This is a genomic window from Nitrosopumilus sp. (assembly GCF_025699125.1).
In the GTDB taxonomy this organism is placed as follows: Archaea; Thermoproteota; Nitrososphaeria; order Nitrososphaerales; family Nitrosopumilaceae; genus Nitrosopumilus.
In genome coordinates this window covers 285,709-343,379 of sequence record NZ_JAILWC010000002.1, presented here as the reverse complement: position 1 = coordinate 343,379, position 57,671 = coordinate 285,709, and the positions used below count along the sequence as shown (strand labels likewise).

The 57,671-nt window shown below is 33.1% G+C and carries 57 protein-coding genes, 3 tRNA genes and 1 other RNA gene (2 of these 61 only partly in view); 31 read left to right on the top strand and 30 right to left on the bottom strand.

Annotated elements, in window-relative coordinates; genetic code table 11:
- The 3 genes in view from K5783_RS07400 to K5783_RS07390 are tightly spaced (at most 34 nt apart) and all read left to right on the top strand, a layout consistent with a single transcriptional unit that may run on beyond the window.
- Nucleotides 1-2,827 carry the 3' portion of a UPF0182 family protein gene (locus K5783_RS07400; protein WP_297473400.1) on the top strand. The gene continues 32 nt to the left of window position 1, outside the view, so 2,827 of the gene's 2,859 nt are visible here — the last part of the coding sequence; the start codon falls outside the window, past its left edge; the stop codon is at nucleotides 2,825-2,827.
- Nucleotides 2,828-3,370 (top strand): type 1 glutamine amidotransferase, encoded by a 543-nt coding sequence (locus K5783_RS07395; RefSeq protein WP_297473398.1) that lies wholly within the window; start codon nucleotides 2,828-2,830, stop codon nucleotides 3,368-3,370.
- Between the two features lie 34 nt (nucleotides 3,371-3,404).
- Nucleotides 3,405-4,364, top strand: coding sequence for a tetratricopeptide repeat protein (locus tag K5783_RS07390; RefSeq protein ID WP_297473396.1), 960 nt, complete (start codon nucleotides 3,405-3,407; stop codon nucleotides 4,362-4,364).
- Here the strand turns inward: K5783_RS07390 and K5783_RS07385 are convergent.
- Nucleotides 4,365-4,438: transfer RNA gene (locus K5783_RS07385), tRNA-Gly, on the bottom strand. It abuts the gene before it with no gap.
- Between the two features lie 52 nt (nucleotides 4,439-4,490).
- Here K5783_RS07385 and K5783_RS07380 point away from each other — a divergent pair.
- From K5783_RS07380 to K5783_RS07355, 6 genes are all read left to right on the top strand, one after another.
- The gene (locus K5783_RS07380) at nucleotides 4,491-4,664 is read left to right on the top strand and encodes a zinc-domain-containing protein (RefSeq protein ID WP_109877842.1); all 174 of its coding nucleotides are present in this window, start codon (nucleotides 4,491-4,493) and stop codon (nucleotides 4,662-4,664) included.
- Between the two features lie 197 nt (nucleotides 4,665-4,861).
- Nucleotides 4,862-5,260 carry a S6e family ribosomal protein gene (locus tag K5783_RS07375; RefSeq protein ID WP_297473394.1) on the top strand — a complete coding sequence of 133 codons (399 nt, stop codon included), beginning with the start codon at nucleotides 4,862-4,864 and terminating at the stop codon, nucleotides 5,258-5,260.
- Between the two features lie 31 nt (nucleotides 5,261-5,291).
- Nucleotides 5,292-6,554, top strand: coding sequence for a translation initiation factor IF-2 subunit gamma (locus K5783_RS07370; RefSeq protein ID WP_109877838.1), 1,263 nt, complete (start codon nucleotides 5,292-5,294; stop codon nucleotides 6,552-6,554).
- Complete coding sequence (locus K5783_RS07365) at nucleotides 6,547-6,915, top strand: twitching motility protein PilT (protein ID WP_297473392.1); 369 nt, start codon at nucleotides 6,547-6,549, stop codon at nucleotides 6,913-6,915. The genes K5783_RS07370 and K5783_RS07365 overlap by 8 nt, the downstream gene beginning before the upstream one ends.
- 37 nt (nucleotides 6,916-6,952) lie before the next feature.
- Complete coding sequence (locus K5783_RS07360; RefSeq protein WP_297473391.1) at nucleotides 6,953-7,399, top strand: YbhB/YbcL family Raf kinase inhibitor-like protein; 447 nt, start codon at nucleotides 6,953-6,955, stop codon at nucleotides 7,397-7,399.
- Between the two features lie 73 nt (nucleotides 7,400-7,472).
- The gene (locus K5783_RS07355) at nucleotides 7,473-9,608 is read left to right on the top strand and encodes an STT3 domain-containing protein (RefSeq protein WP_297473390.1); all 2,136 of its coding nucleotides are present in this window, start codon (nucleotides 7,473-7,475) and stop codon (nucleotides 9,606-9,608) included.
- Between the two features lie 4 nt (nucleotides 9,609-9,612).
- On the opposite strand, the gene K5783_RS07350 is transcribed toward K5783_RS07355, so the two are convergent.
- Genes K5783_RS07350 through cobO form a run of 3 tightly spaced genes read right to left on the bottom strand, consistent with a single transcriptional unit; the run spans nucleotide 9,613 to nucleotide 11,137 of the window.
- Nucleotides 9,613-9,768, bottom strand: a complete 156-nt coding sequence (locus tag K5783_RS07350; protein ID WP_109877831.1) for an RNA-protein complex protein Nop10 — start codon at nucleotides 9,766-9,768, stop codon at nucleotides 9,613-9,615.
- A gap of 1 nt (nucleotide 9,769) precedes the next feature.
- Nucleotides 9,770-10,567, bottom strand: coding sequence for a translation initiation factor IF-2 subunit alpha (locus K5783_RS07345; protein ID WP_297473388.1), 798 nt, complete (start codon nucleotides 10,565-10,567; stop codon nucleotides 9,770-9,772).
- A gap of 39 nt (nucleotides 10,568-10,606) precedes the next feature.
- Nucleotides 10,607-11,137, bottom strand: coding sequence for a cob(I)yrinic acid a,c-diamide adenosyltransferase (cobO, locus tag K5783_RS07340; protein ID WP_297473386.1), 531 nt, complete (start codon nucleotides 11,135-11,137; stop codon nucleotides 10,607-10,609).
- Nucleotides 11,138-11,223: 86 nt separating this feature from the next.
- Here cobO and K5783_RS07335 point away from each other — a divergent pair, with 86 nt between their 5' ends.
- Nucleotides 11,224-12,579 carry a cobyrinate a,c-diamide synthase gene (locus tag K5783_RS07335; protein ID WP_297473384.1) on the top strand — a complete coding sequence of 452 codons (1,356 nt, stop codon included), beginning with the start codon at nucleotides 11,224-11,226 and terminating at the stop codon, nucleotides 12,577-12,579.
- Here the strand turns inward: K5783_RS07335 and K5783_RS07330 are convergent.
- The 4 genes from K5783_RS07330 to K5783_RS07315 are packed head-to-tail and all read right to left on the bottom strand — an operon-like array spanning nucleotide 12,568 to nucleotide 16,117.
- Nucleotides 12,568-13,209, bottom strand: coding sequence for a precorrin-8X methylmutase (locus K5783_RS07330; protein WP_297473383.1), 642 nt, complete (start codon nucleotides 13,207-13,209; stop codon nucleotides 12,568-12,570). The genes K5783_RS07335 and K5783_RS07330 overlap by 12 nt on opposite strands.
- Nucleotides 13,199-13,951 carry a sirohydrochlorin chelatase gene (locus K5783_RS07325; RefSeq protein ID WP_297473382.1) on the bottom strand — a complete coding sequence of 251 codons (753 nt, stop codon included), beginning with the start codon at nucleotides 13,949-13,951 and terminating at the stop codon, nucleotides 13,199-13,201. Before K5783_RS07325 ends, K5783_RS07330 begins: the two co-directional genes overlap by 11 nt.
- The gene (locus tag K5783_RS07320) at nucleotides 13,948-15,000 is read right to left on the bottom strand and encodes a cobalamin biosynthesis protein (protein ID WP_297473381.1); all 1,053 of its coding nucleotides are present in this window, start codon (nucleotides 14,998-15,000) and stop codon (nucleotides 13,948-13,950) included. Before K5783_RS07320 ends, K5783_RS07325 begins: the two co-directional genes overlap by 4 nt.
- Nucleotides 15,001-15,031: 31 nt before the next feature.
- Nucleotides 15,032-16,117, bottom strand: a complete 1,086-nt coding sequence (locus tag K5783_RS07315) for a cobalt-precorrin-5B (C(1))-methyltransferase (protein WP_297473380.1) — start codon at nucleotides 16,115-16,117, stop codon at nucleotides 15,032-15,034.
- 94 nt (nucleotides 16,118-16,211) lie between these two features.
- On the opposite strand from K5783_RS07315, the gene K5783_RS07310 reads away from it, so the two are divergent.
- A complete protein-coding gene (locus K5783_RS07310; RefSeq protein WP_297473378.1) occupies nucleotides 16,212-17,081 on the top strand; it encodes an SDR family oxidoreductase in 870 nt (289 codons plus the stop codon).
- Here the strand turns inward: K5783_RS07310 and metK are convergent.
- Nucleotides 17,058-18,224, bottom strand: coding sequence for a methionine adenosyltransferase (gene metK, locus K5783_RS07305; protein ID WP_297473377.1), 1,167 nt, complete (start codon nucleotides 18,222-18,224; stop codon nucleotides 17,058-17,060). The two genes, K5783_RS07310 and metK, sit on opposite strands and share 24 nt — an antisense overlap.
- A 16-nt stretch (nucleotides 18,225-18,240) precedes the next feature.
- The gene (locus tag K5783_RS07300) at nucleotides 18,241-18,486 is read right to left on the bottom strand and encodes a U6 snRNA-associated Sm-like protein LSm6 (RefSeq protein WP_014964213.1); all 246 of its coding nucleotides are present in this window, start codon (nucleotides 18,484-18,486) and stop codon (nucleotides 18,241-18,243) included.
- A gap of 108 nt (nucleotides 18,487-18,594) precedes the next feature.
- Between K5783_RS07300 and K5783_RS07295 the strand changes: the two genes are divergently transcribed.
- Nucleotides 18,595-19,254: an ATPase domain-containing protein gene (locus tag K5783_RS07295; protein ID WP_297473376.1), complete on the top strand. Its 660-nt coding sequence runs from the start codon at nucleotides 18,595-18,597 to the stop codon at nucleotides 19,252-19,254.
- A 99-nt stretch (nucleotides 19,255-19,353) separates the two neighbouring features.
- The gene (locus K5783_RS07290; protein ID WP_297473375.1) at nucleotides 19,354-22,095 is read left to right on the top strand and encodes a DEAD/DEAH box helicase; all 2,742 of its coding nucleotides are present in this window, start codon (nucleotides 19,354-19,356) and stop codon (nucleotides 22,093-22,095) included.
- On the opposite strand, the gene K5783_RS07285 is transcribed toward K5783_RS07290, so the two are convergent.
- Nucleotides 22,092-23,489, bottom strand: a complete 1,398-nt coding sequence (locus K5783_RS07285; protein WP_297473374.1) for a single-stranded DNA-binding protein — start codon at nucleotides 23,487-23,489, stop codon at nucleotides 22,092-22,094. The two genes, K5783_RS07290 and K5783_RS07285, sit on opposite strands and share 4 nt — an antisense overlap.
- 212 nt (nucleotides 23,490-23,701) lie before the next feature.
- On the opposite strand from K5783_RS07285, the gene K5783_RS07280 reads away from it, so the two are divergent.
- Nucleotides 23,702-24,640: an ABC transporter ATP-binding protein gene (locus K5783_RS07280; protein WP_297473372.1), complete on the top strand. Its 939-nt coding sequence runs from the start codon at nucleotides 23,702-23,704 to the stop codon at nucleotides 24,638-24,640.
- Complete coding sequence (locus K5783_RS07275; RefSeq protein WP_297473370.1) at nucleotides 24,624-25,385, top strand: ABC transporter permease; 762 nt, start codon at nucleotides 24,624-24,626, stop codon at nucleotides 25,383-25,385. Before K5783_RS07280 ends, K5783_RS07275 begins: the two co-directional genes overlap by 17 nt.
- A gap of 9 nt (nucleotides 25,386-25,394) precedes the next feature.
- Here the strand turns inward: K5783_RS07275 and K5783_RS07270 are convergent, their stop codons facing one another.
- The 3 genes from K5783_RS07270 to K5783_RS07260 form a co-directional block, all read right to left on the bottom strand.
- Entirely contained in the window at nucleotides 25,395-26,132 is a 738-nt protein-coding gene (locus tag K5783_RS07270) for a GDP-mannose dehydrogenase (RefSeq protein WP_297473368.1), read from the bottom strand.
- A 66-nt stretch (nucleotides 26,133-26,198) separates the two neighbouring features.
- Nucleotides 26,199-26,271, bottom strand: a tRNA-Gln gene (locus K5783_RS07265).
- Between the two features lie 69 nt (nucleotides 26,272-26,340).
- Nucleotides 26,341-27,369, bottom strand: a complete 1,029-nt coding sequence (locus K5783_RS07260) for a DUF354 domain-containing protein (protein WP_297473366.1) — start codon at nucleotides 27,367-27,369, stop codon at nucleotides 26,341-26,343.
- 63 nt (nucleotides 27,370-27,432) lie between these two features.
- On the opposite strand from K5783_RS07260, the gene K5783_RS07255 reads away from it, so the two are divergent.
- The 6 genes from K5783_RS07255 (at nucleotide 27,433) to K5783_RS07230 (ending at nucleotide 33,034) form a co-directional block, all read left to right on the top strand.
- Nucleotides 27,433-28,572 (top strand): hypothetical protein, encoded by a 1,140-nt coding sequence (locus K5783_RS07255; RefSeq protein WP_297473365.1) that lies wholly within the window; start codon nucleotides 27,433-27,435, stop codon nucleotides 28,570-28,572.
- 35 nt (nucleotides 28,573-28,607) lie between these two features.
- Nucleotides 28,608-29,168, top strand: coding sequence for a nucleotide exchange factor GrpE (locus K5783_RS07250; RefSeq protein ID WP_297473363.1), 561 nt, complete (start codon nucleotides 28,608-28,610; stop codon nucleotides 29,166-29,168).
- Nucleotides 29,169-29,174: 6 nt separating this feature from the next.
- Nucleotides 29,175-31,034, top strand: a complete 1,860-nt coding sequence (gene dnaK / locus K5783_RS07245) for a molecular chaperone DnaK (protein WP_297473361.1) — start codon at nucleotides 29,175-29,177, stop codon at nucleotides 31,032-31,034.
- Nucleotides 31,035-31,082: 48 nt separating this feature from the next.
- Nucleotides 31,083-32,168, top strand: coding sequence for a molecular chaperone DnaJ (gene dnaJ / locus K5783_RS07240; protein ID WP_297473359.1), 1,086 nt, complete (start codon nucleotides 31,083-31,085; stop codon nucleotides 32,166-32,168).
- Nucleotides 32,169-32,172: 4 nt separating this feature from the next.
- Nucleotides 32,173-32,712 carry a hypothetical protein gene (locus tag K5783_RS07235; RefSeq protein WP_297473357.1) on the top strand — a complete coding sequence of 180 codons (540 nt, stop codon included), beginning with the start codon at nucleotides 32,173-32,175 and terminating at the stop codon, nucleotides 32,710-32,712.
- A 237-nt stretch (nucleotides 32,713-32,949) separates the two neighbouring features.
- A tRNA-Leu gene (locus K5783_RS07230) sits at nucleotides 32,950-33,034 on the top strand.
- Here K5783_RS07230 and gatE read toward each other — a convergent pair.
- Genes gatE through K5783_RS07215 form a run of 3 tightly spaced genes read right to left on the bottom strand, consistent with a single transcriptional unit; the run spans nucleotide 33,035 to nucleotide 38,470 of the window.
- A complete protein-coding gene (gene gatE, locus K5783_RS07225; RefSeq protein WP_297473355.1) occupies nucleotides 33,035-34,948 on the bottom strand; it encodes a Glu-tRNA(Gln) amidotransferase subunit GatE in 1,914 nt (637 codons plus the stop codon). It lies immediately after the preceding tRNA gene.
- 13 nt (nucleotides 34,949-34,961) lie between these two features.
- A complete protein-coding gene (gene gatD / locus K5783_RS07220) occupies nucleotides 34,962-36,251 on the bottom strand; it encodes a Glu-tRNA(Gln) amidotransferase subunit GatD (protein ID WP_297473353.1) in 1,290 nt (429 codons plus the stop codon).
- 32 nt (nucleotides 36,252-36,283) lie between these two features.
- Nucleotides 36,284-38,470 (bottom strand): CDC48 family AAA ATPase, encoded by a 2,187-nt coding sequence (locus K5783_RS07215; protein ID WP_297473351.1) that lies wholly within the window; start codon nucleotides 38,468-38,470, stop codon nucleotides 36,284-36,286.
- Nucleotides 38,471-38,573: 103 nt separating this feature from the next.
- Between K5783_RS07215 and K5783_RS07210 the strand changes: the two genes are divergently transcribed.
- Both K5783_RS07210 and K5783_RS07205 read left to right on the top strand, forming a co-directional pair.
- Entirely contained in the window at nucleotides 38,574-39,308 is a 735-nt protein-coding gene (locus tag K5783_RS07210; protein WP_297473348.1) for a 50S ribosomal protein L2, read from the top strand.
- 49 nt (nucleotides 39,309-39,357) lie between these two features.
- Nucleotides 39,358-39,636, top strand: coding sequence for an acylphosphatase (locus K5783_RS07205; RefSeq protein ID WP_297473346.1), 279 nt, complete (start codon nucleotides 39,358-39,360; stop codon nucleotides 39,634-39,636).
- On the opposite strand, the gene K5783_RS07200 is transcribed toward K5783_RS07205, so the two are convergent.
- From K5783_RS07200 to K5783_RS07185, 4 genes are all read right to left on the bottom strand, one after another.
- Nucleotides 39,633-39,965, bottom strand: coding sequence for a DUF5655 domain-containing protein (locus K5783_RS07200; protein WP_297473344.1), 333 nt, complete (start codon nucleotides 39,963-39,965; stop codon nucleotides 39,633-39,635). The two genes, K5783_RS07205 and K5783_RS07200, sit on opposite strands and share 4 nt — an antisense overlap.
- 31 nt (nucleotides 39,966-39,996) lie before the next feature.
- An RNA gene (ffs, locus tag K5783_RS07195) (signal recognition particle sRNA) lies at nucleotides 39,997-40,308 on the bottom strand.
- A 94-nt stretch (nucleotides 40,309-40,402) separates the two neighbouring features.
- Nucleotides 40,403-41,314, bottom strand: a complete 912-nt coding sequence (locus tag K5783_RS07190) for a TIGR00269 family protein (protein ID WP_297473343.1) — start codon at nucleotides 41,312-41,314, stop codon at nucleotides 40,403-40,405.
- A 43-nt stretch (nucleotides 41,315-41,357) separates the two neighbouring features.
- Nucleotides 41,358-42,509 carry a site-2 protease family protein gene (locus K5783_RS07185; protein WP_366939174.1) on the bottom strand — a complete coding sequence of 384 codons (1,152 nt, stop codon included), beginning with the start codon at nucleotides 42,507-42,509 and terminating at the stop codon, nucleotides 41,358-41,360.
- 88 nt (nucleotides 42,510-42,597) lie between these two features.
- Between K5783_RS07185 and cutA the strand changes: the two genes are divergently transcribed.
- The gene (cutA, locus tag K5783_RS07180) at nucleotides 42,598-42,909 is read left to right on the top strand and encodes a divalent cation tolerance protein CutA (RefSeq protein ID WP_297473339.1); all 312 of its coding nucleotides are present in this window, start codon (nucleotides 42,598-42,600) and stop codon (nucleotides 42,907-42,909) included.
- Here cutA and K5783_RS07175 read toward each other — a convergent pair.
- Both K5783_RS07175 and K5783_RS07170 read right to left on the bottom strand, forming a co-directional pair.
- Nucleotides 42,906-43,946 carry an mRNA surveillance protein pelota gene (locus K5783_RS07175; protein ID WP_297473336.1) on the bottom strand — a complete coding sequence of 347 codons (1,041 nt, stop codon included), beginning with the start codon at nucleotides 43,944-43,946 and terminating at the stop codon, nucleotides 42,906-42,908. The genes cutA and K5783_RS07175 overlap by 4 nt on opposite strands.
- A gap of 32 nt (nucleotides 43,947-43,978) precedes the next feature.
- Nucleotides 43,979-44,395 (bottom strand): hypothetical protein, encoded by a 417-nt coding sequence (locus K5783_RS07170; RefSeq protein ID WP_109877793.1) that lies wholly within the window; start codon nucleotides 44,393-44,395, stop codon nucleotides 43,979-43,981.
- A gap of 169 nt (nucleotides 44,396-44,564) precedes the next feature.
- On the opposite strand from K5783_RS07170, the gene K5783_RS07165 reads away from it, so the two are divergent.
- A complete protein-coding gene (locus K5783_RS07165) occupies nucleotides 44,565-44,984 on the top strand; it encodes a secondary thiamine-phosphate synthase enzyme YjbQ (RefSeq protein WP_297473334.1) in 420 nt (139 codons plus the stop codon).
- Here K5783_RS07165 and K5783_RS07160 read toward each other — a convergent pair whose 3' ends face one another.
- The 3 genes from K5783_RS07160 to K5783_RS07150 are packed head-to-tail and all read right to left on the bottom strand — an operon-like array spanning nucleotide 44,985 to nucleotide 46,423.
- Nucleotides 44,985-45,149, bottom strand: coding sequence for a hypothetical protein (locus K5783_RS07160; RefSeq protein WP_200829120.1), 165 nt, complete (start codon nucleotides 45,147-45,149; stop codon nucleotides 44,985-44,987). It lies immediately after the preceding gene.
- A 49-nt stretch (nucleotides 45,150-45,198) separates the two neighbouring features.
- Nucleotides 45,199-45,654 (bottom strand): metal-dependent transcriptional regulator, encoded by a 456-nt coding sequence (locus K5783_RS07155; RefSeq protein ID WP_297473331.1) that lies wholly within the window; start codon nucleotides 45,652-45,654, stop codon nucleotides 45,199-45,201.
- 1 nt (nucleotide 45,655) lies between these two features.
- Nucleotides 45,656-46,423, bottom strand: a complete 768-nt coding sequence (locus K5783_RS07150) for a TrmB family transcriptional regulator (protein ID WP_109877789.1) — start codon at nucleotides 46,421-46,423, stop codon at nucleotides 45,656-45,658.
- Between the two features lie 118 nt (nucleotides 46,424-46,541).
- On the opposite strand from K5783_RS07150, the gene tes reads away from it, so the two are divergent.
- Nucleotides 46,542-48,206, top strand: a complete 1,665-nt coding sequence (gene tes, locus K5783_RS07145) for a tetraether lipid synthase Tes (protein WP_200829119.1) — start codon at nucleotides 46,542-46,544, stop codon at nucleotides 48,204-48,206.
- 219 nt (nucleotides 48,207-48,425) lie between these two features.
- Here the strand turns inward: tes and K5783_RS07140 are convergent, their stop codons facing one another.
- Nucleotides 48,426-49,625, bottom strand: a complete 1,200-nt coding sequence (locus tag K5783_RS07140; protein ID WP_297473328.1) for a cation:proton antiporter — start codon at nucleotides 49,623-49,625, stop codon at nucleotides 48,426-48,428.
- A 273-nt stretch (nucleotides 49,626-49,898) separates the two neighbouring features.
- Between K5783_RS07140 and K5783_RS07135 the strand changes: the two genes are divergently transcribed.
- Together K5783_RS07135 and K5783_RS07130 are read left to right on the top strand one after the other, a co-directional pair.
- Entirely contained in the window at nucleotides 49,899-50,837 is a 939-nt protein-coding gene (locus tag K5783_RS07135) for a glycosyltransferase family 4 protein (protein ID WP_297473327.1), read from the top strand.
- A gap of 61 nt (nucleotides 50,838-50,898) precedes the next feature.
- Nucleotides 50,899-51,951 carry a methyltransferase domain-containing protein gene (locus K5783_RS07130; RefSeq protein WP_297473325.1) on the top strand — a complete coding sequence of 351 codons (1,053 nt, stop codon included), beginning with the start codon at nucleotides 50,899-50,901 and terminating at the stop codon, nucleotides 51,949-51,951.
- A 6-nt stretch (nucleotides 51,952-51,957) separates the two neighbouring features.
- On the opposite strand, the gene K5783_RS07125 is transcribed toward K5783_RS07130, so the two are convergent.
- Nucleotides 51,958-53,019: a glycosyltransferase family 4 protein gene (locus tag K5783_RS07125; RefSeq protein WP_297473324.1), complete on the bottom strand. Its 1,062-nt coding sequence runs from the start codon at nucleotides 53,017-53,019 to the stop codon at nucleotides 51,958-51,960.
- A 50-nt stretch (nucleotides 53,020-53,069) separates the two neighbouring features.
- Nucleotides 53,070-53,987, bottom strand: coding sequence for an NAD-dependent epimerase/dehydratase family protein (locus K5783_RS07120; RefSeq protein ID WP_297473322.1), 918 nt, complete (start codon nucleotides 53,985-53,987; stop codon nucleotides 53,070-53,072).
- A 131-nt stretch (nucleotides 53,988-54,118) separates the two neighbouring features.
- On the opposite strand from K5783_RS07120, the gene K5783_RS07115 reads away from it, so the two are divergent.
- From K5783_RS07115 to K5783_RS07105, 3 genes are all read left to right on the top strand, one after another.
- Nucleotides 54,119-54,826, top strand: coding sequence for a PIG-L deacetylase family protein (locus tag K5783_RS07115; RefSeq protein ID WP_297473321.1), 708 nt, complete (start codon nucleotides 54,119-54,121; stop codon nucleotides 54,824-54,826).
- 64 nt (nucleotides 54,827-54,890) lie between these two features.
- Entirely contained in the window at nucleotides 54,891-56,276 is a 1,386-nt protein-coding gene (locus tag K5783_RS07110) for a nucleotide sugar dehydrogenase (RefSeq protein ID WP_297473318.1), read from the top strand.
- On the top strand, nucleotides 56,257-57,486 hold the full coding sequence (locus tag K5783_RS07105; protein WP_297473317.1) for an asparagine synthase C-terminal domain-containing protein: 1,230 nt from the start codon (nucleotides 56,257-56,259) through the stop codon (nucleotides 57,484-57,486). The genes K5783_RS07110 and K5783_RS07105 overlap by 20 nt, the downstream gene beginning before the upstream one ends.
- Here the strand turns inward: K5783_RS07105 and K5783_RS07100 are convergent.
- Nucleotides 57,473-57,671, bottom strand: partial view of a glycosyltransferase family 4 protein gene (locus K5783_RS07100; protein ID WP_297473316.1) — the 3' portion only. It continues 782 nt past the right edge of the window; the window shows 199 of its 981 coding nt (coding positions 783-981); its start codon lies beyond the right edge, outside the window — the gene reads right to left on this strand; the stop codon is at nucleotides 57,473-57,475. The genes K5783_RS07105 and K5783_RS07100 overlap by 14 nt on opposite strands.

Below are 57,671 nucleotides of genomic sequence, written 5' to 3'. Positions count from 1 at the left end.
GCCTCCCGATGCTGGAAAATTCATCAGATTAGGCATTGTAGTCATTATTGGAATAGTAATTTTTGCCATGGTGGGAAACCAGGCAGTAATTTTATCAATGAATTTCACTGAATTTGGTGATCAGTTTACCAAACCTCTCTATTACACGCTAGTCTCTACAATAATTCTTGCTGCAATTGCACTAGTTCGAATAAATATCTTTGGAAGATCCTCGATTTTTTGGTATGTGATTAGAACTGGAATCGGATTTATTGGAAGCGGCGGACAGCAACCTCTCTCAAATAACATCTCAAGTTTCAAAGAATACAGACTATCATCTCTACAATTTGTAATTTGGCAAATTACCAAAATCTTGCTTTTTGGCGCATTCTTTGCAAACATCATGTTCGGATTTGCAGCAGTATCATTTATTGATGGAAATTACTTGGGTGTTGAAAATCTGCCAAAACTGTTCTCATTGCCTTTTGTTACTCCTGGAAACAATCCAAACTATGCAGCTGAAAATGTTGTTCCAATGATCCCTGCACTGGTAATTTTAATTCCTCCATTACTTGCAGCAATTGGATTACGTCTAGTTTTGTATGTGGGAATTCATAGAATAATCAATGTAATCACTTCCTTTTTGCAAGATTCAAACGATGGAAAGCCAAGATATCTAAACTACGTTTCAACAATAGAGGGAATAATTGGAATTGGGATAATCTGGGCAGGATTCAATCTCTTTTTTACAGATCAAATTGATTACAATACGCGATATATCATTGGTGGAACACTATTCATAGGATTTGCACTAGTTGCATTTTCTGTAGTTGATAGAATTAGAGCACGTGTTCTAACTCATATGTTCAAGAGAGATGTTTACATTAGAATTCTAAGTATAATTGTTATTGCAATCATTGTTGCAGGAGTAGTGTCTGTAAATAACAGTATAGCTGATGCTAAAAAAATTGAATTTTTGGGACCATACACAGCTCAGCAAATAGGAGTAAATAGATATCTTGGTGAACTAAATGATATTCAAGAAAATACTCATAATGTTAAACTAACCTCAGTCTCTGCTAACAACATCAAAAATTACATGAATCAACATAGTGATGTGCTTGATGTAATACGTGTTTGGGATTGGGAAGCAGCCTTTGCAAAATTAAAGCCTGAGATTGGTCTTATCCCATATGTAGACTTTGAAGACAATGACATTCTCCGCTTTAACAATACTCTTTACTGGACTGCATCTATGAAACCAATTTTACCAACATCTGTTAGCCTTGAAAATAGATGGTACAACGAACATTTGGTATATACCCATGTCCCAAACGGATTCCTAACACTTGAAGCTACAGATGGTCAAATTATTGATAGTGGCGAATTTTTCAAACAAAGAGAAATTTACTATGGTGAGGGCGGATTATTTGAGCAAACTTGGTCTGGCTATCCGAATTCACGAGATAGTCAAAATAGTGCCGAACTAGGAGGAGTATCTTATTCGGGCATTGGTGGATTAGATGTTTCACCACCGTTAAGTTGGATATTTGAGCCAAACTTTTTGCTTTCTTTTCCAGCTGAATCAGTGCATATCATGAGATACAAGGATGTACATGATAGAATGGAAACACTATACCCTTACTTCCTGTATGATCTATTTGGAAATGAATTAGATTCACTTCCTGTTACTGATGGAACAAACTCTTACTGGTTAGTCCCATTAATTATTGGATTTGACACTCGTGATGTACCTTGGTCTGTTGGAAATCCATACTTGCGTTTGGTAGGATATGCACTGGTAGACACTTACAATGGTGACATTCAATTACTAAAGACTGGAGATGATTTCTTCTCAGAAATGTTTGCAAGTCAATATTCTGAACAATTCCAACCAATGCCATCTTGGTTAGAAGAACAAATCAGATACCCTGTTGAATTATTTAATTGGAAAACAGAGATGTATAACGTCTACCATGTAGATGACGTTGAGACATTCATTCAAGCAAATGAATTCTATGAAATCCCACGCGGATTAGATACATACTATATTGAAGCCAAACCTCCTGGCTTTGCACAAACTGAATTCCTAGGATTACTTTCACTTGAATTAAGAGGATCTCAAGGAAGAAATCTTGCTGGATACATGGTAGTTGAAAATGATCTTACTAATCTGGGAAACTTGCAATTCTATGAAGTTCCATTAAATTCTACTACCAAATTGATTGGGCCTACAGCAGTTAGTGAAGCATTAGATAGAGATCCAGAATTTGCTCAACTCAAGACACTTTTACGAAACCCAAGAATTGGTGATAACATTTTGTATCGCGTAGGTGATCATGATGTTTACTTTATTCCTGTATATACAGCAGGAGCTGGTGGTGTAGTTGCACAACTAGGTACAATTGCAGCAGTAGGAGCTGCATTTAACGGAGAATACTTTGTTGGGTTAGGTGAAACGCAAGAAAAAGCATTCGAATCATATTTGAAGAAAGTTTCAGGTGTTGCACCAACCATAACAACTGCAGATGATAATTATGTTGAATTAGTTAGAAGTGACAGAATTGATATTATAAAACGTGTATTTGAAGAAAATGGCATTACAGTATCTGAACCTACGTCAATTCAGATCCCACTGTCATTTAATGAAGGTGAGTTGTTATTCTTTACTGAAAGTGATCGTGAGAACACTGAAGAATTCCTCAATGAATTCATTGATGACTTTGTACAACCACGAAGTGATAGAGTATTCATGTGGCAAGAAGAAAATAATCTCAACATTGGAACAATTTTTGTCAAAGATGGAATATCTGAGATACACTATGTTTCAATTGAGGTAGGCAACTAATTGCTCTTAGTAGTTGATAACGGCTCTGTTTATACAAAAAATTTAACTGATTTTTTATTAAACAAAAACATTCCGTTTGAAAAACAAACTCCACAATCTCTTGACTTAAACTCACTTGAGAACTATGACTGTTTTATTTTATCTGGAAGAAGAAAGAATGAAAAAAAGACAAATGAAATTAATTCAAAAATAGTTAATTACTCTATTAAAAATAATATCAAACTGCTTGGAATTTGCTATGGCGCTGAAATCTTGGCCCTTACATTGGGTGGAACAATTAGAAAATCCTCCTCGCTTCAAAAGGGAAACGAAAAGATCAAAATATTAAATGACAATCCTATTTGCAGTGATTCTCTAGATGTATTTGAGAGTCATGGATTTGAGATATCCAAATTACCTGATATTTTAGTCTCACTTGGGGAATCAAATTACTGTAAATATGAAATCATTCAATATAAAAAAAAGCCAATTTTTGGAACACAATTTCACCCAGAAATGACCAAAGACGGTAACAGTTTAATTGAAAAATTCTGTTCACTCTGATTGATTTTAATAACTCTAAAAACATCTTTGATTTGTGGAACAAGATCATGAATTACTATTGCCTCTTGTTGAAGAAGAAAATATTTGTCTTCCATTGCCAATTAATGTTGTATCAAAATATTGGAATATTGAATTACCAATGGCCGAAGCTATAGAAACTGCAAAAAAGTATTCTGGATTTAATGGAAGTATACTTGTTGAAGGAATAGAATCAGCAGAAAGACATGGCCTGACTTGTAAGATAGTTAACTCTTCTTTGTCAGAGTTAAAAAAAATTATTGATTCTGGCATTCCTCCAATTGTTATTCTTCCGGGAATTCCAGAAATTACTCAACATGCATCTGTAATTACTGGATATGATGATGAAGAAAAGACAATTCTGCACTACATCCAAAAAGGTAACCAAGAAGGTGAACAACAAGAAGGAGCAATACCTGAAGAGATTTTTGAGAAAGAATGGTCTGAAGAAGGAAGACTGTTGATATTGCTGGCCCCACCAGACATTTTGTCTGCTGTTAAACTTGAAAATGATTCTAGTGATAAATCAAACCGATTATGCCTTATGGCTGAGCGACAAAATATTCTCAAAAACTCGTCTGATGCCCTTGAATCATTAAACAAGGCATTACAAATTTATCCAAATAATTCTACAGCTTTGCATCAATTGGGTTCTATGATGAATGAACAAAATTCTTCCGAGTGTGTAAAATTTTATGAAAAATGTTTAGACATCAATAAAAGATCATATTTGACTTACAACGGTTTAGGAAATTTTTATCTCAAAACAAATCAATTTGAAAAGGCGGAAAACTATTACACAAAAGCAATTGAAATTAATCCAAAAAGATCTGCTAAAATTTACAAAAATCGGGCTTATCTTAGAGAGAAACAAAACAAAAACTCTGAGGCAAAAGATGATCTCAAGAGTTACTTGAAGTATTATCCAAAAGCTCCTGATAGGGGAGTAATAGAGCAAGCAATTAGAGAGATTTAATGCGGAGTGCGGGATTTGAACCCGCGGCCTTCAGCTTGGGAAGCTGACGTCATACCAGACTAAACTAACTCCGCCTAGAAGGAATTAACTAACTATGATTAAATATCTTAATTTGAAAACTAATACATGGATGCAAGATGTCCTGAATGTGAAAAAGTTGCAATATTAGATGATGATATTACTAATGTGAAATGTCCCCATTGCAACTTTGAAGCAGATTATGATTCATATCTTGAAATCATGAAAGATCAGGCAATCAATATGGCAACAGACTATATTCCAGATCGACCAGGAATGTAATCACCAGTAATTTCCTTTATCAGAGCAATCTAAATGGGCACCGCAATTGGGACAAAACATATGACATGCTTGCATGTCTATCATAATTTTATCACATCTTGGACACCTGATTTCTTCTCCCATACCTAACTTGGGAAATCTTGATTTAAAAATAATGTCCAAAGGTTAATTAGTCGTTCAACTTTTTTTTGGAATAATTGACAAACTTCAAACTTACTATATCTGACATTAAAGGAAAATCAGTTTCAAAGGAGCTTAAAGACAGTGATGCTAATCCACTGTTAGGATTACAACTTGGAAATGAAACTGATGCATCAATAGTTGGATTATCTGGAAAATTAAAACTCACTGGAGGAAGTGACAAATCTGGAGTTCCTATGAGAAATGATGTTCATGGTTCTGCAAGAAAAAAAGTTCTTCTTTCTAAAGGTGTAGGTCTGCAAGATGCAGAGATTGGACAAAGAAAAAGAAAACTAATGCGTGGAAATACCATATCTGAAGAAATCTATCAAGTAAATTGTAAATTTGATGGAGAATTACCAGTTGAAGCACCTGCTGAATCTACAGAAGAAAAAACTGAAGATAAAAAAGAATAACTTAACATATACCGGTTCTACATTTTGAGTCATGCATTGGAGAGAAACACTTCCTGATTGGTACATCAAAAAATATGGATATCAGCCATGTGTTAACATTGGAACTGCAGGACATGTAGATCATGGCAAAACTACTCTGATTCAAGCATTGACTGGTTCATGGACCAGTGTTCATAGCCAAGAATTAAAACGTGGAATTACAATTCGTGTAGGATATTCTGATGCAGCATTTTACAAGTGTAAGAGCTGTGAGGAACCTCTGGGATTTTCTACAACCCCAAAATGTAATAATTGTGGAAAAGAAAGTGAATTATCTCGGGTTGTAAGTTTTGTGGATAGTCCTGGACACGAAAGTTTGATGGCAAACATGCTTTCAGGATCTGCTTTGATGGATGGTGCTTTGTTATTGGTTGCTGCAAATGAAAAAGTTCCAAAACCACAAACCAAAGAACATCTTTTAGCTCTTCAGACACTTGGAATTCAACAAATTGTTGTAGTCCAGAACAAAGTTGATTTACTTCCCTACCAAGAGGTGATGGCAAACTATCAGGATATCACTAAATTTGTAAAGGGTACTTTTGCTGCAAAAGCACCAATAATTCCAATATCAGCTCAATCTGGATTAAACATAGATGCATTGATTGGTTCTATTGAATCAACAATCAAAACTCCCGAAAGAGATGAAAAGAAAGATACTGTAATGCATGTTTTACGTTCTTTTGATGTAAACAAACCCGGCATAAAATTAAAAGATATCAAAGGTGGCGTGATTGGTGGCAGTCTGACTCAAGGGGTTTTTAAAATTGGAGATGAAATTGAGATTAAACCCGGTATTATGAATGAGAAAAAAAAGACGTATGAACCACTACTCACAGAAATCACATCTTTAGGCACTGCGGCAGGAATAGTAGAATCCGTAAAACCTGGTGGCTTGGTTGCTATTGGCACAAAATTAGATCCTTCAATGACTAGAAGTGATTCATTTATTGGCTCCGTTATCGGAAAGCCAGGAACACTTCCAGAAAACTCTACTGAATTAAAACTCGAAGTAAATCTGTTTGATGTTGCTGTAGGGATTACTGAAGATACCAAAGTCCAGCCAATTCAAGCAGGAGAGCTATTGAGACTCAACATTGGAACTGCTCCTGTATTAGGCAAAGTCACAAAAATTAAATCCAAAAATATAGAAATTGAACTTAGAAGACCTGCATGTATATTTGAAGGCGGCAATGTGGCAATCAGTAGAAGAATTGATGAAAGATGGAGACTAATTGGTGCAGGAATAATTGGTTGAAGTAATCTGTGATACTAACTTTCTAATCCATTTAGCAACTAAACGAATCAAAAACATTGACAATCTTGATGTTGAGATAGGATCAATTTCATTTGTTGTTCCAGAAGTAGTACTGGCAGAGTTGAATAAATTGCAAAAAATCGCTGAAAAAAAACAAGACATTACTATGACTCTAAATTTCATAAAAAATTTAAAAACAATTCCTATTTGTGGAAGTTTTGCAGATAAGGAACTATTGGATTATGTAAAAATTAATCATTCAATTATTGGAACAATGGATAAGGCATTAAAAAAACAGATCAAACAAGCTGGAGGATCAGTAATTTCCTTATCAAGTGACAAAATTGTCTTAGAATCTTAGAAAAATTTAACTTAGACTTTCTTTAAAGATTGTTGATATGATTATTGCCAGTCCTGCTTTTAAAAATGGACAAAACATTCCAAGAAAATATGGATATAAAAACGAAAATTCTAGTCCTCCGTTATTCATTGATAAAGTTCCAGAAGGAACAAAATCGTTGGCTTTAATCATGGATGATCCTGATGCAATGAAAGCAGTTGGCAAAGTTTGGGTTCATTGGGTTTTATGGAACATTCCTTCAAACACACAAGAAATTAAAGAAAATTCAATACCTGAAGGTTCGGTTGAAGGTAAGACTGATTTTGGTGAAATTGGTTATGGTGGACCGGCTCCCCCAGATAAGGAACATCTCTATATCTTCAAACTTTATGCATTAGATACTAAATTAGATTTGGAACAAAATTCAACAAAAACTGATCTAGAAAAATCAATGAAAAATCATATACATGCTGAAGCAAAGCTTGAAGGGAGATATGCTCCATAGCCACACATATTTTTTGAAATAGACATTAATTTTTTTAAAAAGAGTAATAAACACACACAAACGATTCAAAATATTGAATTCACACGTCAAATTATTTTCGATTGGAACCTTTGATTTTAAATTAAATCATCTCTTAATCATTGGAATTTTGTCACTTTCTTTTTCGATTTCCTTTTTGATTAGATCACAGCCTGCAAGTTACGGATGGGAACTAAATGAATTTGATCCTTTCTTTAACTATAGAGCTACACAATATGTTGTAGAAAACGGAATTAATTCATACTTTGAGTGGAACGATGATCTGAGTTGGTATCCTCATGGAAGAGATGTATCCCAAACTTCCCAAGTCATGTTACATATGACAGCGGCAACAACTTATTGGATTTTTGGTGGGGGTGGAAGTCTGTATGATTTCACTATTTTGTTTCCGGTAATTTTTGGATCCTTAACTGCAGTTGTTGTGTTTGCTTTAGTTAGAGTTATTGGAGGAACTACAGCTGGACTGTTTGCCTCATTACTTTTTTCAATTTCATTACCTGTTATCATTCGTGGTCAAATTGGTTGGTTCAAATCAGAACCACTGGGATTATTTTTTAGCGTTTTAGCAATCTATCTTCTTTTGAGTGGAATAAAATCAAAAAATCCTAAAATCTCCATTCCAAAAATAATTACTTCGGGAATCTTTATGATATTTGGTCTATCTGCATGGGGAGGGGATCAATTTTTCATTATCCCAATAGGAATTTTCTTTTTAACATTACCGTTCTTACGAACTGATCATAAATTTCTATTATGGGCAATTCCACTTTTCACATCTTCTGCTGTTATCACATCTCTTGGATTTGAAAGACTGGGAACAAATTTTATTTTGGGATTGGGAGGACTATCATTAATTATTCCTACTGTTTTCTTAGTTTCTTGTATAGTAATTCAAAACAAAAGCAATGAAAGATCTAAAAATAGAAACGGACTGATTTTTCTAGCAGCAATACTGGTAATTGGACCAAGCTTTCTTATTGTAAACGCAGATTCACAATTTGTTCAACTTCCTAGCCATAGATATCTGAATGCGATTAATCCGTTTTTGATAGCTTCGGATCCACTTGTTGATTCTGTTTCTGAACACGCAACAACCACAATTGGACAATCATTCCTCTTTCATTCAATATTGATGATCTTTGCCGGATTAGGAATTTGGATAATTCTGAAAAATTCCAACAAATCGAAATTTATAGAAAATGATATGATTTCATTTGCATTAATCATGGGACTGATTGGAGTTTATGTTAGTTCTGCATTTGTAAGATTGGAGGTATTTGCGTCAATATCCATAATTATTTTATCTTCTATAGGACTCTCTGTATTAATAAAAGAATTATTTTCCCATACAACAGAAATCAAACTATCCAAAAATATTTTCATAAAATCGTCATTTCTAATTGGTGTGGTGTTGCTCCTTACCATCCCGGTAATTTTTCCTGCTAACGGAAATGTTTTTTCCACTTCAAACAATCCTCCTACAATCCTTAATGGGGGGAGTACCTACAGAATTAGTACAACTGATTGGACTGATACTTTGGAGTGGATTAAAAATAATACTGAAAAAGATGCAGTCATTGCAACTTGGTGGGATTACGGATATTGGATTCAAACCAAAGCAGAGAGAGCCTCTCTTGCAGACAATTCAACTCTAAATGATCATATAATTAAAAAAATAGCTTCTGCTTTTCTAAGTACTGTTGATAATGGGGTAAAAATGTTACTTGAAATGGAATCTGATTATGTTGTTATTTTTATAGTTGGTCAAAGACTGGGAATCGATAATGGCGATCAACCACTTTATACTCTTGGTGGGGGTGGAGATGAATCAAAAAAACAATGGTTCATGAGAATTGCTAGTGAGCCTTTGCCAAAATATCTTCATTCTGACGGTGTAAGTGGGACCGATTATTTTTGGAATGAGACGCTATTGGGTAAAATGACTCCGTTTACACCATTAGGATATGTTAACTTGGCAAACAATCAGCAATCACAAGCCTATCAACCAGGATTTACTGGAATTTATACAAAAGATATCAAATTCCCTGAAGATGGAGATGGACCATTAAGATTGGTGTATTCTTCACCAAGTTTTGACACTGAAAAAGGTGGGCAAGTAATTGGAGTATTTGTTTATGAAATAAACAAGGATTATGTCCCATTAAATTAAATTTCTAGTTATATCTCTCAGCTAACCTATATCTCATGTATTTATCATCAGGTGAAAATTTAGCTGGATGTGCAGAAATTGTTTTTTCACCACATCTTGGACATTTTTCTTTCAAAGTGTACTGATTACATTTAATGCATTTTCTTAATTGAAATTTCATTTTAATTCTCTCTTGTTTTCTTTGATTCTTCTCTAGTGAATTTGAATGAGCCTTTTTTCTTTTCTATGTTATCTTGAATCTCTTCTATAATTGGTTTTAACGATTTTTCTGCAGATTTAAAATTCTCTGCAGTAATTGACAGTCTGTATTTTGGTGCACCCAAATAAGTAATATCTATTGTAGGATCTTTTTTGATTGCATCAAGTAATATTTTTTTAATTATTTCAACTCCGTCTGATTTATCACTTGTAATTTCCATTATTCCTCTAATTTCAACTGATGGGAGTTTAATTTTGGAGCATATTTCTCCAATTACAGTTGCAGTCTTTTTTGCAAGTTTAAGATCTTTCACAGACTCGATCCCATTTCTTCCAATCTCTATAAATGCATCATACACAGAATCAAATCTGGAATAAATACTGTCTTCTAATTTTTCAATTTCTTCATCAGTTAGTTTTGCTTTTTCCTGAACATTCTGTAATAGAGTTTTACCTTTCTCAAACTTTTTGACTTCTTTCAGTTTTTGCTTTTTCTGATCTTTTGATACTTGTTTTAGTGATAGATCTATGTCTCCTCGTTTGGAATTTACTTTCTTTACTAGCAGTACTTTTTTCTCCCCATCTTTGACAAATCTACTAACTGATCTAATCCAACCTGGGGCAATCTCTGAAATATGCAAAAATCCTTGAATATCATCATATTCATCCAGTGTAACATATGCACCATGATCCATTACTTTTGTAACAGTAGCAAGAACAATTTCTCCCTGCTCAGGCATTTCTTGTATTTCAGTGGACATTTCTTCTAAAACTTTTCATGCGTAAATTAATGTTGCTGGCTAGAAATCGATACCTTTCTTAGCCTTAATGCCCTTCTGAAATGGATGCTTTATCTCTCTCATTTCAGTAACTAGATCAGCTAGATTGATTACTTCGTCTTTGGCATAATTTCCGGTTAATACCAAGTCTACTTCTTGCGGTTTTGACTTTATTAAATTTAAAACGTCATTTACTGGAATTAAACCAAGATTAACTGCATAATTGATCTCATCCAAAATTACAATATCATATTTTCCTGATTGTATTTTCTCATTGCTAATTTTTATGGCCTCATTGGCAATCTCTTTATGTTCTTCTTTTGAACTCTTATCATCTATAATTCCTACAAACCCTTTACCAACTGCAACCATTTCAAATTCGGGCTCTAGTCTTTTTGATGAGTCCATCTCGCCATAATGCCATGAACCCTTGATAAATTGGATCATACAAATCCTCTTTTCATATCCAACTGCTCTTAATGCAATTCCTAATGCTGCAGTGGTTTTTCCTTTACCTTTTCCTGTGTATACAATGGTTAATCCGTCTTTCATAATTCCTATCCAAACAGTCTTGCTAAAAACATTGAGTATTACCCAAAGGTATCAGTTTAAATAAAAAATGATTATAGTCATTCAAATTGAAAATTCCTAGAATTGTAATTGCAGGTGCAACAAGTGGAGTTGGAAAAACATCCATTACATGTTCGATAATTCATTCTCTACAAAAAGAAGGTTATTCTGTTCAACCCTTTAAAGTGGGTCCTGATTATATTGATCCTAGTTACCTTTCAAGTGTTTCAAAAAAAGAAACGTACAACTTGGATGTATGGTTAATGGGAAAAAACCATCTATTAGATAGTTTTGTTTTAAATTCAAACTCTAACATATCTGTGATTGAAGGCGTAATGGGATACTATGATGGATTTGGTGGAGATACAAATTATGCTAGTACACATCATGTGGCCTCTATTACGAAATCTCCTGTGATACTGGTTTTAGATGCAAGTAAAACATCGCGCTCAATTGCTGCAACAGCACTTGGTTTTATTAAATTTCACAGAAATTCAGGAATTGTAGGCATAATTCTAAATAAAATAGGAAGTAAAAAGCATGAGCTTTTGTGCAAAAGTGCATTAGAAAAAACTAAAATCCCAATCATAGGTATTATTCCAAAGAATCCGGAATTAAATTTAGAATCGCGTCATCTTGGATTGATTTCAACACTAGATGATAAATCACTAAAAACTAAAATTCAAAGAATTTCAAAAATCATTTCACAATATGTAGATGTTCAACAAATAATTAAAATTTCAAAAAGTGCAACTCCATTAGAAAAAAAACCAAAACCTATCGCTAAAAAAACAAAAACTACAATTGCAGTAGCACTTGACACTTCATTTAATTTCTATTATCAAGACAATCTAAAAGCATTGCAACGTGAAGGGGCTAATCTTAAATTTTTTAGTCCAGTGGAAGATAGAGAAATTCCAAAATGTGATGGATTATACATTGGAGGGGGGTTTCCTGAGATTTTAGGTAGTTCATTAGAAAAAAATCAAATTATGAAAAAAACTATTAAAAAATTATCTGAAGATAATTTACCAATTTATGCAGAATGTGGTGGTCTGATGTATCTGACAAAGTCTATTCTATCTAATACTAAAAAACACAAGATGGTGGGCATATTTGATGCTGAAACAAAAATGACAAAAAAAATGAGACTAAACTATACCAAAGGAAGAATTTGTCAGAAAAATCTAATTTCAGAAAAATTACACAATTTTCAGGGTCACGAATTTCATTATTCTCAATTAGATTCAGTTTCTAATGACTCTAAATTTGCCTATACTTTGGAAATTGGCGAGGGAATAAAAAAACATCAAGACGGGATGATTGAATACAACACACTTGCATCATACGGTCATCTCTACTTTGATAGCTCCAACTATGCCAAAATTTTTGTTAAAAATTGCTTGGAATATTCAAGACGATGATTCTGCTCTAATAAGCTTGAATATTGCATTAATTATTGCAGAAGCTGATGAACTTCCACCTTTTCTACCAATATTTGTAATAAATGGAATTTCTTCTAACTTTGATAGCTCCTCTTTTGATTCTGAGGCACAGATGAATCCTACTGGAATTCCAATAATCAATGCAGGCTTGACTATGCCTTCTTTTACCATCTGAATCACTTCCAGCAAGGCGGTGGGTGCATTTCCAATTGCCACAACTCCTCCCTCAATATCTGATATGGCAGCTCTCATTGATACCTGAGAACGTGTTTTTCCTTCTTTTTTTGCCAATTCCATAATTTCAGGACTCGAAATATTACAAACTATTTTATTTCCAAAATCTTTGGGATTTTGTTTATTCAGTCCGCCTATCACTCCATTCACATCAACTACTATGCTACAACCGTTTCTCAAAGCATTCATGCCACTTTGAATTGCATCTTTGTGAAAAATTATTTTATTTTTATCCGCAAAATCAAAATCTGCCGTTGAATGAATTATTCTTCTGACAATGGGCCATTCTTTCTCATTATACTGGTGTGCACCAATTTCATCTTCAATCATTTGCATGCTTGCATCTTCAATAGATTGACCTTTCTTAGTTTGCATTTTCTACTTCCTTTGCTCTTTCTAATATCAAGTCTATCATTTTTTGATCACTTCCCAAATGTTTGGTAATGAAAGTTTTTTTCATCTTGGAATTTTCTAATGCAGGAAACAAATCATTATTGATATCTGTTTTTACATGAGCTCCTTCGTGAAGAAAGTAAAAAACAATAATCAACACCTTGGGATTGTCTTTCTCACACTTTTTGATTCCTTCAACAATATCTGGCTGTTCTATTTCTAACCAACACCTGCTTACATTTCTATACAAATGTTTTAATTCATTTACAATGTAATTCAATGACATTTGTGCATTAGGATCTTTACTACCGTGTCCAATTATCATTACATCTACATCTTTTTTTGAAAGTTCTACATTATTTTCTTCTAATGTTGTAGATATTCTATTTTCTACTATGTCAACTAGAGTTTTATGCATACTCATTGGTTTTGTAACAACAAATTTCACATTCGTGTCTTTTTGGAACTTCATTACGTCTGTTACTGCATTTTTTACTTTTTTACCTGGATACAAAAAATAAGGAACTATAGTCAATGAATCAATATCCTCTTTGAGACATTTAGAAATACCATCTTCAATATATGGTGGCTCTACCTCAAGAAAGCAAAAATCAGTAAAAACATAATCTCCTTTCTTCTTAATTCCTTGACAAATGGCCTCTAATTCCTCAGATGCCTCCCTTTCCCTGCTTCCTCTGTCAATTAGTAATAATCCTCGCTTCAATTCACAATCCTCGCTATTGCTATAGTCAAATTAGGTGGGAATTTCTGCTTTTCTACAATCAACTCTCCTCCAGAAACTTTCATTGCGGCAGCCTCTGAAACACTTGCAGTTCCCTCAAATGCTTTGACAGTATCTGATGGATTTGGCGCAGATATCTCAGCTAAATCCTCCCTGTTTACGTACTCTACTGGAATTCTCATTTCTTTTCCAAGATCAATCAATCCTTGCACGTCTTGAGGTTTTTTGATTGAGACTAATTTTGCAATAGATTTTGGGCTGAGCTTGAACTTTTCTAAACAATTTTCGATTCCTTCTTTGATTGTTTCTTTTGTGGTATCCCAATGTAATCCAATTCCTATGACTAAGCTTGGAGGACGATAAATCACAGACTCTTTGTATAGTTCTTTGTCAACTACTCTGTCAGAAATAATTAGATACGCTTTTGAGTTTGATTTTTTTAAATCATCTAGATTTTTATAAATTGAAACGTTCTTTGGTAATTCCTTGAACCAATTTTTGTTACCTGCATCCTGAAATACCCCTATTGGCTCTTCATTTACCATGTGTGCACTAATCTTTGTGACAGTTGAATCATCATCTATTTTCCAATTAAATTCTCTTCCAACAAGATCCACTGCTATGGTTTTGTTAACATCTGCTGCAGTAGTGACAACTGGTAATGCTTGTAATTTATCTGCGATTTCTTGAGTTAACTCATTTGCTCCTCCAATATGTCCTGATAATACACTAATTACAAAATTTGTTTTATCGTCAATTACAATTACGGCCGGATCTGTTTTTTTATCTTTCAAATGAGGTGCAATCAGCCTAATTACGGCACCCAAAGAAAAGAGGCATATCAGGGCATTACTGTTCTTAAAAAGTTCAACTATTTTCTCTGATGTAGGTTCGTGATACCAAATAATGTCCTTTCTTTCATTTGAAAATTTTGAGGGTGCAAAGATATTCCAGTCAGGAAATATTTTTTTAAGATTCTCTCCAATTTTTACTCCATTTTTAGTAATTGCAAGAACTGAAGTTTTATCCATAATCAAAACCTTCCAACTTTAATAAAATACCTTACTCTTCTGATTTTCTAGCCAAAATATTTCCATCAAAATCAAACAAAATAACATCGATTGGAACTTTTTGTTCTGAATGATTTCTCATATGCTTGTATGTTTCAGTACAAATCAACTCAAAAAATCCATCCACATTGTTTTCCATAATAATTTCAGAAACATGCCTTGCAGTATTTGCTTTTTTAATGCTCTCTATTACATTCTCATTGGCATTTGCTTTTTCTGCTAGTTTTGCTAGAAACATCATGTCTACTTTAGAACCTTTAACATGAGTTTGTTTAACTCCTGCAGCCATTTTTGCCAGTTTCCCAATAAATCCTACAACATATGCTTTTTTGATATTCTTTTTAGCGCATTGCTGAATTGTATATCCTGAAAAATCTCCCATTTGCACAAAGCAATGATCAGGCAAGTTTACTATTTTTTTTGCAAAATCTTCACTTCTTCCACCAGTTGTAAGTACAACTGTATCATTTCCCATTGCAATTGCTACATCTAGATTTTGTCTTATTGATGCTGCATATGATGCTGTAGAGAATGGAATTACTATTCCACTAGTTCCTAAAATAGAAATTCCATTAATGATTCCTAATCTTGGATTATCTGTTTTAGGGCCTAACTCTCTTCCTTTGGGAACAGAAATAATTACTTTAATTCCTTTTTGCACAAGAATTTTTTCTCCAATTTCTCTTAAATTTTCATTAATCATTTTTTTTGGAACTGGATTAATTGCAGCTTTGTTAATCTCTAGTCCCAAGCCTGGCTTAGTAACAATACCTACACCTTCACCTCCGTCTATCTCAAGTTGGTTTATTTTATCTGTAAGTGACAACTCTACAATAATTTCAGCACCATGTGTTACATCAGGATCATCTCCACCATCTTTAATTACAGAGCATTTTGCTTTATCAGATCCAAATTCACATGAATGCACTGGAATCTGAATAAAAGACCGTTTGGGTAACAATATCTCTATATTTTCTATTTTTTTCTGATCAATAATTGATAATAATGCTGCCTTAGCTGCCGCAGTTGCACAGCTACCTGTGGTATAGCCCGTCTTTAGTTTTGTTCTATCTTCCACATTAATTGTATTTATTTTACTGTATTAACTCTTATTTGATAAATTTTCAAATTTATCTAAATAGATTTAAAATTAAAACTTGATTAAAGATACTATGAATAAACTTAGAAAGATAGTTGTTACTGGAGCAACTGGTTTTGTTTCAAGAAATCTTAGAAAGTATTTATCTGAACAAAATGTTGAATTAATTTCAATATCTAGAAAGAATTTTAATCAATTCAAAAATGAGACTAAAATTATTTCAAAAAATTACGATGAGAAAAAACTTTTAAAAAAAATCAAAGATTCTGATGCCTTGGTTCATCTCATCGGAATTGGAAAGCAATCAGTAAACATTGATTATGAAAGGACAAATGTTGAATTTACAAGTCATATAGTAAATTTGAGTAAAAAAGCAAAAATCAAAAAAATTGTTTATCTTAGTGGTCTAGGTGTATCTGCAACTACCTCTTTAGGATATTTTATTTCTAAATATCAGGCTGAAAAAATTATTATCGATTCAGGAATTAATTACACTATTTTCAGGCCTTCATTTATTGTAGGAAAAGATGACTTGCTTACAAAATCTCTTCACAAACAGATCAAAAAAGGATTAATTAAAATTCCTGGTTCTGGAAATTATGAAATTCAACCAATTCACATTAATGATGTCATAAAAATTATTTTCAAATCAATTACTGAAACAAAGTATAGAAACAGAATAATTGACCTTGTAGGTCCTGATAATATCAGCTTTGAAGAATATGTTAGATTATTCTCAAAAAGAACAAACACTAGGATTAAAAAAATAAATTTAGAAGATTCTTATCATGATGCTATTACTAATCCGAAATCAGATTTTGGAATAGATGATCTCAATATTCTTATTGGTAATTTCAGGGGCAATCATAACAAATTAAAAAAATTAACTGGAGTAAAGTTTGAGTCTGTTGCAGAATTATTAGAGTCCGGCAGATTGCTTTAATGTTTCAGCCTTGTCTGTTTTTTCCCAAGTAAATTCAGGCTCATTTCTTCCAAAGTGACCATATGATGCAGTTTTTTTGTAAATTGGTCTTTTCAAATCTAATTGAGAGATAATGCCGGATGGTTTCATATCAAAATTCTTTCTGACTAATTTCTCTATTTCATTTTCTGGAATCTTATTTGTTCCAAAAGTATTGACATACAGTGATACTGGTTCTGCAACTCCTATTGCATATGCAAGTTGTACTTCGCACCTATCAGCTAGTTCTGCTGCAACAAGATTTTTTGCAATATATCTGCACATGTAACATGCAGATCTATCAACTTTGGATGGATCCTTTCCTGAAAAAGCTCCTCCTCCATGTCTTCCGAATCCTCCATAGGTATCAACAATAATTTTTCTTCCAGTTAAACCTGCATCTCCATGTGGACCGCCAATTACAAATTTTCCTGTTGGATTTATGTGGATTTTAATTTCATCATTCCAAAGACCTCCTAGAACAGGTTTGATTACTTTGTCGATGACTTCCTTTGCAATCTCTTCTTGAGAAATTTCTGGAGCATGCTGTGTTGAAACCACAACAGTCTCAATTCTTGTTGGTTTGTTGTCTTCATATCTCACAGAAACTTGTGTTTTTCCATCAGGTCTAGCCCAAGGAAGAATTTTGTTTTTTCTGACTTCTGCTAATTTCTGTGCAAGTTTTTGTGAAAGTAAAATTGGCATTGGCATGAGTTCTTTTGTTTCATTTGTAGCATATCCAAACATTAATCCTTGATCTCCTGCACCTTGCTCTTTTTCCTTGGTAGCTGTAACGCCCTGACTAATGTCTGGACTTTGGGAATGAAGACGCAAAGTCACTTCACAAGTTTCTGTATCAAACATCAAGTCTTTGTTGTTATATCCAATATCTCTAATTGTTTTTCTAACTAATTCTTCTTGAGCTTTTTTATCAAAATTTGCTTTAGATGTTACCTCTCCTGCAACTGCTACAAAATCTGTGGTGACCATTGTCTCCACTGCCACTCTTGAATCTGGATCTTGTTTTAGAAATTCATCTAAGAATGCATCAGAAATATTGTCACATATTTTATCTGGATGTCCTTCTGTTACTGATTCAGATGTAAATAGAAAACTATTGGTCATAAAATCACACTGTTAACTAGAGTTCATTTTCTAGTTTGATGAATAATACGTTGTTGCCTCTTACGATTACTCTTCCATAATTTGCAATTGTTTTACCATCATGAAGCTCTTCAGCATCAGTCATAATCAGATTCATGTATGAATCAACATTATCCATTTTCCCCTTGTATTCTACTTCATTTTTCAGTCTTACTGTAACTTTCTTCTTTGTACTTTTTTGAAGAGTTGTTAGAGGTCTTTTTGCACTATTTGATTGGGACACTAATTGTTCACTTGTTTTCAAACTTTTTTCTCTAGAATAAAAGCCTTACCTCCTTTGTGAAAATTGAAATTCCTTAAATTTTTTCTTCTTTTTCTAATAATTACACAAATGATCTCTACTGGTTTACAAAAATTAGATGAATTCTTGTCTGGAGGAATTTCTGGTGGCATAATTGTTGACATTTTTGGTGGCAATGGGACTGGAAAAACTCAGTTTCTCTTACAATTATGTATGAATTCAATCAAAAACGGTGGAAATGTTTTGTATTTGGATACTACCGGAGGGTTTAGACCTGAAAGAATTTTGGAAATTCAAAAACAATCTGAAATAGAATTTGATTTTCTTGACAAAATTACAGTCTCTAGAGTAAGAAATACTTCGGAACAAATTAAATCAATTAATAACTTTCAAAAAAATCATTTCTCGTTAATTGTAATTGATAACATAACTGATTTATTTTCATATGAATACAAAAATGAAGAATCTGTATTTGAAAAAAATTCGTTGTTTATGAAATACATGAATCAACTATCAAAATTTGCAATTAATAATAAAATCCCAATTGTAATTACTAATATGATTAGAATTCTTGAGGATAAAGAAGTTGAAAATATGAAAAGTGCCATTGATCCTTTTACACATGTCAAAATTCATCTTTTTAAGAAATCCTCAAAATTTGAAGGTAAAGTCTATACAGCATTTGATAAACAGTACTTTTCATATTCAATCAATACCTTGGGGTTAACTAATAATTCTGAAGATATTTAACGGTCAATCATAAAGTTTGTCTAATGGCAGGAATCTTTGATTCAATTCCAATAATCACTGTTGTATTATTTGCACTTGGATTGGTAGGTGTTATTGCTTATGAAAGATTACAAAGAAATACAACAGACAAATCAGATTCTTGAATCTTTATTTACAAAATTTGGATTTTCTAAATTAACTGAAATTCAGAAGCAAGCTTCACCTTTTATCTTACAAAAAAAAGACTGTCTAGTTATTGCTCCAACTGGTTCTGGAAAAACAGAATGTTCTGTCATTCCTATTTTTTCAATTTTGAAAAAATCAAAAAAACAGGGAAAAATCAAAGCTCTCTATATTACTCCCCTACGTGCATTAAATCGCGATGTTTTTAGAAGAATCACAAAATATGCCCAAGGAAATGAACTGTCTATTGAAATCCGGCATGGAGATACAACACAAAAAGATAGGAAAAAAATCACTGAAAATCCTCCAGACATTCTAATCACAACACCAGAAACTCTTGTCATACTTTTGACTCAAATCAAAATGCTTGATGCGTTATCTGATTTAGAATGGATAATAATTGATGAAGTCCATGAACTACTTTCTAGTGAAAGAGGCGCTCAACTATCACTTAGTATTGAAAGATTGGAATTTAACTCAAAATTCCCTCTCACAAAAATAGGATTATCTGCTACAGTAGGGAATTTTGAAGAAGCGGGAAAATTTGTTGTTGGTACTAAAAGAAAATGCGAGATTATTAGAGATACATCTGTACGAAAATATGACGTTGAAATAAAATATGTGGAAGGTACAATTTCTGATGTTGCAGAAAAAATTGTTGAATATGTTTTAGAGTTAGAATTAGACTCTCCTGTGCTTTTATTTACTAATACCAGAGGCGAAGCAGAATTTCTGGCTTCAATTTTGAAAGATAAATCTTCAATCCCTATTGAATTACATCACGGTTCACTCTCAAAAGAGGTTAGAGAGGAAACTGAATCTACTTTACGTGAAGGAAAACGTGGAATTGTTGTCTGTACCTCTTCATTGGAATTAGGCTTGGACATTGGTTCTGTTGAATTAGTAATTCATTACGGTTCTCCTAGACAAGTATCAAAATTTGTACAAAGAATAGGACGAAGCAGGCATAATCGTGATGCATCAGCTCAGGGATTGATCATAACTAATAATTCTGATGATGAATTTGAGGCACAAGCAATACTTGATCGTATTAAAGAAGGTTCAATTGAAGAACAAAAAATTCATGATGGCTCACTTGATGTTTTAGCTCATCATTTAGTTGGATTGACAATGCAATGTGGTGAAATTTCAATCGAACAAGCTTTTGATTTAGTTACAAAAGCATATCCGTTTAGGAATTTACAAATCAAAGATCTTATAGATGTGCTAGATCTGCTTGATTCCAATTATTTGATATTTTTTGATCGAACAAAAATGACTTTTTGGAAGAAGGGACGTTCATTCAAATATTATTTTGAGAATCTTTCTACGATTCCAGATATTTTAAAATTCAAAGTTTTTGACAGTGTAGGTAAAAAAATCATTGGGTCATTAGATCAAAGATTTGTTGGTGATTTTGGGGATTCTGGAAATATTTTTGTTTTAAAAGGCTCGCAGTGGAGAATTTTAAATGTCGATGAAAAATCATTCACTGTAAATGTTGAGCCATTTAGAGGAGGTGGCATAACTGTACCTTACTGGGAAGGTGAAAGTATTCCTATTGATTATAAAACTGCAAGAAAAGTAGGTGAATTCCGTAGTAAAACAAAGAACGGTTCTCTTGTGTTAAACAATAAACTTATTGAAAAATTAAATTTTGATGTAATACCTGACGAAAATAATATTGTCGTTGAATCAAGCAAATCTCAAGGTTCAATAGTAATTCATTCGTGTTTTGGAACTAAAATCAATTCTACTTTATCTGCACTGCTTTCCTCATTTCTTTCTTCATTGTTAGGTTCAATAGTTGATTCACGTTCTGATGGTTATAGAATTGTTTTATCTTCAAGATCACGTATTTCAGAAAAACTTTTCACTGAAGTTATAAAAGATGACTATGATCTACATTCGATTATTAGCGCATCTTTAGCAGGAACTCATAATGTAAATTGGCGAACATGGTGTGTTGCTAAAAAATTCGGCATAGTAGGACGTGGAGCAATCTATGAAAGAAAATCTGCCCGATTTTTGTATGAGCGATACTCCAAAACTGCACTTGTACGTGAAGCACTACGTGAATTATTTCATGACAAATATGATCTTAAAAACTCTGATAAAATATTAAAAAAAATTCGTGAGGATGAAATTCATATAAAGTGGTTAGAAGTTGATCAATTTTCTAAATTAGCAGAGCCAATATTGGATCATACAACGAAATATTACTCATCTCCTGCTAATCTTGACAAAGGCATTCTTGATCTTGTAAAAACTCGACTTCAGAAAACAAAACATCGCTTAATTTGTGCTAGATGTGGTAAATGGGAGCGTTTAGTTGAAACACATGAAGTAAAAAATATCCTTATCTGTCCTTATTGTAAAGGGAGGCAAATTACAGCCACCTATCACTCTGACTATGATCTTCCGAAAATAATTCGAAAAAAACATGAAGGAAAAAAACTATCTGCTGATGAAAAACACAAGTATGATCGTGCCTGGAAAGTCTCATCTCTGGTGGAAAATTTTGGCAAAATTGCCATTACTGTAATGTCTGGATATGGAGTCGGCGCAGATACTGCCGCAAGAATTTTACGCAATATGGTTGATGAAGAACATCTCTTCAAACAAATCTATGAGGCAGAAAGACAATATGTTGTAACAAGAGGTTTTTGGGATTCTTAATTTTTCTTGGTAATTTTAGAAAATGCAGTTACAAATAATTCAATTCTACCTTCAAGACCTGCTTTTGCATTCAATCCTGTGATTGAAACAATTTCTCCTAATTCACATTTGTCAATTAGTCTTGCTTGATTTCTCCAACCTTTGACCCAAATTTGACCTGTATCGTCTTCCACAAACATTTCTGAAAGTGATATTGATTCTCCAGTTTTTGTTTGGACTTCGCGTCTTTCAGGAACTTTTAAGATTATTGCCTCAATACAGTAATTTCCATCAACTTTGATATCGTTGATTTTTGTTCTAATTTGAGACAATGATGGAATAGATTCATCATTGTCTAATTTTCTTACAAACGAGTTATCGTCAAGTGTAATTGAATTTCCGTATATCTTTGATGGCATACATTCTATCACATCACCTTCTGCACAAATACTGGTTGAGTTTGAAAAATCACTGATATTGTATAGGTTCTTCTTATTATCAACTGCCAAAATCATATTCTTCCCATTCTCAGATGTTGATATGGAAAGAACTCTTGCAATTACTGGCTCTGCTTCTTTTCCTCCTTCAATTTCAATAATTGTTGCATCATTTCCATGAATTTCTAAACCTTGGTTTCCTGATTTCACTTTGACACCAAGCAATCTTACTTTTGCAGACTGTGAAATCATATTTGGAATGGATGATTCATCTTTACCCCAAAGCACTACTCTCATTCCACTTCCATCTTTTCCTTTTAGTCTCATTCTGAGTGCTTTTCCAGGCTGGCCTCTAGAATTAGTAAATTCCATTCCACTGATTACGCCATCAATCATGCCTGAAATAACAAGATCTTTTTGTCCTTCCTGCAATTCGCTAACATCCTTTGTAATGGATTCAATAGTTGGAATTTCACTTTTTCTATCAGCTGTTTCAATATTTGAACCAGAACCAATGTTTATTGTTGGAGACCCATCAAAATCTGATTTAACATAAGCCTTGATGATTTTAATTAAATCTCCTGGTTTTAGATTTTCAACTCCAGGTAGGTTTGCTTTTTCATCCCATAATTTTACACTTGCAGTTGAATTTCCATCATACACAGTCATTGTTCTAAGATAAAATGGAGAACCATCTTTTCTTGAAAATTGTTTTGCAGGAGAAAGATTCAAAACTCTAGTCTCTAATGAAATTTCTTTCGCTCCTGCATAGAGATCTTTTAAACTCATTTCAACTTTTAGTGGCTCAGCCAAAGTGACACCATAATCAGATGCAATCAAGAATAATGCTCCTTGATCAGTCAAGTATCCTGCACCGATTTTCTCTTTTTTGAGTTTAATCTGCTCTTCAACATCTTCTTTTGTTAATTCTGGTTTTAGTTCAAGTAATTTACTCATTAAATTTTCTAATTCAGACAATTCATTTTTTGTAAACTTGATGTATTAATAAAAATTTCACTAGTCTCTAAAATTTTCGCTTTAAAAAAAAGATCGCTTTATACATTATTTTTTAATTTTAAAATTCGAACATGCATCTTTCCAGACTGTTTCTTCATGGTTTGTACTTACAAATTCCATTTTTAAAGAATTTTCCTCATTAACTAAATTAATAGGGTGATCGCAGTTTTCTTATGTCTTGCATTGACGTTAAACATCTCTCAAAATCATATGGCTCGGTTCATGCTGTAAAAGACCTTGAACTATTAGTACGACCCGGACAGGTTTTTGGATTTTTGGGACCTAACGGTGCTGGAAAATCCACCACGATCAAACTTCTTACAACTCTAATTCCGCCTTCAAATGGAAATCTTTCTATTTTGGGAATTGATGCTGTAACAAATCCTCTTCAAGTCCGTCATAAAATAGGAGTGGTCCTGCAACAACCAAGTTACGAGCCTACTTTATCAGTTGAAAAATCTCTTGATAAATATGGGATGATGTGGAATGTTCCAAAAACTGAGCGTAAAAAAAGAATGGAACAACTTTTGATAGATTTTGATCTTGTAGAGATTAGAAAAAAAAGAAATGAAGATCTTTCAATTGGTCAGCGTAGGAGAATTCAGGTTGCTCGTGAATTCATGCATGATATGGAATTATTATTTTTGGATGAGCCGACAGTAGGTCTAGATCCAAGTGCCAGAAGAAATCTATTGGATTACTTAAAAAATAAAGTAAAAACAGGGTTGACAATTTTTTATACAACCCATATTCTAACTGAAGCTGAATATCTTTGTGATGAAATAGCCATAATTGATAAGGGTAGAATTCTTACTGTAGACTCTCCTGATGCTCTGAAGAAAAAATTTGGAAAAGAAAAAACTATTAAAATTCATTTATCAGAAAAACAAACTAACATCGCATCTCTTCTTACTGGAATTTCTGATTTTAAAATTGATTACGAAAATGGAACCAACATCATAATTCATTCAGAACACTCTGAATTAGTATTATCAAAAGTATTGAAAATACTTAATGATAACACAATTGAAATTGAAGATCTTTCAGCCGTACCAACAAATCTTGAAGAAATATTTCTAAAAATGATGAGAGACAATGCATCCAATAGTTAGACTTGTAAACAGAAATCTCACGATTTCTCTTAATCCTGGCTTTCTAATTTGGCAGGTTATTTTTCCTTTGATCTACATTTTTGTTGCAGGATTTGCGTATGCACCATTAATTAATCAAGTTCCATTTGGAGCAAAAGATCTTGATTATCCGGCATTTTTAGCATCAGGTATGATTGGATTTAACATTATGAATAGTACTTTGGTTTCTGGTATCATTATTTGGAATGATAGAAGACATGGCATGTTTGAACAAATAATGTCTGGCCCCTTTACTAGAAGTCATTACATTCTTAGCAACATCTGTACTATAGGGATAGTTGGGTTAGTAAGCGCAACTTTGATAGCTCTTGTTGGCTATCCAGTATTTTTTGAATCAGTAGAATTCTCATTCATTACAATTCCAATAATTATTTTCGGTGCAATTACTGGCTCGGTTCTATTTGGCTCATTGGCATCAATTATTTCTACTAGGTTACGCTCAAGTGAGGGATTTAATGTAATAATTAATACTGTTTTTCTGTTTTTTGCTTTTGTAAGTACTGCATTTTATCCAGCTGCTGGTGCTCCTGAACCACTAAAATCTGCATTCTATCTGAATCCGCTAACTTATCTTGTAGATGTAATAAGAGCAGGGATTTTTGGAAACATTACTGAATTTGTGATTTTTGAAATGATTATTCTTGTAGGTATCGCGTCAATTCTATTTGTTATTGCTTCAAAACTACTTACAAAATTGGATTTCTAGAAAATTTAATTAATTTTTAGACTTTTCAAATAACTCATTAACTTTTTTGACAATATCCAAATTTTCATATTCAACCAAATTCAAATTTGGTAATACACAATGCCCGCCAATGATTCCCGGATACATTTTTGGTCTGTTGCCTAAATTCTCATGAATTTCATCTGCAAATTTCCACATCTCATCAAAATCAATACCCTCTTTATCACAAATCATTTTTGTAATCTGAGCATAATTGATTAACCATCCATAATATGTCGTATCAACTAATATCTTTGCAAGTTCAGCAGTTTTAGTAGTGGACATCCAATCAATTTTCTCAAATCTTTTTTCCACATCTGATTTAATTTTAGGATCTATTTGTTTATGATCTGATGAAATAAATTTTGTATATTTTTTAATATCATCTAAAAATCTTCTATGTATTCCACGAACTGGTGAAAACAAAATGGGGACTGTAGTTTTTGTTTGAATGTTTTTAGTTGTTCCCGGTTTTACCGTAGAATGAACTAGGACACCTTTCAAACCTTCTATCTTATCAATCCAATTTACTGTAATGTTTACAAACTCTGTTAATTCTCCAGGAATACAAACATGAAGATACTCTGGATTTTTAATTACTGTGTTTTCTGAATAATTTTTGCATTTTGATTCTTCAAGATCAATTCCTACACATTCAAAATTCCTTTCAACAAGTAAATCAAATAATGTCTCGCCTACTTCACCCATTCCTAGCACGATATCTGTCATATACTTAATTTCAGAAAAACTACCTATATTATATTCATGTTACAAGAATATCGTTTTAAAATAAGGTAGCCCGGCCCAGACTCGAACTGGGGTCAAAGGCTTCAAAGGCCTCTATGCTTGACCGCTACACTACCGGGCTGCTAAATCGAGCACTCTCATTCCCTTAATGAACTTTTTATCTTAATTTGACTCTTAAAATTAGTTAAAATTATTCATTGATAATTTTATTTAGTTTTTCAATGGGATTTTCCATTTGTTCAACAACTCTTTTTGCTCTTTTTTGATTAACTGCGTTTGATGATTCAAAAACATTCTTGATATGTCTAGAAATTTTCTTTGGATTTGTTTCCCTTTTAACCAAATATTTTTTTACTAAAAAATTTTCAATTATGTTTGGAACAGCATTATATGAAATTGTTGGAATTCCCATCAATGCTGATTCAGCAGTCATAGTTCCTCCAGATCCTATAAAAATATCTGTATTACTCAGTAAATATTTTCCATCAAATGTCATTTTTACAACTTTGGCTTTTTTACCAATTATTTTTTGAATATTTTTAATCTGTTTTGTATATCTGCCTAAAATCACAATATTTTCTTTTTCATGCTCTTTTACAATTTGTTTAATAATTGGAATTATCCTGCTTGATCTTGAAGCATATGCTGCTTCTTCTTCTTCAGCCCTAATCAAAATATTTTTCCTGTCAGCTTGTTTAAATGGTAATGATCTTTGCTGATTAATTTTTCTTTTGATAGTTACAACCGCATCTATAGCATTGTATGAGATGATGTCTTTTTTATCAATTCCATATTTAGAAAATTCATTTTTAGGTATTATGCTAGGTATCAATAGTTTTTGAATTAGTGGCAATGTTAATCGCATTACTGCAGAAGCATGTGGGGAATCACAAAATGCTATATGTTTGATTCCTAAACCAAATGAAACTCTCGCTGCTTCGGGAGAACAAAAACTAATTACAATATCTGGTGAAAAATTATCAATTTTTCTGGAAAGTTTCCCCATTCTATCAATACTGGCTCGAAGCTTGCTTTTTTTGTCACTCCCACCATGTTTTCCAACAAAAACGAGGTCAAAATCACGTATTTTTGCTAATTTTGAAACTTCGTTATAGTTTCTTGACGTACATAAAATATTGTGTTTTTTTCCTAATTTTTCAATTATTGGTTCAGAAAACAATAATTGTTTTGGAGTGAGAATATCTATCCATATTTTCAAGTAATTTCCATAATTCGAGTTAGTTCAATAAGTTTTTCTTAGTCTAATACTAGTGTAAATGTAATGGGGGGAGCAAAAGTTGTCGTTTATGGTCTTAGTACTGAGGGATATGCTATTGCATCACAAATGGCAATTAAAGGTGCAGATGTCTACATAATAGACGAATCCACACCATCGGCAATATCATTGAAAGCAGAAATTGCTAAAACTTATCCTAATGTCTCATCACTAAAAGAAGATGAACCTCTATTAGCTATGGAGCCAATTGACGTGGCTATTTCCAAAGCTCAATATCTTTTCTTCACACCAAGAATTAGAAAAACAGGACAAGACATCAAAACTGAAATCCATTCTAAATTCAAGGATGCAGTAACATCATTAAAGAAAAACAGCTCTGTAGTTTTTACTCTTCCAACTGGATTTGGTGGAAATAATGAAAATATTTCATTACTTGAGCATGTTACAGGTCTTGAGGCTGGAAAGCACATCTCTTATTTTTATTATCCTTTAGAGGATCTAAACCATCAACCGAAAATCATAGGCTCCTTTAATGGAAAGGAAGATCCTGTACTTCATGATTTACTTACCGTAGGTAAAAAGGAGAAAAAATTTGTAGCTATTTCATCATCAGAACATTTTCATGCAATTAACGTATTGTCTAGATTTTCTAGCTTATGTAGTGTTTTAGAAGTTTGTAAATATGCCCAAGACGATGTAACTAAACATGATCTTTCTTCAGATGATTTTCAGGAGATATTTTTAGATAATATGGTCAGCGGTCTATTTGATCTAAAAGCATTAGGTTCGTCATTTGAAGGTGCAAATTCCCTAATGTATCTTATTAATGGAAGCGTAAAGGGAATTGACGGGTATATCAAACGATTAATAGATGAAATTCGTGCAACATTGAAGAAAAATGATCTCAAAGCAAGCAGAACAAAGATTGCATTGTCTTGGACTCTTGATCAACATGCAATGCGTGGAGATAAAATAGAGATGCTGCAAAATTTAACTTCTAGATTGCGTGATTATATTGGTGATGTTGAAGCCTATGAAGATCCAAATTTCGATTTGTTTCATAGTGATAAAACCACAATTATTGTAGCATGTTCAAAAAACGATTTTGATATTATTGAAAAAACTAAACAAGGTTCTGAATTAATCATCGTCAAAGCTAATCCTTTATGCGAAACAATTCAATAATAGTATAAATTAGCTAAACTACTATTTTGTTTGAATTGACAAATGAAACTAACTCTGATGAAATTCCAGTAAATGTTAAATCCGATAATGAAATTGATTCTGATGAATCAGAAGAATCACAAACTTTATCGACAAATGTTGAAGAACTAACAAAATTATTAGATACAGAAAAAGAAAAAGTATCTGAATATGAAGAAAAATTAAAACATGTTTTAGCTGACTTTCAGAATCTTAATAGAAAAACACAATCTGACATAGAAAAAGGTGTAAATGCAAAAATAGATGAATTTGTATTGGATTTTCTAAAAATTTATGATGATTTTGTTATAGCAAAAGAGGTTTTTTCTAACAATAAAATTAATTCAGATGGTCTGGATTCTATTTTAAAACATATGGATTCTTTATTAAAAAAATACCATGTTGTTCCGATCGACGCATTAGGGGAAATCTTTAATCCAAATTTTCATGAAGCGATTTCAATTATTAATGATCCTGATTTAGATGATAACACAATTACAAAAGAGATCAGGAAAGGATATATTTCTCATGAGAGAGTTATAAGGCCTACACTAGTAGAAATTTCAAAAAAAGGATGATAAAAAATGGCTAAAATAATTGGTATTGATTTAGGAACAAGTAACTCTGCTGCTGCAGTAATAATGGGTGGCAAGCCGTCAATTATTCCAGCTGCTGAAGGCTCCACTGTTGGAGGAAAAGCATTTCCATCAGTTGTAGCATTTTCTAAAGATGGTGAACTTTTGGTTGGTGAGCCTGCAAGAAGACAGGCAGTTACTAATCCTGACAGGACTATTGTTGCTGCCAAAAGGAAAATGGGTACTGATTACACTTTTAAAATTTTAGATAAAGAATACAAACCACAACAAATTTCGTCATTTATTCTCCAAAAAATCAAAAAAGACGCTGAGGCATTTATTGGTGAACCCGTAGAGAAAGCAGTAATCACTGTTCCTGCATATTTTGATGATAACCAACGTCAAGCAACTAAAGATGCTGGGACAATAGCTGGATTAGATGTAGTTAGGATTATCAATGAACCAACCGCGGCTTCTTTGGCATTTGGGTTGGACAAAGCCAAGGAAGACATGAAAATTCTTGTCTTTGATTTTGGTGGTGGCACATTAGATGTTACTATAATGGAAATGGGAGGAGGAGTCTTTGAAGTAATGAGTACATCAGGAGATACTCAATTAGGTGGAACCGATATGGACAAAGTCCTAATTGATTACATTGTTGATGAATTCAAAAAGAAAGAAGGCGTTGATCTTTCACAAGACACTACTGCAATGACTAGAATAAGAGAAGCATCGGAAAAAGCAAAAATTGAATTATCAACAGTAATGGAAACTGATGTTAATTTACCCTTTATCTCTCATGATCCTTCAACAGGTGCAAAAAATCTTGAATTTAGATTGACTAGAGCTAAACTAGATGAGTTAATTGGACCAATAGTTGATCGATGTAAACCTTCCATACTGAAAGCACTTGAAGATGCAAAACTTTCGAATTCGGATATCAATAAAATTGTCATGGTTGGTGGGCCAACAAGAATTCCATTAGTTAAAAAATTTGTAAGTGGAATAATAGGTAAAGAGGTTGAATCTGGTGTTGATCCTATGGAAGCAGTTGCCATGGGAGCTGCAATTCAGGCAGGAATTATTGCTGGAGATGTCACCAGCGACATAGTCTTACTTGATGTTACTCCATTGACATTAGGAATAGAAACTTTAGGCGGTGTAAGAGAGCCATTAATTGAAAGAAATACAACGATTCCAACTTCTAAGAGTAAAGTTTTCACAACTGCAGCTGATAACCAAACGGCTGTGACAATTCATGTTGTTCAAGGTGAGCGTCCAATGGCAACAGATAATGTTTCACTAGGAAGTTTCAATCTAACTGATTTGCCACCAGCTCCAAGAGGGGTTCCTCAAATTGAAGTAAAATTCGATATTGATGCAAATGGAATTATCAATGTAACTGCAAAGGATCTTGGCACACAGAAGGAAGCAAAGATTACCATTGAATCTACATCAAAATTATCTAAAGAAGAAATTGAAAAATTAAAAGAGGATGCAGAAAAATTCTCTGATGAAGATAAAAAGAAAAAAGAAAAAATTGATCTAAGAAACGAAGCAGAAAGTTACATTTACACTACAGAAAAATTGGTCAATCATGATCTAAAGGAGAAAATCTCTCAAGAACAGGGAATTAAAATTACTGATGCGGTAAAAGAAGTCAAAGAAGTTTTAGATAAAGAGCCAAATGAACTAAAGCCCAAACTTGAAGCATTACAATCTTTAGTCAATGAAGTAACTACAGAACTTTACAAAAATGCTACACCTCCTCCAGGTGCTGAAGGACAACAAAGTGCTGGTGAAGGACAACAGAATGCCGAAAGTCAACCAAATGAGTCATCTACAACTGATGAAACCAAAACTAACTAAAATTCAAATTCAATCATTTATACGACAATTATTGTAAAGGTATGATTCATGGCTGCAAAACGTGATTACTATGAAGTTTTAGGAGTATCTAAAACATCTTCTACAGATGAAATAAAAAAACAATATAGAAAATTAGCTCTAAAATTCCACCCGGATCGTAACAAATCTTCTGATGCTGGGGAACATTTCAAAGAAATTTCTGAAGCTTATGCTGTCCTTTCAGATCCTGCAAAGAAGCAACTCTATGATCAGCACGGTCATGCTGGCGTTGATGGAAGATATTCAAGTGAAGATATTTTTCAAGGTGCTCGTGGAGATTTTAGTGATATATTTGGTCGCGGTGGAGGAGGTTTTGATTCTATTTTTGAATCCATATTTGGTCGCGGTGGAGGAGGCTTCGGCTTTAACCAACAAAGAGGCTCTGATATTCTCTATGAAACCTCAGTCACATTAGAAGATGTTCTTCATGGAAAAAAAATGGAAATTGATTTGCAAAAACAACTTCAATGTGACAATTGTAATGGAACTGGTTGCAAACCAGGAACTAACAAAAAAACATGTTCTTCATGTAATGGTCAAGGACAAATAAGGCAAACAAGGAATATGGGTTTTGCTTCTTTTGTAACAGCTGCACCATGTTCTTCATGTAATGGTCAAGGTTCAATTATTGAGATTCCTTGTGATGAATGTAAGGGTCAAGGAAAGAAAAAAGGTAACAAAAAAATTACTTTTGAAATTCCACCCGGAATTGATTCTGGAGATTACACAGTGCCAAATGAAGGAAATGAGGTTCCAGGAGGCTCTAATGGAGATTTGATAGTACGAGTAAGAGTTCAACCACATTCAAAATTCAAAAGAGATGGAAAAGATATTTTTTATGATCAGGATGTTTCAATGATTGATGCTGCATTGGGATGTGAAATCGTTGTTCCAACTTTAGACGGAACAGAAAAAATTAAAGTCGATTCTGGCAGTCAACCAAATACTATAATCAAACTAAAGGGAAAGGGAGTCACACATATCAATTCTCGAGGAAAAGGAGATCAATATGTTCGAATTGTAGTCAATATTCCACAAAAACTTAGTAGGCATCAAAAAAAGCTTTTAGAAGAATTTCAAAAAGATAGTGACTAAATAAATGAAAATTGCTTTAGATGTTGATGGCGTACTTGCTGATGTCATAGTTCCTTGGTTAAATTATAATAATACAATTAGACCTAAAATCTCAAAAAACGACATAACTGATTGGGATTTTTGGAAGAATCATGAAATAAATCCATATGATTTCTATGCCGAACTAAGCTCTTGCTGGAAAAATTGGAATTCTATACCTCCTACTGAAGAGAATCTATCATCTGTAACAAAAAATCTTTTAGAAATTGGTCAAGTAGATATAGTTACTGCAAGAGAACGTTCGACTGATTCTTTTGTAAAAAATTGGCTTAATCATCATGACATATCTTTTGATAATTACGTATCTGTAATTGATGGGCCTATGAAAGCCGATTTGGATTATGATGTTTTTATAGACGATTCACCACTTAATGCACTAAAATTTCTTGAAAATAAAAAACAAGTAATCTTATACTCTCAACCATGGAATAAACACATTTCTGAAAATGAAATTCACAGAATTTCAATTCTTTCCGAAGCTGTTGAAAAAATTAAATCTGTCTAGTCTTTTACAAGTTTTCTAATGTTTATCTGATGTCCGTTTCTAATATGAGAAGAATGAGTCGTATTCAATAACTCTTTTACTTTTTCGTCATTGTAGAACTTTACATTATACTGTCCAAGGACTTTTTTACAATTTGAACAATACACTTCGTTAAATTCCATTTTCTTTCTTGATTGGTTAAATTACTTTTTCATGGTATAATAAAGAAACTTATTCTGGATTTCAAAAATTTACAATGCGGGAGTCACCCAGCCTGGTCAACGGTGTAAGGTTCAGATCCTTATCTTCTAGGAGTTCGTGGGTTCAAATCCCACTTCCCGCATTATAATTCCATATTTTCTAATTTTTTCTTGATATTTTTTAAAAGAAGATTATTCACTATTTCGCCCGAAGCTTTTCCTCTTAATTCCTTCATGACAATTCCCATTAGTGGTCCAATTGATCGTTCTTTTTGATTTTTAATTATTTCTTGATTTTTTTCAATAATGTCTATGATGATTTGCTCTACTTTTGTCTCATCAACAGCCTCTATTGATGCATTTTTCAATGCTTCATCAATTGTTTGCGATTTCCCTGACATGATGCTCTCATAGATGATCTCAATTGATTCTTTTGCAATTTTTCCTTCTTCTAACAGTTGAAATGATTTTATTATGTTCTCTTCTGTTAATAATTCAGAGTTAAGGCCATTTCTCTCTAAATTAGTTATTGTAGAACATAAAATTGATGCAACAAACGTAGGATTGATTTTAATTCGTTCAATAATTTTTTCAAACAATTCAATGTACCGTGAATCAAAAATTTGCTCAGAAAGCTGTGGATTCAATTCATATTTTTTTTGTAATTCTAAAAGAGATTCATCCCATGATTTTGGAATGTTTTTCTTGGCATTTTCTAATTCTTGATTTGTAACTGAAATTGGTGGGATGTCTGTTTCAGGATACATTCTTGATGCGCCTGGACGTGGTCTTAAGAACACTGTTTCACCTGTTTGTGTGGCTAATCTGGTTTCTGCAGGAACACCTTTTTTGGCTTCTAACAGTCTGCTGATAATCGAATCTATTGCAAAATCTATTTTTGAAGATTGCGCTGCAATAATTAAGAATGCATCATTTTGTTTAACTTTTAAAATATTTTTCACAATCAAAATATCTTTTTCTTCAATCCCATAGTTTGGTAATTCATCTGAATGGAAAACTCCGCCAATACCATAAAACTTTACTAACTGCCCGATTTCTTTTCCTAATCTGACTCCTTCAAATGGTGTGTATCCAAACATTCCAGAAAAATTTTCAATTTTAATTGCTTTGATTATTGAATTATCTTTTAACGCTTTTTGAATGATTTTTGATTTACAACCTTTCCAATCTTCAGTGATGTCAAAAACATTTTCACTTTTTGAAATTCCTTTAAAATCTGAACTTTTCAGTTTTTCAGCAATTTTTACTAACCCATATTGTCTTTTAGCCTCAAATTCTACTACTTTTTCTAATTGTTCTAATTGTTGAACTCCTTTAACTTCTACTATTCCTCCTCCGTCTTTAACTGAAACATTGACATCTTGTCTAATTGATCCAATTCCTCTTGTTACCTTTTTAGTACTTCGTAATAGCCTACCTAAAGCCAATGCAATATTTTTAATTTTTTTTGAATCGCCTTCTACTGGATCTAAAGCAATCTCTAAAAGGGGAACGCCTAGACGATCTAAACTGTATTCTCTGATATTCCCTTTGTCTCCAAGAAGTTTTGCTGCATCTTCTTCCAGGCAAATTGATTGCACACCTATAGTTTCACCATTAACTTCAATTTTTCCTCCTTGTGAAATTAACATGGTTCGTTGAAATCCCGTTGTATTTGAACCATCAATTACAGATTTTCTCATTGGATAAATTTCATTAAAAATTTTTGAATTAAGTGATGTTGCAATTATCAATGCAAGATCTTTTGCATCATTATCTAAATTATGCGGTGGTTCTTCATCCTGTTCAACCAAACAACTACTTTCTGAATTTGCATAATAGACTATTGTTTTTGATTTTGATTTTTCAAATAAAGCTGCTGGATCATATTCTCCCAATTCACTTTTAACTGCACGCAATTTTCTTTGAAATTTAATGGAATATTCTTCTGATTCAATTGGTTTGCAATTACAAAATAATTTTTTATTAGTTGCTAGTTGCTGATGAATTTCCAGTCCTACTTTTAATCCAATACTACCAATAGAAAATTCTGACACCTTATCCATCCTCTTAATTTGATATCTCTGATGCTATATTTTCAAGCATAATTTTTTTTACTTGTTCAATATTTTGAGAGTTTCCTAGCGCCCACATTGCTTTTACTAGTGCAACTTCTGGAATCATATTTTCCAGTGGAATTATGCCTAAATTAAGTAAATCACGACCACTTTCATAAACTGTCATTCTGACTCTACCATCAATGCACTGTGAAGTCATACCTAGAAAAATTCCTTTGTCATTTGCCTTTTTTACGCTATCATACATTGTTCTTCCAATATGGCCTAATCCTGTTCCTTCAAAAATTATTCCTTTGTATCCCATCTCTATTATTTTTTCTAACAAATCTGAATCATAACCGGGATGATATTTTACTAGTGCAACTTTAGTGTCCAAATTGATTCTTGGTTGAAATTCATTTGTTTTAAAAAAATCTTCTTTAATGTTTTTTTGAATCTGATTTTCTGCAATTATGAATGCAGGAACATCACCAATTGTTTGAAATGCACCTCTTTTACTAGTGTGATTTTTTCTTACTCTAGTTCCTATGTGGCATGCAACTGTTTCATCATTTTCATCATGATGCATTACAATATAGACGCCTTTGGCATTACTTGTGGTGATAAATTTTGTTGCTCCAATCAAATTTAATGCTGCATCTGATGAAGCACGATCTGAAGATCTTTGAGAACCTACAAGTACAATAGGTATTGAAAATCCTGCTAGTGCAAATGAAAGAAAGGATGATGTATAATGCATCGTGTCTGTACCATGTGCAACAATTATTCCTGAATAATCTGATTTAGAATATTCATTTATTTTTTCAGCAATTTTTAACCAATGCTCTGGCATGATGTTTTCAGAATATTCTGAAAATAAGACCTCTGCATCTATATTTGCAATCTGTGCAAGTTCAGGAACAGATGCATTTAGTTCTGCAGCTGTTAACACAGGAGTCACTGAACCTGTTCTATAATCGATTTTACTTGCAATTGTTCCCCCAGTTGATAATAGTAAAATTTTTGGCAATCCTTCAGTTTTCTCTATACTTTCAGTTTTTTCTATTATTTTTTCTGTGACTTGATTCTTCTCAATTTTTTCAATATTGGCAATTTCTAATCCAATATTGTATCCATTTTTTAATTTCAAAACAATATGCTTGTCATCACTGTGCTCGTACCTTGGCATTATTATGCCTGAATAAGTGATATCAGCGGTAATCTTAACAGAATCTCCTACTGCAATTTGATTTGTCTTTAAGAATTCTAGCGAATTACCTTCATATCCTCTGTACTCTGACATTTACGAGACTTAGATTTGTTATTTTATTAAAACTACCTGTAATAGGATGCCACTAGTTTTTCGCCTAACTTTAGATCTTTTTGCTCTCTGACTTTTTTTACTGCTTCTTCAAAGTGCTTCATAGTTACCTTTGCATCAATGGTAGTTTTCTCAATGTCTTTTTCATCTGGATGTGAATCTAAAAATTCGTGAATAACAAGAGATACTGCAGTATTTGCAATGGATGCTGTATCTGCACCGCTGAGTCCATCAGTTAGATCGGCAATTTTCTCAATATCTACATGCTGAGGATCGCTTGCATCGTCAATTATTGGAATTTTTGCTGCATTAATTTTCAAGATGCTCTTTCTACTTTCTTTATCTGGAAGTGGAATCTGGATAATTTTATCAAATCTTCCTGGTCTTAGTAATGCCGGATCTATCATGTCTGCTCTATTTGTTGCCGCTAATACAATAACGCCGTGCATATTTTCCATTCCGTCTAATTCAGTAAGTAATTGACTGACAACTCTTTCAGTAACTGCTGTTTCTCCACCTGCGCCTCTGATTGGTGCAATAGAATCTATTTCGTCAAAGAATATGACACATGGAGCAGACTGACGTGCTCTTTTGAAGATCTCTCTGATTCCTCTTTCTGATTCTCCTACCCATTTTGATAGCAGTTCGGGACCTCTGACTGAAACAAAGTTTGCCTCACTTTGTGTAGCTACTGCTTTTGCAAGTAATGTCTTGCCTGTTCCGCTTGGACCATGAAGCAAGATTCCTCTTGGCATAGTATGTCCTAATTTATCATAAAGACCAGGATATTTCATTGGCCACTCTACAGCTTCTTGCAGCTCACGTTTGACATCTTCCAATCCTCCAACATCGTCCCATTTTACATCTGGATTCTCTATGAAAACTTCTCTCATACCAGATGGTGTTACTTCAATCAAAGCTTTGAGGAAGTCATCATTGTTCACAATTAATTTATCCAAAGTTTCTGGAGGAATTTTTTCTTCTTCTAAATTAAGAATAGGCAGTAATCTTCTCAAACATTTCATTGCAGCCTCTTTACATAGATATTCCAAGTCTGCACCAACATAGCCGTGACTTACTGCTGAGATCTTATCTATATTGACATCGTCTGATAGTGGCATGTTTCTACTGTGAATTGCAAGAATGTCTTTTCTTCCTTTTTTGTCTGGAACTTTAATCTCGATTTCTCTGTCAAATCTTCCCGGTCTTCTAAGTGCAGGATCAATTGCATTTGGTCTATTTGTTGCAGAAATTACAATTACTTTTCCTCTAGCTTCTAGACCGTCCATTAATGATAACATTTGAGAAACTACTCTTCTTTCAACTTCTCCAGTAACTTCTTCTCTTTTTGGTGCAATGGAATCTATTTCATCAACAAAGATAATTGATGGAGATTTCTCTCTTGCCTCTTTGAAAATTTCTCTTAGTCTAGCTTCACTCTCTCCGTAAAACTTGCTCATGATTTCTGGACCTGAAATACTGATAAAATGTGCATTACTTTCATTTGCTACTGCTTTTGCAAGTAATGTCTTACCTGTTCCTGGTGGACCATATAGCAATACACCTTTTGGTGCTTCAATTCCCAACTTTTCAAAAATTTCAGGATGTCTTAATGGAAGCTCTATCATTTCTCTGACTTTTTTAATCTCATCTGTTAAACCGCCAATATCTTCATAGGTTACCTGTGGAACTCCACGTAGTGTCTCTCCTTTTTCTGCAATATGGAAAACAGTTTTTTGAGTAACCAAAACTGCATCAGCTGCAGGGGTAACTCCAATAACTTGAAAAGTTAAACGTCCACCAAAATATGGAACCATTACATTATCACCCTTAATCAATGGAACACTCTCTAGTGCATCTGCAAGATATCTTTCATCAATTGGAGGAATTGCTTCTAATGGAGCAACTACTATTTTTTCTGCAGCCACTGCTTTTATTTTTCTAACCGAAATTGTGTCTCCAATTGCAATTCCTGAATTATTTCTACCTAGTCCATCAATTCTAATAATTCCTTTTCCTTCATCAGATGGGTACAACGGAAGGCATTTTGCAACTGTTCTTCTTTTACCTTTTATTTCTATAACATCGCCTGTAGAGGCATTTAGAGTATCCATAGAATCATAATCGATTCTTGCTACGCCTCTCCCAACATCTCTAGTATATGCTTCGAGAACTTTGAGAGAAAGACCGCTTTGGCTCATATAGAAATGCCCTCTGTCTAATTTTTATACCTTTGTGGTAATTTTCTTAACTTACAATAGCCATCACAAGCTTAAAATCCTCTTTACGTAGGAAACGATCAACTTGGGTAAAAGACCATTAGTAAGAAGACGTGGCCGTGGAGGAATGCAATTTAGGTCTACATCTACTGGTAAAGTAGGTTCCAAGGCAAATTATCCTCGTTTTCCACTTGCAGAACAGCATGAAGGTGAAATTATTGATTTGGTTCATGAACGTGGACGAGAAGCACCTTTAGCAAAAATCAGATTTGAGAATGGATCTGTTTCATACGTTCCGGCAATTCTTGGAGCTAGAGTAGGCGAAACTTTACAATTTGGATTAAAATCAAAGATTGAGAAAGGAAATGTAATTAGTGTTCAAAACATTCCTGATGGCACAATTGTTTGTAATATTGAAAAGCATTTTGGAGATGGTGGCGCTATAGTAAAGTCAGCAGGTACCAATGCAACTATTTTCTCTCATGGTGATGAGGGTGTTACTGTTAAACTACCATCTGGAAGATTTACCACATTAAATCCAAAAAACAGAGCAATGATTGGCACTCTTGCTGGTGGTGGAGCTAGTGAACGACACTTTATGAGTGCAGGTAACAAATGGCGTAGCTTTAAAGCTAAAGGAAAGAAATATCCAATTGTCAGAGGTGTTGCTCAAGCAGCATATGTTCACCCACACGGTGGTGGTCGTCATCAACACGTCGGTCAAAGCTCAACTGTTTCAAGAGATGCCCCACCTGGTGCAAAGGTAGGTAGCATCGCTGCAAGAAAGACTGGTAGAGCTAGAATTAAAGAAAGAAGATAGTTTTTCTTTAACCTAAAATTGATTAATGACTCTATGAAATCTACCTTTAATGTCAAAGCAACGAATTAGAATTTTTGTAACAGGTAGAGTACAAGGAGTTTTTTTTCGTCAGACATTAAAAGCTAAAGCAAAACAAAATAATGTTTACGGGTGGGTCAAAAATTTGAAGGACGGCCGTGTTGAGGCTGTTTTAGAAGGAGACACAGAAAAAGTTACTAGACTTGTTGAATGGGCTCATGGCGGACCTGCAAATGCAATAGTTGAAGATGTAGAAATACGAAATGAAAAGTTCACGGGGGAATTTACAAAATTTGACGTTGCATACTAGTGAATTTTTTCAAATGCTTCTTTAATCAAATCTCCAAACTCTGAAATTTTTTGCTCTTTGCTTATCTGAATAATCTGTACTGGCTCTTTTCTGTCTTTTTGAATTTTTATAATCACTCCTTCTTTCTGAGGTTCTACATCTGCAAACCATCTAAAAGTAATTGATTTACAAAAAACCACTCTGTGCATCCTGATGTTCTCAACAACATTTTCTCCTAAAGAAAAGCAAAATTCTCTAATGGAATCAAAAAGAGGCAGCACTGAACTTGGAATCTGTTTTTTAAAATCCTCGTAATTTCTTTTATTTCCAAATGAGATGATTCCTTCCATGACTTTGCAGTTTTTATTTAAATTATAAAGGTAGTAGCTCTGCTGGCTCCAGTCTAGACGAATAGCCCCATTTCAAGGCATACAAGATCCGCCACGTTGACGAGGAAGCGTGGATGCTCCACCTTAGGATTGCTCCCTCCCGGACCTCATCCCTTTCGATGGTTCGGTCTTAGAAGTTATCCCTTCGGATATTTCTAGTCCTGCAACCACCCGCCTCGGCGTGATTTCATTTCCGCACACCAAGCGGGAATTACCCATCTAGAGATTTACCCAACAGTTGCTGATCTCTGCATATAGCCGGTTTCAGAACAGGGCACGGCTAGCACCCTAATCCTCCCTACTACCGTTTTTTCTAAAGAAAGTATGTTATATTTGCATAACGAGGACATCTTATATTATACATGACTAGGCATTTTTAAAATTCATGAATATATCTTTTAATGATTTTCTTTCAGTTTTAAAACCATGTTGCAAACTGAGCATATCTTACCAGTACATTCAGTTCCACACTTTTCACAAACTGTTTTTTCTTTTGAATTTGAAGTCTTTACACTTTGAGAAACTTTGAGAATTGATTGATACAAATTATTTTTAATTCCACTGTGTTGGTTTTCTAGAGAATTTAGAAATTCACGAATCTCCGTTCTAATCCCTTCATTCATGTGTGGGCAAGGCTCTGATTGAAATGGAATATCATTTGTAAATGCATAAAATACTATTTCAGATTCATATATTTCACAGAATGGTTTTATCTTTCTTAAAGAATTTGAAGATGTATCAGGATCCATCCATCCAATCTTTGTTGTGTCTCCTGAAAGCATGTTTATGACAAACGTTTGTAATGTGTCATCTAGATTGTGGCCGGTTGCAATAACATCAGCTCCAACATCGTTTGCTGCAAAATCAATTGCGCGTCTTCTCAAAATACCGCAAATTGAACAGGAGGAAGTTTTTTCATTTTCTCTTAATTCTAATGCTTCATCCAATGTTAATTCGAACAAGTCTTTGTAAGAGTAAACTTTGTGTTCTACATTTAATTTCTCACAAAAATTTTCAACAATTTCCAGCGCTTCATTTCTGTATCCTGGAATTCCCTCGTCTATCGTAACTGCTATTATTCTAAAATTATGTGTTAATGCCATTTCATGAATAATTTTTAGTAATGCTAAGGAATCCTTTCCTCCAGATACTGCAACTGCTACTAGTTCACTGTGCTTTATCATATTATATTTTGAAATAGTTTTGGCTGTTTTCCTTACAATGGAGTTTGAGAAACAAACTGAGCATAATTTTTGTCCAGAATATTTTCGTGTGTATACTGCTGGATTTTCACATTTATCGCAGATCATGAACTTGTTGGTATTTTTTCATTAATGATTCTTTAGGTGATTTCTAAATTGTAAACCAGCCAGATTTCATATATGATAAAGCAATGTTGAGCCCAAATAGAACAAATGTGAATGCGTAAATTCCCCACATTACAACATTTACTGACTTGTCTGATATTTTTTTATCAATTATTGTATGGATAAATTTACCGCCATCCAATATTGGAAGAGGAAGCATATTGATGATTCCTATGAAAAATGAAATCATCCATAACCATAACAAAAACATTGAAACATTGGGATCATTCCATTCAATGAAATTCATTAGTGGTTTGTAAGCAAATGTATTGTCTCTCATAATTCCAATTAATCCTCTTTCAGGATCTTCAGGTGATGGAATAATTTCAACACCGAAATCTAATTCTTGACCGTCTCTAATTACTGAGACACTTGCTGTTTCACCCGGACTCAAACTGGGAAAATCCGCCGGACTGTAGATCGGTATTCCATTAATGGATGTGATTATGTCATTTGCCAATAATCCTGCTTGCTCAGCTCCAGAGTTTTCAATTATTGAAAGAATCAAAACTCCACTTGGTAATTCATAGAACGTAGTTAGGAGTGGTTCAGGCAAAACCATTGCAAAAAATGGGTTTGTCAATAAAATCAATCCCAAACCAAATGCAAAAATTACATTTGCCGTAGCTCCTGCACCAATAACCCTTAACTTTGAAATCTTTTTTGCTTTTTCAAATTCTTCCTCATCTGGTTCTACAAATCCTGCAAACATTGCGATAAATATTGCAAAGCCACCTGTCTTGATCTTTATTTTTTCCAATGCTGCAACTATTCCATGTGCACCTTCATGAACTACCAGAACTATTGGAATTGAAAGTAAAAAGAATGTAATTGATGATGCCGATGTTAACGTGATTCCTGGAATAAGTACTGTTAATTCTGAAAAGTCATCTTGTGCAACAAAAAAGTTTGAAACATTATTTAGCAAAAACCAAAATGCAAATCCCATCATAACAAATCCTGCAATTACACTCGTATCAGCAAAAACCCTGATTCCTCTTCTAGTCCTGCTTAGAACTTTATTTAGAACTACATTAACTCCTTTGTTTTTGTATACTAGACTGTACGCCTTTATTTCAAAACCATATTTTTCTACCTTTAGAGCTTTTGCGATAATCACTATCATAACCCATGCAATTAAGACATAGATGATCGAATTCTGAGTAATAAAATCAAGTTCCAAACTAATTGTTAATTTTTTAAAGAACGTACATTTATCGGTTACTATGAAACCAGTAATAATCGTCTCAACATATCCTGATAAAAAATCAATTTCAAAAATTGCAAATGAACTTGTAAAAAATAAGACCATTGCATGTGTCAATGTTTCAAAAATCTCATCAATTTATTCTTGGAAGGGAAAAATTGAAAACTCATCTGAATATATTGCAATTTTCAAAACTGTGACAAAAAATAAGAAACTATTAAAAAAGAAAATTTTGGAAACTCATCCATATGAAGTCCCAGAGATAGCCGAACTAACCGTTTCCTCACTCAACAAATCATATCTTAACTGGTTGATTGAATCTACCAATTAGGTTTCTATTGCATATCGTAACAATGAAACTATTCCACCCAAACCAGTAACTCTTAAACCAATGTCTGTTGATGAATCAACACTGTAAATCTTTACACCTTTACTCTCAGCATCATTAAGAAAATCCATGATCTTTTGTTCATCATTTTCCTGTATGATTCTATCTGAGAACACCAAAGATTCAACTGCCCCCATCTGATTTGTCTTAAAAGTTTCTTCAAACCCCATAGTGAATTTGTTACTTTTTTTATTAGCAAGAAGCATTACCTCGTCAATTATTGTTGAAGCCTTGGCTAATTTGCTATCTGACATTATCTCCTGCATTGCTTTAGATTTTGTAAATGTGTAAATTCCATCTTCTCCGCCAGAATCAATTCCTTCTACAACTTTGATTTTGAATTTTTGAGATTTTTCAATAAAATTTGCAAATCTTTTCTTTGTTTCACCAGGACCAAAAATTATTATTGAATCTTCTTTTTTAGAAATAGAAAATATTGCTTGTTGTACTTGTTCAAAGAATTTTTCAATATTGAAATTTGTCTTGTATCTTTTACCTCCAGAGCCTGAATAAATATTTGGCATAAATTCTAAATGAGTTCCTTTCAATCTTGCAATTCCACAATCAGCAGTATCAATGGCTACAAGTACAAAACCATTTTGACTATTTGATTCTAAAAGTTTCTTCTCTATGGGTGACCATTTTTTCTTTGAAATTGTAATTCCGTCATTTATTTTTAAAATAAACGAATGATGTGATCCGTGAGGCACTGCTTCATTACTTGATTCATAAATTGTTCCTCCAACTCTTAGCCTGTCCAATACATCATCTAGAGAAATTTTTTCCACAATTAATGCAATTCTGACTTTGATCCTTTCACCTTTGTCTGGTCTAGAATAATCCTTGTCCTGTTTTAGAACCCTTGTTGTATCACCTATTACTTTGTCATCTTTCTTAATTATTCGACGTAGATTCAAAAGGTCATCAGAATCTTCTGGCATGACTGAAATTGAATTCTCATCAATAGTCTTTGTAATCATGATAGTATTCTAATCTACAAAAAGAAAAGAGTTTAGCTTGTGACTTCGTTTGTCTTTGTCTCTTCTGTTTTTTTCTTTAGATAATTTTCAACCCAATCCAAAGTAAGGACACCTGATTCTGCAAGATTTGTAAGAGAATTTGCTGAAGCTTCTCCTGAAACTTTGCCATTGTTTCGTCTTAACTGACGCCATTTCAAGGATGTATTTCCACTTTTTGAATTATAGATTATTCCTAGAATATCTCTTGCATTGACAAATGTGATGTCTCTTATTTTTTTCAAAGTTACTTTATCGGCTGCTTCAACATAAATTGCACCCAGATTGTCCTCTCTTTCTGCAAATACCTCTGAATCCTCCAAGTAGCTTCGTGGTGCATAAGATTTACAGGTACTTGAAATGATAAATCTTCTAAAACTTTCCAATGAAGCCGGAGTATCAATTGCAACCATTTTGAAAGATTGAACTCTTAGCCATTTATCAAGCTTCTTGAAAGACTCAATAGGAATCTGCCTAAAATATGCATGCAGGCAGTGATGAACCTATCCCTTTGATTGATGATGAGGATCTTGAGTTCTGAGCCTACCTTAGGTTTTTAATGTTTAATCTGTGTCAAAAAATATGAAATCTCTAACAGAATATCTTACGTTTGAAGTTAAAACACGGAGAGCATTTGTAAACATTACAAATGATGTTAGAGATCTTGTTGTAAAAAGCAAAGTCAAGGAAGGATTGTGTCTTGTAAATGCCATGCATATCACTGCTAGTGTTTTTATCAATGACAATGAAGGTGGTTTACTCCATGATTATGAAAAATGGTTGGAAGGATTAGCCCCACACGAGCCAACAAACCATTATGATCACAACAAAACAGGAGAAGACAATGCAGATGCTCATCTTAAAAGACAAGTCATGGGAAGAGAAGTGGTAATAGCAATAACTAACGGAGAATTGGATTTTGGACCCTGGGAAGAAATTTTCTATGGAGAATTCGACGGTAAAAGACCAAAGCGAGTATTAGTTAAAATTATTGGCGAATAATCATCCGAAATCTACATCACGTTTCTGACTTTGTGATTCATTCTTTCTTGCAGCGGCTCTGAACTCTTCGTCGTGATTTTGAGGACCGTGTCCACACTTTACACATGCAATCTTGAATCCATCCTCATACTTTTCATATGTTTCACACCCACAAAAACATGCCATGATTCAATTCAATTTCTAAGATGATATATCTTTTGGGATGTAATTTCACTTATGCTGATTTACAACATTCGCCCATAGGGATTTCATGATCATGTGGACATTTCCTTGGATGGTTTAACATGGTACACAATGCATCTGTAAATTGTTTTTTCATGTGGTGTTCAATGCCACAAACCATCTCCTCGTCAATTTCAACTTTTAATGCACTGTCCATTAGTACCTCTAGTAATCTGCTGTTTCTCATCATGCTTGCACCTATTCTTTCGCCATCCTCTGTAAGTTTCACACCTGCCTTGTTGTAATTCACAAGATTCTTACTGTTTAATTTCTTGAGCATCTGAACAACACTTGGTTGCCTTACATTGAGCATTTTAGCAATGGTGCTAATCTTGACATCCTCCCCCCTTTCCTTGATATGCCAGATTGCCTTGAGATACATCTCTACATGTTCTGCTTCTGCAGTTCCTACAAAGAGAGTCTCTTCATCATCACTTAATGCATCCATATTATATTACCTTAGAGTCTTTTAATAAATATTCAAAGTATTGACGCGCAAATCCTGCTAACCCTGCATGATCTGCCCAAATTGCTACAACATCTGAAGTGTTTGCACCGCCAATTTCCGGGCCCAACAAAATCACAACATATCTTTTATCAGAAATTATTCCCCCTCCAAACAAGCCCTTCTTAATTTTTACAGTTGCAACTCTTTTTATTGCCTTGATTGATTCTTTATCCATTTTGTCTGAAGTGAGAATTGTAATTTCCACTCCTTTATCATGTAATGATCTAAGTTTTGGCAATGCCTGCTTTACTAGCTCTACTCCAGCTTCTGGCAACGCAATCATTACCTCGTTTCTGCACGTATCTACCATCTCTAGAATTTTAGCTGCAATGTTTATTGCACCTGACAATACCCAAATATCTGGCCTTTCACTCGTGCCGCTTTTTTCATACAATGGAACTAATTCATTTAAAATTACACTTTGGTTCTGCGAAAAATCTGTCTCCATTTTCTGTTTTGTCGTTTCCAGTCCAGTAGATGGTGACTTTGCAAAATATTTCGTTGGTCTAGAGTCATCTGATCCAATCCAGCCTTTATCTTCCAGAGTTCCTAGTACTTCGTAAATTTTCGAATATGGCACTCCTGATTTCTGACTAAGGTCGGATGCTGTTAACTCTCCAGCTTTGAGTAATGCAGAAAATGTTCTGATCTCGTAACTTGTAAGACCGATTTTTTCTAATGCCTTTCTTGTTTTATCAGATATGCTCATATGCGATCTAGTCGACCAGTTTTGGTATTTAAATCAGGTATGCCCAATTACTAAATTCCACACGGGGGCTAGTATGAAATGCATTATATAGTATTTCAGAAGAATTCCGATAACAGGTATGGCATTAATTCAGATATCCAATCAATCAAGTAAAAATTTAGGTAAAAAGTCCACAATTAGATTCACTCAAAGTATCTGTCCAGATTGCAACATGATTCTGGATGCCGAAGTCTTTGAGCGAGATAACAAGGTCTTCATGTCCAAAGTCTGTCCAACTCACGGTGAATGTGAGGAATTGTATTTTGGCTCTTATGAAATGTACAAGAAATTCAGTACTTACTGGATGGACGGTAAAGGCGCTCATTCTCCAAACGTAATGATTGACAAATGTTCCTGTCCAAATAACTGTGGATTATGCTCAAACCATCTCTCTCACAGCGGACTTGCAAACATGATTGTAACTAATAGATGTGATTTAACATGCTGGTATTGCTTCTTTTATGTAAAGAAAGGCCTTGAAGGCGCTTACATGTACGAACCAGATCATACCCAAGTCAGAGCAATGATGAAGACTTTGCGAGCTGAAAGACCAATTCCAGGAAACTCTATGCAAATCACTGGTGGTGAACCAATGCTCAGAGAAGATATCGCCGATGTTATCAAAATTATGAAAGAGGAAGGCGTTGACCATATCCAGATGAACACTAATGGAATTAGACATGCAATGGATCCAGAAGCAGCAAGAGAAGTAAGACTAGCCGGTTGTAACAACTTGTATCTTTCCTTTGATGGTGTAACTGCAAGAACAAATCCTAAAAACCACTGGGAGATTCCATATGCACTAGATAGTTGCAGAAAGACAGGTACTACTGTAGTATTTGTTCCAACGGTTATCAAATCAATTAATGATCATGAACTAGGCGGAATTATCAGATATGCTCAAAAGAACATGGATGTAGTTCACGCTGTTAATTTCCAACCTGTCTCCCTAACTGGAAGAATGGGTAAATCCGAACGTGAAAAATACAGAATCACAGTTCCTGATTGTGTTCAAAGAATTGAAGAGCAAACAAACGGTGAAGTAACTGTAGATGACTGGTTCCCAGTTCCAAGTTGCATGCCACTGACTAATGTAATTGAAGCATTCTCTAGCAAGCCAAAATACGAATTATCAATCCACTTTGCATGTGGTGCAGGAACATACATCTTTGAAGATGCAGATACAAAGAAATTTGTTCCATTAACTAAATTCTGTGATATTCAGGGAATGTTAGAACTATTTGAAGACAAAGCAGAAGAGATTCGCTCTGGTAAAAACAAATACTTTACAATGCTTGAAGTTGTAAGAAAACTCAAAGGATTCGTTGATACTAAAAAGCAACCAGCAGGCTTGGATTTGGCAAAGATGTTTGGTAACATTCTCATGAAGAGATCATTTGATTCAGTAGGATCTTGGCACGTCAAGGGATTATTCCTTGGCATGATGCACTTTCAAGACAAATACAACGAAGATTTGGAAAGACTGCAAAGATGTGATATTCACTATCTTACTCCTGATCTCAGAATAGTTCCATTCTGTGCATTTAACGTAATTCCAGAATGGTACAGAGATAGAATCCAAAAGAAATATTCCATCACTGTAGAGGAATGGGAAGAAAGAGAAGGCGTCAAATTAGAAGATGGTCTTTATCGTGGTCTTATGAGACGTGGAGCAGGTGACGAACTTGCTGCTGGCTGTGCAAAGAGCCAGATGTTCCATGATGCTGCACAAGCAACAATGTAGATTTCAAAATTTGTAATCACCTTAAAAAATCAATACTGTATAATTTTATTTTATGCTATCAGTTTTCCTAAAATTCAAAAAACATCTAAAATCAGATCAAATAATGAAGTTAATTCATTTGTTTTTCCCAAAATTTTCTCATGGGTTTGTTTCAGTGTGATTCTATCAAAGTTTTCATTATGCCTTTGAGTAATATTTTCACTGCAATTCTTTAACATGTTATGCTACTGTTATTTTTTTTAAAAGAGGTTTTGCAATAATTGGTGTTAACACTGTAGTAATAAAACAAATTGCCACTGCAACCGAAAATAAAGTAAGATCTAAAATCCCAACAGAATATGCTAAAGCAGTAATAGCAAGACCAACAGTTCCTCGTCCGTTTAACAATGATGCTGTTGCCAAACTTTCCACCTTTGACAATTTACATAATCTAGCACCAATAAATCCGCCTAGAGTTTTACCAAAAATACCTAATACCACCAATAATGCTAATGGAAGTATGGCTGTATCTAATGATTGACCACTGAATTTTATTCCAAGAATTGCAAAAAATAATGGTGCAAAAAATCCAAATGTTACTCCAGATAATATTCCATATGATTTATCAGATTCTCTTTTACCAAGTACTTTTCCACTAAAAATCAATCCTGCAAAGAAAGTACCTATGATAAAATGAAGGCCAGCTAGTTGTGCTAAAAGTGATAATGTTATTGTCATAATTATCAAAATACCAAACGTAGCTTCTCTGGTCTTAGCTTTTGTAAAGAATAATTCTAATCTATGTGGGAACCAATAATTGAATTTGTGAATAGCAAATGCTAAAAATATAATTCCAACAAGATAGATCAACATAGGAATTATTGATAATCCCATATCAACAACATTAAGTGATGTGCTTTCTGTCATGTGCATTTGTAAAATCACTGCAAGTATGACCAATGATATTATGTCATCTACTACTGCAACAGACATTACAGTATTACCAATTTTTGTTTTTAAGATTCCCAATTCCAATAAAATTATAGCACTAACTGGTACTGATGTAACCGACAACAATAATCCCATAAACATTGATTGAATTAATGATGAACCAAAAATAACTGATATTTGAAAACCTATGAAAAAAGGTATCACTAAGGAAAATACAGATATTATGAATGCAGATTTACCTGTTTTTTTAAGTTCTTTTAGATCCATTTCAAGTCCTATGAACAACATGATAAAGAAAATTGCAATTGTTGAAATCAGTTCAAGATTTTCATTTGGAATGATGATTCCAAATATTGTGGGTCCAAGTATTATTCCTGCAAGTAGTTCACCTCCTAAAGCAGGTTGTTTAAATCTACGAAATAATTCACCAAGAAGTCTAGCTACTGCTAATAATATTACAATACTGACAAATATTTGTTCTAACTCCAATATCGTTTAAAATAATCTAATCTATATCAAAATTGTTTTTTTACAGGACAAAATCCCTACAAATAGTTGTCTTAATTTTAGTTATCCTAACTTTCTATGATGAAGATGTTAAACTAGAAGATGGTCTTTACAGAGGTCTAATGAGATGTGGTGTAGGTGATGAGCTTACCGCTGGCTGTGTAGAGTCAAGCGTTTCATGATACTGCTCAAGCTACAATATGCAATCTGATTTTTAATACAAGACCTTAAAAAGTCTACAACTAATTTTTTTTTGTGAAAATTCTGTATATTTCTCCCAGATATGAAGGTGGAATTGGAGGCCATGCATTCCGAGTTGCTGAAAAATTACGTGAACAAGGTCATGATGTAAAATTAATGAAAATACCACACATTCCAATCAAAAAACTAAAAAATCCATCTTTTACAATTTTTGGAATTTTAAAATCATTAATAAATCAAGAAAAATATGATGTTGTTCATGCATGGAATATACCATCTGCATTCGTAATGAAATATGTAAATTCTAACAAAAAAATTCTTTCAGTACACGGAGCATATTCTGAGCAAATAGAAATGTTACACTCTAAAACTACTGGATATCTAGCTAGTAAAGCGGAGCTGAAGGCGTTTAAAATTTCAGATAAATTAACTACTGATTCAAAAACTATTCAAAAATATTATAAAGAAAAAATTAATGTTGATTTTATTTATTTACCTGCACCGTTAGATACAAAAAAATTTAGTAATTTCACTAAAATTGAAAAAAAGAAAAATCAAGTAGTCTACATAGGTCGTGATAGCTATGAAAAAGGAATTGATGTTTTAAAAAAAATAGAACATAAAATTAACGGTAATGTTGTTTATTGTACTGATCTACCATGGAAAAAAACTATGGAAATTTTAAAATCATCGAATCTACTTGTTGTTCCATCTAGGATGGAAAGTATTCCCCAGGTAATCAAAGAAGCTTTTTATCTAAAAATTCCGGTGATAGCAACAAATGTAGGAGGAGTATCTGAAATTGTTATCGATCATGAAACAGGAATTTTAATTCCTTCTGAAAATCCATCTAAAATGCTAGATGCAATAAACTCACTATTAGATGATGAGGAATTACAGAAAAAACTAATACAAAACGCAAATGATTTCATAAACAAATTTTTTTCGTGGGAGGTACTACTTCCAAAATATCTTGATTTATACACAGATTAGCAATAATGAGTAAAACAAAAATTATTAGTTTTTATTTAACACATCTGAAATCTAATTAGTTTTGAAACAAAGACTACTTGATTTTCTTGTTTGTCCCACATGTAGGAATTCTATTCATGTAAAAATTAAAAAGAAAAAAGATAGTGAAATTATAGAGGGTTTAATCTCTTGTGATAAATGTAACGATAATTTTAAGATCAATAAAGGAATACCACGTTTTGTAGTTGATAAAACAAAAGATTTTGTCAGGACTGAAGATGCTTTTAGTGCAAAATGGCGTAAACATCATAAAAATCATCAAAAAAAAGATTGGATAGATTTTCAAAGAAAGTGGTTTTTAGATAGATATGGGTGGAAAACTGAATTAAATTTTAATAAATTCTTAGATACTAAAACTAAAATCCTTGATGCAGGTACTGGAATTGGCAATAGCGCCAAATTTCTTTCCTTAAATCCAAATGCTGATGTTTTTGCATTAGATGCAAGTGAAAGCATTGATTTTGCATATGAGAAATATGGTAAATTGCCAAATGTTCATTTTTTACAAGCAGATCTTCGGCAATTACCATTTCAAAGAAAGTTTTTTGATTATATTTATTCAGATCAAGTTTTACATCATACAAAAAATACTGGAACTTCCTTCAAATATCTAACAAAATTTCTTACGAATTCTGGAGATATTTCAATTTATGTTTATAATAAAAAAGCTCCCGTAAGAGAATATGTTGATGACTATATTAGAAACAAAACTGTAAAAATGTCTGTTGAAGAATGCACTGATTTCTCAAAGCAGATGACGTATTTGGGAAAAAGCTTGGCAAAATTAAAAAAGAAAATCAAAATTCCTTACGATATTCCAATTTTAGGTGTAAAAGCGGGCGAATATGATGTTCAGAGATTTGTTTATTGGCATTTTTTAAAATGTTTTTGGGATGAATCAGATAATTTTGAAAGAAGTGTAGGTGTTAATTTTGATTGGTATTCACCAAAATATGCATTTAGGCACACACCTTCTGAAGTTAAAAAATGGTTTAAAGATGCAAAAATCAAAATTACAACCTTCAAAGAAATTGAAAGTGGAATTAGTGTTACAGGTAAGAAAATTAATTTGTAAAATATTTCATTTTACATCAATGTATTTTTTTGAAACTTTAATAAAATCTTCAGCAATTTTTTCCCAGCTAAAATTATCCTCAACGAATTTCTTACCTTTAATACCCATTTGCTTTGCTTTATTCTGATCATCAAATAACATTGAAATCTTTGAAATTAAATCTCTGTGATCTCCCTTCTCTACCAAAAAACCTGTCTCTTTATCCTTCATTTCTTCAGGAATTCCTCCAACATTTGTAGCAACTACCGGTTTTCCTAAAACCTGTGCTTCTAATAATGAAACAGGTGACATGTCAATTCCACTAATCAGTGCATAAACATCAATTTCACTAAGATACTTCTTGACTTCTTCCGGATGTTTTAATTTTCCCAACCAATGAAAATTTTCATACTTTTGTAATTCTGGAAGAATTTTATCACGATATGGGCCATCACCTGCCCAATAAAATGTAATGTCTGGCATGGCTTCCAATACTTTTTTCAATGTAAGCATCTCTTTTGCTTTTTCCCAAATTACTGCACCTTGAAGCAATCCTACACAAGGATGTTTTAACTTCATTCCTTTTTCTGGAATCCATTGAGACGGAGTTATGCCTTGATAAAAAATTTCAGATTTTTTATCTGGATAATGCTTCTTTAATTCCTTATCCAAATGCTTGCATGTCGGTAAAATTACTGTTGCATTTTCAAAACATTTTTTGGCAATCTTATCCCATTGATTAAGAGCAATGCGTTTTGGAAATGATTTGTAAAGTGTTTTTCTAGCCATATCCATCTCTTTCCAATAATCTCCTTTCAAATGAACAAATAATGGAATATCTGCCTTTAAAGCGGCAATTCCAAAATGTCTTTGCCTATCAATAAATATTGCATCTGGCTTAAATTCCTTAATTAGCTTATTGAATTTTCTTCTACTTTGAAACCAATTTCTAATTTTTCTACTTGGAAAACCATCAAATATTTCAGAATCTACTACAACCTTACATTCAATATTATATTTTTTCAGTGTATCGGCAAAACCCTTTAGATGAATGTATCTTAGACCAAATCCTGCAATTAATAATTTCAATTTAATGAATTAATTTTTGAGCAATGTATAATACTTTTGTAATCTACTCTTCAATTCCTTCTTATTAATTCTGATACTGTTTCATTTAACCAATCTTTTAATTCAACTTCATATTCCCAATTCAATAATTTTTTGGCTAGTGTTACATCCGCCTGACTTTTATGAACATCTCCCTCTAACGCATTTTTATGAATTGGTTTCAATGAGAGTTTTGATGATTTTATAATTTGATTAGCTAATTCTAAAATTGAAATCGTTTTTCCTGTTCCTATATTTATAAAAGCATTTTTTACATTACTCTCTAATGCCAAAATGTTTGCTCTAACAACATCTTTTACATAAACAAAATCTCTAATCTGTGAACCGTCACCATTAATTATAGGTGGTTCTTTATTTTGTATTCTTTCAAGAAATAACTTTATTACTCCTGCATAATTTTCTGATTGACGTTCCCCAAACACATTAAAATATCTTAATCCAATAACACCGACACCATTTTTAGCATATTTTTCTGCTAAAATTTCATCATCCAATTTAGTTTTGGCATATGGATTAACAGGCATTTTTTGCGCATCTTCTTTTATAGGAATATCAATTGGATTTCCATAAACGCTTGATGAACTGGCATACACTATTTTGAACCCAAATTTTTTTGCTAATTTGAGAATATTTTCAGTGCCATTAACATTTACATCATAATATTCATTTGGTCTAGAAAATGACTCTTGAACTGATGCTAAAGCAGCTTCATGAAAAACCCCATCAACATTTTTCAAAACATTTTTCAATGAATCAATATTTCGTATGTCTGCCTGAATAAAATTTATTTGATCTATGACTGTATCTAAATTTTCTATCTTTCCTGTATGAAGATTATCAATAACAGTAACAGAATCACCTCTATTAACTAAATGCTCTACAATATGACTACCAATAAAACCCGCCCCTCCTGTTACAGCAATATTCATGAATTGATTCTAAAACAAGTATTCATAAATTTATTGAATTTGTAATACTTTAAGAATAATTTTTAAATTATTTTTGATTTATACAATATGCTTTTATGTTGTGAAAATGGGTCGTTATTGGAGATATCTAATTGAATTTAGAAAAAGAAAAACTACTTGTCATATCTCCTCATGCTGATGATGAGGTAATGGGATGTTTTGGCTTGATAAATAAAATAAAAAAAGGTGGAGGACAAGTTTACGTTCAAATATTGTCACTAGGAGGATTTGATAAATTTGAAGGAACACGAATAACCAAGGAAGACTGGAGAAATGAAGTTTCAAGGGTTTCAAAATTTTTGAATATTGATAAATATGAAATTGCACATTATCATGATGAAATTATACATATTGACACAATGCCTCAACAAGAATTAATTGAATTATTAGGATTTAGAAGTAAAATTGCAATCTCTAAAATTAAACCCACTATAGTTGCAATTCCAACTATCTTTTCAACTCATCAAGATCATACTCAAGCGTATAAGGTTGCAATTGCAGCATTAAGACCGCATTCACAAAAAACATCCCATTTACCCCATCTAGTTGTTTCATATGAATCCCCAGAATATTATTTTTGGTCAGCCGCTTCTGAATTTGGAAAATTTTCTCCGAATTTTTATGTGAATCTTTCAAAAAATGATGTTAACAAAAAAATTAAAGCCATGAATATTTACAAAACTCAAATTCGTCCTGAACAACGAGATGGAAGTAGTTTAACTGCCCTTGCAAGAATCAGAGGAAATGAAATTGGCCTTGATTATGCTGAAGCATACCATGTTCATAGATTTTTTATATGATGCAAAATTTCAAATGTAGTGAATTATTGTTCATTATGTATATTAAAAAATAATTGGTGAAACTATGAAAAACAGTGATTCAAACAGATTAGATGATTTAGAACATGTTAAAGAATTACTCTCTAGTAAAAGTCTGAAGGTTTGTGTTGTTGGTGTAGGGCGAATTGGATTGCCCACTGCACTATCCTTTGCAAAATCAGGATTGCCTACTACAGGCGTTGACATAAATGCTGATCTGGTAACTAGAATTAATTCAAATGACTATCCTTTAAAAGATGAACCGGGCTATGATGTCATATTTAATGAAGTAGTAACGAATAAAAAATTTCATGCGACAACCAAAATAGAAGACGCTGTTCCAAATTCTGACGTAATATTATTGTCATTACCTACACCAATGGATAAAAACAACATACCTGATTACTCCGCATTAAAATCTGTAGGAGCAAAACTCGGGGAATTGCTAGAACCTTATTCATTGATAGTAGTAGAGAGTACAATTGAGCCTGGATTCGTTGAAAATGAACTAATCAAAATTATTGAAGATGGCAAAAAGCAATTAGTTGCTGGAAAGAATTTTTTCATAGGAGTGTGTCCAGAAACTGCAAATCCTGGAGACATAATGATCGATTTTACACATCTTCCCAGATTGGTAGGTGCAATAGATGATAAAACCACTAAAATTATTACAGAGATTTACAAACATGTTTTCCCCGTAGAACTAATTCCTATGCCTAACTGTAAAACTGCAAATGCAGTAAAACTAACTACTAATGTATTTAGAGATCTTAATATTGCATTTGTAAATCAACTTGCGTTATTATTTGAAAAACTGGGAATTGACATATCCGTTGTTCTTGAAGCTGCTAAAAGTAAATATAATTTTCAGGTTCATTATCCTGGACCTGGAGTCGGAGGACCCTGCTTGCCCGTAAATTCATATCAACTATTAAACTCAGCAAAACAATTTGATAGTAATATGTTAAACCTTGTAAAAATTGGAAGAGAAGTAAATGAAAGCATGCCTGATCATGTGATTGGCATGATAATTGATGGATTAAAAGAAGCAAAAAAAGAAATCTCTAATTCAACCATCCTAATATTGGGAATTTCATACAAACCTGAGGTTAAAGATATCCAACTTACACCTGCTGAAACAATTATTGAAAAATTAAAACAACATGGTTCAAAAATCAAAATATATGATCCATTTTTTAAATCAGTAAACATATTTGATATTGAAACAGAAAATAATATTGATCAGGCATTGTCAAACGTAGATTCTGTTGTTCTAGTAACTGCTCACAAAGAATTTTATGATTTAAAGCCATCATACATAGCATCAAAAACACAAATGCCTGTAATCATTGACACAAAAAGGATTTTTGATAAAGATGATGCAAAAAAATCAAAATTGATCTTTAGATCTCTTGGCACTGGTAAATTCTAGAGATATGCTTGTAGATCCAAACCAAATCAGAAATATTCTTACTTTACGATATGATCCTTCTCAGAAACCATTACTTCCACAATTAACATGGAAGGATTTAGAGTCAAAAACCAATGATCTTTCTCTTGATTTTATTGAAAAATCTATTGAAAATTACATCTTAAAAGAAATCCAACAAGCTGACGTAAAAAGAATCTCTCTGGCACTTAGTGGAGGTGTGGATTCTTCACTTGTATTAGCTTTCCTTAAAAAAACTATTCCTGAATTAGAAGTTGATGCAATTTCAATAAAATTTGCAGACAGTGTTGATGAAACCAAAACTGCTGAAAAAATTGCTGAACATTTTGGAATAAATCATCATGTATTATTTTTAGAAAACTATCTAAAAGAACTACCAAAAGCCATCAGTATTACTAAACTTCCATTTTGGGATTTACATTGGTATTATGTGGCAAAAAAATCTAAAAATTTTTCAAATTATTTGGCAGCAGGGGATGGAGGTGATGAAGTATTTGGAGGGTATACTTTTAGGTATGCAAAATTTTTATCACTAGTTAATTCAAAATCCTCACCATTAGAAAAAACAAAGGCGTATCTAAAATGCCATGAAAGAGATAATGTGATAGATCAAGAACAAATTTTTGGAGAAAAAACATCTTTTGATTGGAATTTGATTTATGACCAAATTTTGCCCTATTTTGATAATTCTCTGTCTGATTTGGATCAAGTTTTTCTTGCAGATTATAATGGAAAATTGATGTATAATTTTGCCCCAATAAATCAAAAAATAAACCATTATTTTGAATTAACATCAATTACTCCATTACTTTCTGAAGATATCATTTCTTATGCTGCTCATTTAAATTCAAACCAGAAATATGATCCTGATAAAAATATTGGGAAAATTCCATTACAGAGATTATTAAAAAAATATACTTTGGATACATTAATTCCAAAAGAAAAACAAGGATTCAGCGTGAATACGTTAAATCTTTGGAAATCTTATGGACAAAAAATTTGCAAAAATTATTTGTCTGATGCAAGAGTTGTTAAAGATAAATGGATTAATGGGAATTGGATTTTAAAACATATTGATAAAAATGATCTGGATGTTAGATATGTGAATAAATTTTTAGGATTATTGGCATTTGAAATTTGGTATAGAGTATTTATTACAAAAGAAATGAAATCTGATACTAGTCTAAGTTAATTTTTAATCTGTTTTTAGCATGATCTAAAAATCGTTTGGCTATTACATCCCAACTGAAAGTTTCAATTACAAATTCTCTGCCTTTTTTTCCCATTTCTGAGGCTAATTTTTTATCATTTAACAAAATCGAGATCTTATCTATCAAATCTTTAGAATTTCCTTCTTCAACCAAAAATCCAGTATTT

Coding starts and splice junctions, on each gene's coding strand:
- K5783_RS07380 (WP_109877842.1), top strand. CDS start 4,491: ATGGATGCAAGATGTCCTGAATGTGAAAAAGTTGCAATATTAGATGAT.
- K5783_RS07370 (WP_109877838.1), top strand. CDS start 5,292: ATGCATTGGAGAGAAACACTTCCTGATTGGTACATCAAAAAATATGGA.
- K5783_RS07360 (WP_297473391.1), top strand. CDS start 6,953: ATGATTATTGCCAGTCCTGCTTTTAAAAATGGACAAAACATTCCAAGA.
- K5783_RS07350 (WP_109877831.1), bottom strand. CDS start 9,768: ATGAAATTTCAATTAAGAAAATGCATTAAATGTAATCAGTACACTTTG.
- K5783_RS07345 (WP_297473388.1), bottom strand. CDS start 10,567: ATGTCCACTGAAATACAAGAAATGCCTGAGCAGGGAGAAATTGTTCTT.
- cobO (WP_297473386.1), bottom strand. CDS start 11,137: ATGAAAGACGGATTAACCATTGTATACACAGGAAAAGGTAAAGGAAAA.
- K5783_RS07330 (WP_297473383.1), bottom strand. CDS start 13,209: ATGCAAACTAAGAAAGGTCAATCTATTGAAGATGCAAGCATGCAAATG.
- K5783_RS07320 (WP_297473381.1), bottom strand. CDS start 15,000: ATGGATAAAACTTCAGTTCTTGCAATTACTAAAAATGGAGTAAAAATT.
- K5783_RS07310 (WP_297473378.1), top strand. CDS start 16,212: ATGAATAAACTTAGAAAGATAGTTGTTACTGGAGCAACTGGTTTTGTT.
- metK (WP_297473377.1), bottom strand. CDS start 18,224: ATGACCAATAGTTTTCTATTTACATCTGAATCAGTAACAGAAGGACAT.
- K5783_RS07295 (WP_297473376.1), top strand. CDS start 18,595: ATGATCTCTACTGGTTTACAAAAATTAGATGAATTCTTGTCTGGAGGA.
- K5783_RS07290 (WP_297473375.1), top strand. CDS start 19,354: ATGAAAGATTACAAAGAAATACAACAGACAAATCAGATTCTTGAATCT.
- K5783_RS07280 (WP_297473372.1), top strand. CDS start 23,702: ATGTCTTGCATTGACGTTAAACATCTCTCAAAATCATATGGCTCGGTT.
- K5783_RS07275 (WP_297473370.1), top strand. CDS start 24,624: ATGCATCCAATAGTTAGACTTGTAAACAGAAATCTCACGATTTCTCTT.
- K5783_RS07270 (WP_297473368.1), bottom strand. CDS start 26,132: ATGACAGATATCGTGCTAGGAATGGGTGAAGTAGGCGAGACATTATTT.
- K5783_RS07255 (WP_297473365.1), top strand. CDS start 27,433: ATGGGGGGAGCAAAAGTTGTCGTTTATGGTCTTAGTACTGAGGGATAT.
- dnaK (WP_297473361.1), top strand. CDS start 29,175: ATGGCTAAAATAATTGGTATTGATTTAGGAACAAGTAACTCTGCTGCT.
- dnaJ (WP_297473359.1), top strand. CDS start 31,083: ATGGCTGCAAAACGTGATTACTATGAAGTTTTAGGAGTATCTAAAACA.
- K5783_RS07235 (WP_297473357.1), top strand. CDS start 32,173: ATGAAAATTGCTTTAGATGTTGATGGCGTACTTGCTGATGTCATAGTT.
- gatD (WP_297473353.1), bottom strand. CDS start 36,251: ATGTCAGAGTACAGAGGATATGAAGGTAATTCGCTAGAATTCTTAAAG.
- K5783_RS07215 (WP_297473351.1), bottom strand. CDS start 38,470: ATGAGCCAAAGCGGTCTTTCTCTCAAAGTTCTCGAAGCATATACTAGA.
- K5783_RS07205 (WP_297473346.1), top strand. CDS start 39,358: ATGTCAAAGCAACGAATTAGAATTTTTGTAACAGGTAGAGTACAAGGA.
- K5783_RS07200 (WP_297473344.1), bottom strand. CDS start 39,965: ATGGAAGGAATCATCTCATTTGGAAATAAAAGAAATTACGAGGATTTT.
- K5783_RS07190 (WP_297473343.1), bottom strand. CDS start 41,314: ATGATCTGCGATAAATGTGAAAATCCAGCAGTATACACACGAAAATAT.
- cutA (WP_297473339.1), top strand. CDS start 42,598: ATGAAACCAGTAATAATCGTCTCAACATATCCTGATAAAAAATCAATT.
- K5783_RS07175 (WP_297473336.1), bottom strand. CDS start 43,946: ATGATTACAAAGACTATTGATGAGAATTCAATTTCAGTCATGCCAGAA.
- K5783_RS07170 (WP_109877793.1), bottom strand. CDS start 44,395: ATGGTTGCAATTGATACTCCGGCTTCATTGGAAAGTTTTAGAAGATTT.
- K5783_RS07165 (WP_297473334.1), top strand. CDS start 44,565: ATGAAATCTCTAACAGAATATCTTACGTTTGAAGTTAAAACACGGAGA.
- K5783_RS07160 (WP_200829120.1), bottom strand. CDS start 45,149: ATGGCATGTTTTTGTGGGTGTGAAACATATGAAAAGTATGAGGATGGA.
- K5783_RS07155 (WP_297473331.1), bottom strand. CDS start 45,654: ATGGATGCATTAAGTGATGATGAAGAGACTCTCTTTGTAGGAACTGCA.
- K5783_RS07150 (WP_109877789.1), bottom strand. CDS start 46,423: ATGAGCATATCTGATAAAACAAGAAAGGCATTAGAAAAAATCGGTCTT.
- tes (WP_200829119.1), top strand. CDS start 46,542: ATGGCATTAATTCAGATATCCAATCAATCAAGTAAAAATTTAGGTAAA.
- K5783_RS07120 (WP_297473322.1), bottom strand. CDS start 53,987: ATGAATATTGCTGTAACAGGAGGGGCGGGTTTTATTGGTAGTCATATT.
- K5783_RS07110 (WP_297473318.1), top strand. CDS start 54,891: ATGAAAAACAGTGATTCAAACAGATTAGATGATTTAGAACATGTTAAA.